At 69.9% G+C, this 57,671-nt stretch carries 44 protein-coding genes (2 of these 44 running past the window's edge); 15 read left to right on the forward strand and 29 right to left on the reverse strand.

Translation table 11 applies throughout. The annotated features are described in order from the left end of the window. The 3 genes in view from FHY06_RS03045 to FHY06_RS03055 are tightly spaced (at most 16 nt apart) and all read right to left on the reverse strand, a layout consistent with a single transcriptional unit that may run on beyond the window. Positions 1-1,648: the 5' portion of an esterase/lipase family protein gene (locus FHY06_RS03045; protein ID WP_184603305.1), read on the reverse strand. 299 nt of this gene lie to the left of the window's left edge; only the first 1,648 of its 1,947 coding nucleotides appear in the window; it begins with the start codon at positions 1,646-1,648; the stop codon falls past the left edge of the window. Beyond that, positions 1,645-2,679, reverse strand: a complete 1,035-nt coding sequence (locus FHY06_RS03050; RefSeq protein ID WP_184603307.1) for a lipoprotein N-acyltransferase Lnb domain-containing protein — start codon at positions 2,677-2,679, stop codon at positions 1,645-1,647. Before FHY06_RS03050 ends, FHY06_RS03045 begins: the two co-directional genes overlap by 4 nt. 16 nt (positions 2,680-2,695) lie before the next feature. Beyond that, positions 2,696-3,466: a FadR/GntR family transcriptional regulator gene (locus FHY06_RS03055; RefSeq protein WP_019652725.1), complete on the reverse strand. Its 771-nt coding sequence runs from the start codon at positions 3,464-3,466 to the stop codon at positions 2,696-2,698. 189 nt (positions 3,467-3,655) lie between these two features. Here FHY06_RS03055 and FHY06_RS03060 point away from each other — a divergent pair, with 189 nt between their 5' ends. The 7 genes from FHY06_RS03060 to FHY06_RS03090 are packed head-to-tail and all read left to right on the forward strand — an operon-like array spanning position 3,656 to position 9,010. Next, positions 3,656-4,168, forward strand: coding sequence for a RidA family protein (locus tag FHY06_RS03060; RefSeq protein WP_126181775.1), 513 nt, complete (start codon positions 3,656-3,658; stop codon positions 4,166-4,168). Between the two features lie 2 nt (positions 4,169-4,170). Then, positions 4,171-4,839 carry an amino acid ABC transporter permease gene (locus FHY06_RS03065; protein ID WP_019652723.1) on the forward strand — a complete coding sequence of 223 codons (669 nt, stop codon included), beginning with the start codon at positions 4,171-4,173 and terminating at the stop codon, positions 4,837-4,839. Between the two features lies 1 nt (position 4,840). Next, complete coding sequence (locus FHY06_RS03070; protein ID WP_019652722.1) at positions 4,841-5,497, forward strand: amino acid ABC transporter permease; 657 nt, start codon at positions 4,841-4,843, stop codon at positions 5,495-5,497. Beyond that, positions 5,478-6,206: an amino acid ABC transporter ATP-binding protein gene (locus FHY06_RS03075; protein ID WP_184603308.1), complete on the forward strand. Its 729-nt coding sequence runs from the start codon at positions 5,478-5,480 to the stop codon at positions 6,204-6,206. The genes FHY06_RS03070 and FHY06_RS03075 overlap by 20 nt, the downstream gene beginning before the upstream one ends. 55 nt (positions 6,207-6,261) lie before the next feature. Continuing rightward, entirely contained in the window at positions 6,262-7,038 is a 777-nt protein-coding gene (locus FHY06_RS03080) for a transporter substrate-binding domain-containing protein (RefSeq protein WP_184603309.1), read from the forward strand. After that, complete coding sequence (locus FHY06_RS03085) at positions 7,035-8,048, forward strand: succinylglutamate desuccinylase/aspartoacylase family protein (RefSeq protein WP_184603310.1); 1,014 nt, start codon at positions 7,035-7,037, stop codon at positions 8,046-8,048. The genes FHY06_RS03080 and FHY06_RS03085 overlap by 4 nt, the downstream gene beginning before the upstream one ends. After that, complete coding sequence (locus FHY06_RS03090) at positions 8,045-9,010, forward strand: threonine ammonia-lyase (RefSeq protein WP_184603311.1); 966 nt, start codon at positions 8,045-8,047, stop codon at positions 9,008-9,010. Before FHY06_RS03085 ends, FHY06_RS03090 begins: the two co-directional genes overlap by 4 nt. Positions 9,011-9,017: 7 nt before the next feature. Here FHY06_RS03090 and FHY06_RS03095 read toward each other — a convergent pair whose 3' ends face one another. Then, a complete protein-coding gene (locus tag FHY06_RS03095; RefSeq protein ID WP_132750980.1) occupies positions 9,018-11,726 on the reverse strand; it encodes a bifunctional acetate--CoA ligase family protein/GNAT family N-acetyltransferase in 2,709 nt (902 codons plus the stop codon). 101 nt (positions 11,727-11,827) lie between these two features. Here FHY06_RS03095 and FHY06_RS03100 point away from each other — a divergent pair, with 101 nt between their 5' ends. Continuing rightward, a complete protein-coding gene (locus FHY06_RS03100) occupies positions 11,828-12,322 on the forward strand; it encodes an arsenate reductase/protein-tyrosine-phosphatase family protein (RefSeq protein WP_132750981.1) in 495 nt (164 codons plus the stop codon). Between the two features lie 28 nt (positions 12,323-12,350). Here FHY06_RS03100 and FHY06_RS03105 read toward each other — a convergent pair whose 3' ends face one another. The 6 genes from FHY06_RS03105 to FHY06_RS03130 all read right to left on the reverse strand — a co-directional run bounded on the left by FHY06_RS03105 (position 12,351) and on the right by FHY06_RS03130 (position 17,768). Next, on the reverse strand, positions 12,351-12,557 hold the full coding sequence (locus FHY06_RS03105; RefSeq protein WP_019652715.1) for a dodecin: 207 nt from the start codon (positions 12,555-12,557) through the stop codon (positions 12,351-12,353). An 87-nt stretch (positions 12,558-12,644) separates the two neighbouring features. After that, positions 12,645-13,823: a c-type cytochrome gene (locus FHY06_RS03110; protein WP_184603312.1), complete on the reverse strand. Its 1,179-nt coding sequence runs from the start codon at positions 13,821-13,823 to the stop codon at positions 12,645-12,647. Between the two features lie 9 nt (positions 13,824-13,832). Next, the gene (locus tag FHY06_RS03115) at positions 13,833-14,645 is read right to left on the reverse strand and encodes an ABC transporter ATP-binding protein (protein WP_184603314.1); all 813 of its coding nucleotides are present in this window, start codon (positions 14,643-14,645) and stop codon (positions 13,833-13,835) included. Further along, the gene (locus tag FHY06_RS03120) at positions 14,639-15,730 is read right to left on the reverse strand and encodes an ABC transporter permease (RefSeq protein WP_184603316.1); all 1,092 of its coding nucleotides are present in this window, start codon (positions 15,728-15,730) and stop codon (positions 14,639-14,641) included. Before FHY06_RS03120 ends, FHY06_RS03115 begins: the two co-directional genes overlap by 7 nt. Beyond that, complete coding sequence (locus tag FHY06_RS03125) at positions 15,727-16,743, reverse strand: ABC transporter substrate-binding protein (protein ID WP_126181782.1); 1,017 nt, start codon at positions 16,741-16,743, stop codon at positions 15,727-15,729. Before FHY06_RS03125 ends, FHY06_RS03120 begins: the two co-directional genes overlap by 4 nt. A 95-nt stretch (positions 16,744-16,838) precedes the next feature. Continuing rightward, positions 16,839-17,768, reverse strand: coding sequence for a LysR family transcriptional regulator (locus tag FHY06_RS03130; RefSeq protein WP_019652710.1), 930 nt, complete (start codon positions 17,766-17,768; stop codon positions 16,839-16,841). Positions 17,769-17,840: 72 nt separating this feature from the next. On the opposite strand from FHY06_RS03130, the gene FHY06_RS03135 reads away from it, so the two are divergent. Together FHY06_RS03135 and FHY06_RS03140 are read left to right on the forward strand one after the other, a co-directional pair. Beyond that, complete coding sequence (locus FHY06_RS03135; protein WP_019652709.1) at positions 17,841-18,485, forward strand: HAD-IA family hydrolase; 645 nt, start codon at positions 17,841-17,843, stop codon at positions 18,483-18,485. Positions 18,486-18,506: 21 nt separating this feature from the next. Continuing rightward, positions 18,507-19,643 (forward strand): DSD1 family PLP-dependent enzyme, encoded by a 1,137-nt coding sequence (locus FHY06_RS03140; protein ID WP_184603318.1) that lies wholly within the window; start codon positions 18,507-18,509, stop codon positions 19,641-19,643. Between the two features lie 133 nt (positions 19,644-19,776). On the opposite strand, the gene FHY06_RS03145 is transcribed toward FHY06_RS03140, so the two are convergent. Then, positions 19,777-21,111, reverse strand: coding sequence for an aminotransferase-like domain-containing protein (locus FHY06_RS03145; protein WP_184603320.1), 1,335 nt, complete (start codon positions 21,109-21,111; stop codon positions 19,777-19,779). Between the two features lie 95 nt (positions 21,112-21,206). Between FHY06_RS03145 and FHY06_RS03150 the strand changes: the two genes are divergently transcribed. Further along, on the forward strand, positions 21,207-21,809 hold the full coding sequence (locus FHY06_RS03150; protein ID WP_184603323.1) for a DJ-1/PfpI family protein: 603 nt from the start codon (positions 21,207-21,209) through the stop codon (positions 21,807-21,809). Here FHY06_RS03150 and FHY06_RS03155 read toward each other — a convergent pair. The 18 genes from FHY06_RS03155 to FHY06_RS03240 all read right to left on the reverse strand — a co-directional run bounded on the left by FHY06_RS03155 (position 21,787) and on the right by FHY06_RS03240 (position 52,559). Beyond that, on the reverse strand, positions 21,787-23,274 hold the full coding sequence (locus tag FHY06_RS03155) for a mannose-1-phosphate guanylyltransferase/mannose-6-phosphate isomerase (protein ID WP_126181787.1): 1,488 nt from the start codon (positions 23,272-23,274) through the stop codon (positions 21,787-21,789). The genes FHY06_RS03150 and FHY06_RS03155 overlap by 23 nt on opposite strands. A gap of 56 nt (positions 23,275-23,330) precedes the next feature. Further along, positions 23,331-24,110: a LuxR C-terminal-related transcriptional regulator gene (locus FHY06_RS03160; protein ID WP_019652704.1), complete on the reverse strand. Its 780-nt coding sequence runs from the start codon at positions 24,108-24,110 to the stop codon at positions 23,331-23,333. Next, positions 24,103-25,215, reverse strand: coding sequence for a UDP-glucose 4-epimerase GalE (galE, locus tag FHY06_RS03165; RefSeq protein WP_019652703.1), 1,113 nt, complete (start codon positions 25,213-25,215; stop codon positions 24,103-24,105). Before galE ends, FHY06_RS03160 begins: the two co-directional genes overlap by 8 nt. Before the next feature lie 31 nt (positions 25,216-25,246). Beyond that, on the reverse strand, positions 25,247-26,494 hold the full coding sequence (locus FHY06_RS03170) for a glycosyltransferase WbuB (protein ID WP_184603325.1): 1,248 nt from the start codon (positions 26,492-26,494) through the stop codon (positions 25,247-25,249). Continuing rightward, the gene (locus FHY06_RS03175; RefSeq protein ID WP_019652701.1) at positions 26,491-27,750 is read right to left on the reverse strand and encodes an MATE family efflux transporter; all 1,260 of its coding nucleotides are present in this window, start codon (positions 27,748-27,750) and stop codon (positions 26,491-26,493) included. The genes FHY06_RS03170 and FHY06_RS03175 overlap by 4 nt, the downstream gene beginning before the upstream one ends. 20 nt (positions 27,751-27,770) lie before the next feature. Then, entirely contained in the window at positions 27,771-28,703 is a 933-nt protein-coding gene (locus FHY06_RS03180) for a hypothetical protein (RefSeq protein WP_145759314.1), read from the reverse strand. 40 nt (positions 28,704-28,743) lie between these two features. Beyond that, complete coding sequence (locus FHY06_RS03185; protein WP_145759315.1) at positions 28,744-29,682, reverse strand: hypothetical protein; 939 nt, start codon at positions 29,680-29,682, stop codon at positions 28,744-28,746. Continuing rightward, positions 29,679-30,764: a glycosyltransferase gene (locus FHY06_RS03190; RefSeq protein WP_184603327.1), complete on the reverse strand. Its 1,086-nt coding sequence runs from the start codon at positions 30,762-30,764 to the stop codon at positions 29,679-29,681. Before FHY06_RS03190 ends, FHY06_RS03185 begins: the two co-directional genes overlap by 4 nt. 32 nt (positions 30,765-30,796) lie before the next feature. Continuing rightward, entirely contained in the window at positions 30,797-32,122 is a 1,326-nt protein-coding gene (locus FHY06_RS03195) for a hypothetical protein (protein WP_132750993.1), read from the reverse strand. Between the two features lie 35 nt (positions 32,123-32,157). Continuing rightward, the gene (locus FHY06_RS03200) at positions 32,158-33,171 is read right to left on the reverse strand and encodes a GDP-L-fucose synthase family protein (protein ID WP_184603329.1); all 1,014 of its coding nucleotides are present in this window, start codon (positions 33,169-33,171) and stop codon (positions 32,158-32,160) included. 69 nt (positions 33,172-33,240) lie between these two features. Then, positions 33,241-33,957, reverse strand: a complete 717-nt coding sequence (locus FHY06_RS03205) for a sugar transferase (protein WP_019652695.1) — start codon at positions 33,955-33,957, stop codon at positions 33,241-33,243. Further along, complete coding sequence (locus tag FHY06_RS03210; protein WP_184603331.1) at positions 33,954-36,296, reverse strand: succinoglycan biosynthesis protein ExoP; 2,343 nt, start codon at positions 36,294-36,296, stop codon at positions 33,954-33,956. Before FHY06_RS03210 ends, FHY06_RS03205 begins: the two co-directional genes overlap by 4 nt. Before the next feature lie 48 nt (positions 36,297-36,344). Continuing rightward, complete coding sequence (locus FHY06_RS03215; protein ID WP_020722949.1) at positions 36,345-37,556, reverse strand: polysaccharide biosynthesis/export family protein; 1,212 nt, start codon at positions 37,554-37,556, stop codon at positions 36,345-36,347. Positions 37,557-37,624: 68 nt separating this feature from the next. Beyond that, entirely contained in the window at positions 37,625-38,578 is a 954-nt protein-coding gene (locus tag FHY06_RS03220) for an alpha/beta hydrolase family protein (RefSeq protein WP_019652692.1), read from the reverse strand. Continuing rightward, positions 38,571-39,398, reverse strand: coding sequence for a serine aminopeptidase domain-containing protein (locus FHY06_RS03225; RefSeq protein ID WP_260309910.1), 828 nt, complete (start codon positions 39,396-39,398; stop codon positions 38,571-38,573). The genes FHY06_RS03220 and FHY06_RS03225 overlap by 8 nt, the downstream gene beginning before the upstream one ends. Continuing rightward, positions 39,395-40,120: a 4'-phosphopantetheinyl transferase family protein gene (locus tag FHY06_RS03230; RefSeq protein ID WP_038114027.1), complete on the reverse strand. Its 726-nt coding sequence runs from the start codon at positions 40,118-40,120 to the stop codon at positions 39,395-39,397. The genes FHY06_RS03225 and FHY06_RS03230 overlap by 4 nt, the downstream gene beginning before the upstream one ends. Positions 40,121-40,125: 5 nt before the next feature. After that, positions 40,126-45,129 carry a non-ribosomal peptide synthetase gene (locus FHY06_RS03235; RefSeq protein ID WP_184603333.1) on the reverse strand — a complete coding sequence of 1,668 codons (5,004 nt, stop codon included), beginning with the start codon at positions 45,127-45,129 and terminating at the stop codon, positions 40,126-40,128. Next, complete coding sequence (locus FHY06_RS03240) at positions 45,126-52,559, reverse strand: polyketide synthase (protein WP_184603335.1); 7,434 nt, start codon at positions 52,557-52,559, stop codon at positions 45,126-45,128. Before FHY06_RS03240 ends, FHY06_RS03235 begins: the two co-directional genes overlap by 4 nt. 763 nt (positions 52,560-53,322) lie before the next feature. On the opposite strand from FHY06_RS03240, the gene FHY06_RS03245 reads away from it, so the two are divergent. From FHY06_RS03245 to FHY06_RS03260, 4 genes are all read left to right on the forward strand, one after another. Then, positions 53,323-54,063, forward strand: coding sequence for a peptidoglycan DD-metalloendopeptidase family protein (locus FHY06_RS03245; protein ID WP_311733667.1), 741 nt, complete (start codon positions 53,323-53,325; stop codon positions 54,061-54,063). Positions 54,064-54,188: 125 nt separating this feature from the next. Further along, complete coding sequence (locus FHY06_RS03250; RefSeq protein WP_019652686.1) at positions 54,189-54,371, forward strand: hypothetical protein; 183 nt, start codon at positions 54,189-54,191, stop codon at positions 54,369-54,371. Between the two features lie 126 nt (positions 54,372-54,497). Further along, positions 54,498-55,616, forward strand: a complete 1,119-nt coding sequence (locus FHY06_RS03255; protein ID WP_184603337.1) for a metallophosphoesterase family protein — start codon at positions 54,498-54,500, stop codon at positions 55,614-55,616. Then, on the forward strand, positions 55,613-57,671 hold the 5' portion of the coding sequence (locus FHY06_RS03260; protein WP_184603339.1) for an AAA family ATPase. 569 nt of this gene lie beyond the right edge of the window; the window shows 2,059 of its 2,628 coding nt (coding positions 1-2,059); it begins with the start codon at positions 55,613-55,615; the stop codon falls past the right edge of the window. Before FHY06_RS03255 ends, FHY06_RS03260 begins: the two co-directional genes overlap by 4 nt.

A 57,671-nucleotide genomic window follows, 5' to 3' on the forward strand; every position in this document is an offset into this window, starting at 1 on the left:
TGCCCTGGTCCTGCCGCGCGGGCGCGATGCGGATCAGCTCGCGCGAGATGTCGCCCAGCTGCCCGAGCATCGCCACGGGCAGCGTGATGAGGTTGGCCACCCAGCGCGAGATGCGGTTGTTGGCGAAATCGGTGCCGCGGTGCGGCGAGGCGATGAAGATGGCGTCGCTCACCTGCGGCAGCGGCTCGAAGCGCAGGTAGGGCGCGAGCTTCTCTTCCATGCGCCGCTGCTGCGCGCCCTGCATCGGGTAGCTGGCGAGCAGGGCGTCCCAGAGCTTGTCTTCCGAGGACGAGACCATCAGCCGGGACAGCACCCCGCCCATGCTGTGGCCGATCAGCGTGATGTCGTTCGAGGCCGGTGCCTTGCCCGAGGGGTCGAAGTGCGCGAGCGTCTGCGTCACGGCTTCGCGGATCGCGAAGTTGTTGAGCGGCAGCGGTGCGTTGGTCGGGTAGTAGACCTGCCAGATCTGGTAGCGGCGGCGCAGCGTCTCGTCGCCCAGCACCTCGTTGGCCACGTTGATCCACGCCTCGGGGCTGCTCGCCAGACCGTGCAGCATGATGACCGTGCGGCGGTTCGGATCGTAGGGCTGCATCAGGTAGATGCGCGGCTGCGTGAGGCCCTCGCGGCCGCCGAAGAGGCTGCGCAGCGCCTGCAGCGCGAAGTCGGAGCGCGCGAGCCACAGGCCGTAGCCCGAAGTGAAGTTGGCGGCCAGCGGCACTTCCTGGCCGGCGAGCTGCACGTTGGCGGTGCGGTACGGGTCGTAGGCCGCGATGCGCAGCGTGCGGGTGCGAAGCACATCGCCGAGGTTGGCGCCGTCGAACAGCAGCAGCGCGGTGACCGCCGGGAAGGGCATCTCGCGATAGGGCGGGCGAGGCTGCTGCCTGTCTGCAAGGTCGGCTCGCGGCGCCGGCGGCTCGTCGTCGGTGCGCCTGTCGCTCGCTGCCACCAGTTCCGCGCCGAAGCCGTCGCGCCGGTAGGTGTTGCGCAGGCCCGAGAAGGTCAGCGAGGCGGCGGGAATCAGCTCGTCGGGCAGGGGCGTGTCGGAAGGAAGGCGCAGGTTCGACACGTCGGTCTCGATGTGCCAGTCGCCCACCTTCGGCATCGCGGGCTGCGCCACCGCGCGCGAACCGTTGCGGCGGACTCCGTCGTACAGGCCGGTGATGGCCTGCTGCACCGCGTAGTTGTAATAGTCGCGCACCTGGGTCTGCCGGTCCTCGAAGGCTCGGTCGCGCGGCTTGCGGGCGGTGAAGAACAGGTAGGCGTAGGCGTGGCGCGCGGTCTCGAACCAGGCCTCGATGGCGGCGGCATCGGTCGCGCCGCCGTGCTTCTCGGACGCGAGCGCCACCTGCAGCCAGACTTCGGAGAGCGCCGAGAGACGCTGCTCGTCGCTCAGGCCCGGCGAGTCCGCCAGCGCGTTGCGGCAGGCCTGGCCGTCCTTGCGGCACAGGTCGGCGTCGGAGCCGATCACGCGCAGCACTTCCTGCGCGGAGGTGCTCAGGCGGCCGGTGGTGAGCACGTCGCCGCGGCGCTGCGCGAGGTATTCGGCCGGCGAGATCGAACCGACGGTCACGCCCGCGCAGCCTGCCAGCAGTGCGGCTGCGCAGGCGAGCACGGGCAGCGAAGCGAAGAAGTGCAGCGCGCGTTTCATTGCGCCGCTCCGGTGCCAGCAGCCGCGACGCCCGGCAGGCCCTGCCGGATCGCCCGTGAGAAATCGACGCCCGGCGTCTTGTCCGTCGCGATCGCCCGCTCGGTGATGCGGCCAGCCGCGCGCAGCGCTTCCATGCTGTAGCCGGGCGCAAGACCGCCCACGTCGAAGAGATAGTCGGGCAGGTAGCCCGAAGCGAGCAGCCGCCAGTCCATCGGCAGGCCCGGCACGATGCGCTTGGCCAGCGCATACACGATGGTGGTGCAGTTGGCGGTGAGCGTGTTGTAGAAGCTGGGCTCGCGCACCAGCGCCGCGCCTTCGCCGAGGTAGGCGAGGAAGAGCGAGCGGATCTCGGGCTGCGGCAGGCTCACGCGGTACATGTAGACGTCCTCGCCGCGCACGTTGGTGCGCACGCGCAGGATGTCGTGCTCGTCGGCCGCGATCAGGCTGGTCTCGAACTGCTTGAAGAAGCCGCCCACCGACGAGAAGCTCTCGCCGCGCTCCTTGCGGATCTCGATGGAGAAGGTGAGGAACCGGCCGTCGTCGAAGCCGAAGGACACCAGCGTGTGCGCGATGGCAGGCCCGGTCCAGTACGAGAGCGACACGTCGACCGTGCGCAGGCGGTCGAGGTCGTACTGCCTCGTCTCCCAGCGCTGGGTGTAGTCGGTGTCGCTGCGCCACTCGAAGTTGCGCACGTTATCCAGCGTGACGATGCTGCCGTCGACGCGCGAGTGCAGCTGCCGCGAGACGTCGTCGGCCCACACGCGGTTCTGCGAGGGCAGGATGGTGCTCCACCAGCCCAGCAGCAGCGCGAATCCGACCGCGTAGGAGAGCAGGGCGCGCGCGGCCCGCCTGCGCCACGTCAGCACGATCGCCGCGAGGCCGAAGGCGACCCACAGCACGCCCGCGCCGATCTTCATGGCGGCCGGGCCGGGGAAGTGGTACCAGAGCGCGAGGCAGGCCCACGAAGAACTCAGCAGCACCGCAAGCGTCAGCGCAAAGCGGCCCAGGAAGTGCAGGATCGTGCGGATCATTGCAGGCGTCGCGCTTCTAGCCGTAGACGCTCAGAGAGGCCAGGATGCGCGTGAAGTACGCATCCGCGAGGCTCGTCGCGGCCTTGGCGTCGCGTGCCTCCAGCGCATCGACGATGGCGGTGAGCTCGCGCAGCGTCTGCTCGCGCACCACGGCGCCCACGGGGCCGTTGAGATTCGAGCGGCCGTCGTACTGCACCGCGCGGCGGTCGGCCACCACGGCGTCGAACACCTGCATCAGGAAGCGGTTGCGCGTGGCGCGGAAGATCGCCTGGTGCACGCCGTAGATGCCCTCCTTGAACTGCAGCCACTGGTCGGCGTCGCGCACCACGGCGAGGTGGTGGCGCATCAGCGCGAAGTCTTCGGCGTCGGCGCGCTGGGCGGACAGCGCCATCATGGCCGGCTCGAACAGCAGCCGGCCTTCGAGGATCTCGGTGTAGGTCGGCACGTCGCGGTGGTGCGCGGCCACGGGAAGGTCGGACTCGCTCAGCAGCTGCATCAGCCCCTCGGCCAGGAAGGTGCCGCTGCCGACCTTGCGCTCCAGCAGGCCCTGCGCGCTCATCATGGCCAGCGCATGGCGCACGGTGCTGCGCGAGGTCTTGAACTGCTCCGACAGGTCACGCTCGTTGGGCAGCTTGTCGCCCGGCTTGAGCGCGCCGTCGCGGATCGACTGGAGTATGGCGCGGTAGACCTTCGAGGCGGTCGCCTTGTCCTGTGCGGCGATGCGGCCCGAAAGATCCGTGACCTCGATCAGCGGCTGGAGCGGCTGCGGCACGGGCTTTGCATTCATGGTTGAAGAGTTCGCCAAAATGGTTGACCAATCGCAATTAATGTTCTTAGAATGAATTCATTACGCAGTCACATAAGACTGCGCTGCATGGCTCTGGATTGGTTGACCAATCCTTCCGAATCCGTTGATTTTCGTCGAAAGGTTGACCGTTTGCGCCGCCCCTCGCGCCGCAACGGTGATGTGTTCCCAATGACCCTGGATTCCAACACGGCGCCGGCGGCCGCGAGCCACCGCAGCGCGCGCAGCCCCGAGGAGCGCCTCGCCGCCCTCGGACTGAAGCTTCCGCCGCCTCCGGCGCCCGTCGCCAACTTCGTCGCTTGGCGCCGCAGCGGCCAGATGCTGTATCTCTCGGGCCAGGGCCCGCTCGAAGCAGACGGCCGCCTGCATGTGGGCCGTGTCGGCGAGGAAGTGAGCGTCGAGGCTGCCTACGCGCATGCCCGGCTGACCGGCCTGAACCTGCTGGCTGTAGCCAAGGCCGCGCTCGGCGAACTCGGGCGCGTGCGCAGTGTGGTGAAGCTGCTGGCCTTCGTGAATGCGGCGCCGGGCTTCGCCTTCCACCCGAAGGTCATCAACGGCTGCTCCGACCTGTTCGTCGAGGTGTTCGGTGACGAGGTGGGGCGGGGCGCGCGTTCCGCCATCGGCGCGGGCTCGCTGCCGGGGCACCAGACCGTCGAGGTCGAAGCCATCCTCGAAGTGGACTGACGATGGCTTACCAGTTCCAGTTCGAGGCGCTCGCGCCCTATGCAGGGCAACTGGCCGAAGGCCTGCTGCACACGCTGGGCTATGCCGCGTCGAGCATCGTGCTGGGCATGGCGATCGGCGTGGCGGGCTCGCTGGCGCTGATCTACGGCAGCAAGCCGCTGCGCGGCGTGACGCGTGTGTACGTGGAGTTCTTCCGCAACACGCCGGCGCTGGTGCAGCTCTTTCTCATCTACTTCGGCCTGCCCAACCTGGGCATCCGGCTGGAGGCGCCCGTGGCCGGCGTGATCTCTCTGGCGCTGTACTGCGGCGCGTACATGGTCGAGGTGTTCCGATCGGGGCTGATGTCGGTACCCCGCGGCCTCTCCGAAGCCGGTGCCGCGCTCGGGCTGCGGCCGCGCCAGGTGCTGGTGCACGTGCTGTTCGTGCCTGCGCTGCGCAACGTGTTTCCCTCGCTGGCCAGCCAGATGGTGCTCACGCTGATCGGCACCAGCCTCATCTCGCAGATCGGCGTGGAGGACATCTTCCACGCAGGCAGCTTCATCGACTCGCGCACCTTCCGCAGCTTCGAGGTGTACGTGGTGATCTGCGCGATGTACTTCGTCACGGTTCAGGCGCTGCGCGTGCTGCTGGGCTTCGTGCAGCGCCGGCTGTTCGGCAGGGAGGGCCGCTGAGATGCGCGGACTTTCCATTGCCGATCTCTGGCTGATCCTCGGTGCCATCCGCTGGACCGCCGCGCTTGCCCTGACCTCCTTCGCCATCGGCGCCGTCATCGGCCTCGGCGTGGCGGTGGCGCGCACTTCGCGGCTGACCTGGCTGCGCGTGCTGGCGCGCGTCTACGTCGAGCTTGTGCAGGGTACGCCGCTGCTCGGGGTGCTTTTTCTCCTGTACTTCGGCGTGCCGATGCTGCTGGGCATCGAGATCAAGGCCTTCACGGCCGCCGCTGCAGCGTTCTCGCTTTCGGCCGGCGCCTTTCTCGGCGAGATCTGGCGCGGCGCGATCGAGTCCGTGCCCAAGGGGCAATGGGAGGCCGCCTCCTGCGTGGGTCTGCGCCGCTGGCACGTCATGCGGCACGTGGTGTGGCCGCAGGCCTTCCGCGTGGCGCTCGGCCCGACGGTGAGCTACCTGGTGCAACTCATCAAGAACACCTCGCTCGCGGCGCTCGTCGGCTTGGTCGAACTCACGCGTTCGGGCCAGATCGTGGCGGGGTCGACGCTGGCACACCTGCCAGTCTTCTGCGGCGTGGCCCTGTGCTACTTCGCCATCTGCTATCCGCTGGCTCGCCTGGCACTCTCTCTTGAAGGACGCATGAATGCCGCTCGTGCTCATTGATTCGGTCGAAAAGCACTTCGGCGACAACCATGTGCTGCGCGGCGTGTCCACCGAGGTCGCCAGGGGCGACATCGTGGCGCTCGTCGGGCGCAGCGGCTCCGGCAAGAGCACGCTGCTGCGCTGCGTGAACGGCCTGGAGACGATCAGCGCCGGCCGTATCGTGGTCGACGGCGTCGACGTGCAGTCGCCCGACACCGACCTGGCCCTGCTGCGCCGCCGCGTGGGCATGGTGTTCCAGAGCTTCAACCTGTTCCCGCACCTGTCGGCCGCGGCCAATGTGACGCTGGCGCCGGTGCTCACGAAGAAGATCGCCAAGGACGAGGCCCGCGACCTGGCCCAGCGCATGCTGGAGCGCGTGGGGCTGGGCCACAAGCTCGACGCCATGCCGTCGCAGCTCTCGGGCGGCCAGCAGCAGCGCGTGGCCATCGCGCGGGCGCTGGCGATGTCGCCGCAGCTCATGCTGTTCGACGAGGCCACCTCCGCGCTCGACCCCGAGCTGGTCGGCGAGGTGCTGCGCGTGATGGAGGACCTGGCGCGCGACGGCATGACCATGATGGTCGTCACGCACGAGATGGCCTTCGCGCGCCGCGTGGCCTCCGAGGTGCTCTTCATGAACCAGGGCCGCATCTGGGAGCGCGGCACGCCCGAGCGGATGTTCGGCAGCCCGCAGACCCGCGAGTTCCAGCAGTTCGTGCAGTCCGTCGTCTGATTCCCACGCCTTCGTTTTCGTCGTTCTTGTCTTTCCTGTCTTCCAAGGAGCTTCCATGTTCAAACTGAAAACCCTGTTCGCCGCCGCGCTGGTCTGCGCCGCTCCCTTGCTCGCGCATGCCGACAAGCTCGCCGACATCAAGGCCAAGGGCGCGATCCGCATCGCCACAACCATCGACGCCGCGCCGTGGGGCTTCACCGACTCGGCAGGCAAGCCCACCGGCCTCGACGTGGAACTGGCCGAGAACGTGGCCAAGGCCATGGGCGTGAAGCTCGAGCTGCAGCAGGTGACCGGCGCCAACCGCATTCCGTACCTGCTGTCGAACAAGGTCGACGTGGTGATCGCCGCGCTGGGCAGCTCGCCCGAGCGTGCCAAGCAGGTCGCCTTCTCCAAGCCCTACGCGGCCGTGTACCTCGGCGTGTACGGCGGCAAGGGCACGCCCAAGTTCGCCAAGGTGGCCGACCTCGCGGGCCAGACCGTGGCAGTGCCCAAGGGCTCCACGCCCGACCTGTCGCTGAGCGAACTGGCGCCGGGCGCCAAGCTGATCCGCCTGGAAGACACGGCTTCCACCGTCTCGGCCTTCCTGTCGGGCCAGGCGCCGCTTTTCGCCGAGAACAACTTCATCGCGCAGAAGGTGGCCGACGAGAACCCGGCCAAGGGCATCGAGATGAAGTCGCTGATCCGCATCAGCCCCGCCTACATGGCCGTGCAGCCCGGCGAGACCGCGCTGCTGGCCGAGATGAACAGGATCATCGACGCCAAGACCGCCGACGGCAGCCTCGCGGCGCTGCGCCTGAAGTGGTTCAAGGACGAGCAGAAAGAAGTGAAGTGAGCCAGCCGCGTCCCTCCACCGTTTTCACGGACATCGACTGGGCCAGGCCCGGCAAGCAGGTCGGCCACGCGTGGCTTCCGTATTCGGGACATGACGATGCCTGGGGCGCGGTGGCGCTGCCCCTGGCAGTCATCGGCAACGGCGACGGCCCGACGGTGCTGGTCACCGGCGCCATCCACGGCGACGAATACGAAGGACCGATCGTCATCAACGAGTTGATCCGCAGGCTCGACGCCTCGCAGGTGAAGGGCTGCCTGATCCTGATGCCTTCCGCCAACGCCCCCGCGATGCGCGCGGCCTCGCGCGTGAGCCCGCTGGACGGCAAGAACCTCGCACGTGTATTCCCCGGCAACCCCTACGGCACGCCGACGGAGCAGATCGCAGCCTTCATCCACGATGTGCTGTTTCCCAAGTGCGATGCCTACGTCGACCTGCACGCGGGCGGCAGTTCGCTCTTCATCGAGGAAAGCGCGCAGGTCGTCGTCACGCCGACGCTGGTACCCGAAGTGCGCGAGCGCGCGGAAGACATGGCGCGCTGGTTCGGCGCCAGGTTCACCGTCATCACCGACAACATGGGCGACCCGCGCACCAGCTGCGGCGCGGCCGCGCACCTGGGCCTGGCCGCCATCGCGGCGGAGATGGGCGAGAACGGCAGCGTCTCGCCCAAGGGCGTCAAGCGCACCCGCGAATGCCTGTCGCGCGTGCTGGCGCGGCTGGGCGTGGTGCCGGGCGCGCTGCCCGAGGCGCCGCCGCCGAGCCGCCGCGTGCGCATCGTGCCCAACGGCGGCAACCTGCTGTCGCCGGGCGACGGCTACTTCGAGCCGCTGCACGAACTGGGCGACACGGTGGAGGCCGGCGAGCTCGCCGGCTACCTGCACCTGCTGCACGAGCCCGCGCAGGAGCCCCGCGAAGTGCGCTTCGCCAAGGGCGGCACGGTGTATTCGCAGCGCACCTTCGGCGCAGTGAAGCAGGGCAACAACCTGTGCGTGCTGGTCGAGGACGAGGCATGACCGACAAAGACGCGATGCAACCGATCGGCCTGGCCGACTACCGCGCGGCGCACGAGCGCGTGAAGCCCTACATCCGCCGCACGCCGCTGGTCGAGGCCCATCCCTGGGTGCCCGGTGGCGCGGCGCAGGTGCGCTTCAAGGCCGAGTGCCAGCAGGTGACAGGCTCCTTCAAGGCGCGCGGCGCATTCAACCGCGTGCTGAACCTTCCCGAGGAGGTGCGCCGCCAGGGGCTGGCCACCGCGTCGGGCGGCAACTTCGGCGCGGCCGTGGCCTATGTCGGCAAGACGCTGGGTCTGCCGGCCAACGTGTTCGTGATGAACACCAGCACGCCGATCACCCGCGCCCGCATCGAGAGCCACGGCGCGAAGCTCACGGTGCATGGCGATTTCTGGGACCAGAGCTGGGACGCCGCCGGTGCCAACGTGGCCGAGCATGGCGGTGCGCTGCTGCATCCGTACGCCGACCGCGACGTGGTGATCGGACAGGGCACGACTGCGCTGGAGATCATCGACGAGTGGCCCGAGGTCGAGACGCTGGTCGTTTCCATCGGCGGCGGCGGGTTGCTCGCCGGCATCGCGCAGGCGGCCAAGCTGCTCAAGCCTTCGATCCGCGTGATCGGGGTCGAGGCAGCGGGCTGTCCGACGCTCTACACCTGCCGCAAGGAAGGCCGCATCGTGAAGCTGGAGAACGTGAAGACGCGCGTGCCCATCCTGGCCGCGCGTTCGACCGAGCCGCTGAACTTCGAGTTGATCGAGAAGTACGTCGACGAGATCGTGCTGGTCGACGAGGAAGTCATCGAGGACTCGGCGCGTTCGGCCTGGCAGCACGCCGGCCTGGCCATCGAGCTCGGCGCGGCCACCGCGCTGGCGGCCGTGAGCCACCGCTGCTTCGAGCGGCGCGACGACGAGAAGATCGCCGTGGTGCTTTGCGGCAGCGGCAGCGACGGGATGCCGAAGGCCTGAGGGCGCCTCAGAGCATGTAGGTCACGAGCTTGAAGTCCGGGTCCTCCGGGAACGACTTCACCGTGAATCCGAGCCGGCGCACCAGCTTCAGCATGTCGGGGTTGTTGGCAAGCACCAGCCCGTCCATCTCGGCGAGGCCCTTGTCGCGGGCCACGTCGATGATGCTTTCCATCAGCCGCGAGCCGATGCCCCGGCCGCTGAACTCGTCGGCCACCACGAGGGAAAACTCGCAGCTGGTCTGGTCGGGGTTGGTGACGTAGCGCGAGACGCCCACGATGCGCTCGCTCTCGAGCACGGTACCGTCGGGCGACACGCTGCGCTCCATCACCACCGCCACCAGCGCCATCTCGCGGTCGTAGTCGATCAGCGTGAAGCGCGAGAGCATCGACGGCGGCAGCTCGTGGAACCGCGAGACGAAACGGAACCAGCGGCTCTCGGGCGACAGCCCCTGCACCAGCGCCTGCAGCATCTGCGCGTCGTTGGGGTGGACCGGCCGCACGATGTAGGTGCCGCCGCCCGTGCCGGCCAGCGGCCATTCGCGCCGGTAGCGCGCGGGGTACGGCATGATCGCCAGGTGCTGGTAGCCGTTGACCGCGTTGCCCACGTGGGCCGCCACCGCCTGCGAGCTGCTGCCGACCACGATGCGCGCATCGACCGAGATGGCGCCGTTCTCGTCCACGATGATCGGGTTGATGTCCATCTCGCGCAGCTCGGGCAGCTCGCACACCATTTCCGACACGCGCAGCAGCAGGTCTTCGAGCGCCTCCATGTCCACGGCATGGGCGCCGCGCCATTCGCCCAGCGTCTCGGCCACGCGCGAGCGTTCGATGAGCCGGCGAGCGAGAAACTGGTTGAGCGGCGGCAGCTCCATCGCGCGGTCGTTCAGCAGCTCGATCATGGTGCCGCCCGCGCCGAACACGATGACCGGGCCGAATGGCTCGTCGGTGACCATGCCCACGTAGATCTCGCGGCCGCGCCGGGCGCGCGCCATCTTCTGCACCGTCACCCCGTTGATGCGCGCCTCGGGCGCGAGGCGGGCGACGCGCTCCATCATCTCGACGTAGGTGTCGCGCGCGGCGGTGCCGTTGAGCACGTTGAGCGCCACGCCTTCCACGTCGGACTTGTGAGGAATGTCGGGCGAATCGATCTTCAGCGCCACCGGAAAGCCCAGCTGCGTCGCGATCATCATCGCCTCGCTGGGGCTGCGCGCGAGCAGCGTGCGCGTGATCGGGATGTGGAAGGACGACAGCAGCGACTTCGATTCCATCTCCGTCAGCACGTTGCGCCGTTCGGCCAGCACGCTCTCGATGAGGAGGCGCGCGCCTTCGATGTCGGGCTTGGCCAGCGCCGACAGCGGCGGCGGCGTCTGCTGCAGCAGCTGCTGGTTCTGGTAGAAGGCCGCGATGTTGCCGAAGGCGCCCACGGCCGCCTCTGGCGTGCGGAAGCTCGGGATGGTCGCGTCGGCCAGCACCGAGCGCGCCTTGCCCACCGACGAGTCGCCCATCCAGCAGGCCAGCAGCGGCTTGTTCATCGGCCGCGGGATGTCGGCCAGCGCCTTCGCGGTGGCTCCCGCGTCGATGCCAGGCTTGGGCGAGAAGATGGCGAGCACGCCGTCGACCTGGCTGTCGGCCGAGGCCGCGTCGATGGCGGCGCGGTAGTGGGCGGGCTGCGCCTCTTCCGACAGGTCGATCAGGTCGGCCAGCGATGCGAGCGGGGGCAGGGCGGGCAGCAGCACCTTCTGCGCGGGGGCGGAGAGCTTGCCGAGGTCGAGACCGATCTCGTTGATCCAGTCGGCCGCCAGCACGCCGGGGCCGCCGCCGTTGGTGACCACCGCCAGGCGCTTGCCGACGGGCCTGTAGCGCGAGGCAAGGCACTTGGCGGCGGAGAAGAGTTCGACGAAGGAGCGCACGCGCACCGCGCCGGCCCGGCGCAGCGCGGCGTCGAACACGTCGTCGCTGCCCACGATGGCGGCGCTGTGCGTCTGCGCGGCTTCGTTGCCGGCAGGCTTGCGACCGGCCTTGAGCACCACCACCGGCTTGGCGTGCGAGGCCGAGCGCAGCGCGCTCATGAAGCGGCGCGCATCGGCAATGCCTTCGAGGTAGATGATGATGCTGTGCGTGGCCTGGTCGTTGGCCAGGAAGTCGAGCACCTGCGGAATGTCGACCGAGGTGTGCGGGCCCAGCGAGACCACGCTGGAAAAGCCCACGCCGTTCTGCCGCGCCCAGTCGAGCATCGAGGCCGTGAGCGCGCCCGACTGCGCCACCAGTGCGAGGGGCCCGCTGCCCGCCAGCGGACCGGCCACGCTGGCGTTCAGATGCAGCAGCGGGCGCTGGAAGCCCAGCGAGTTGGGGCCCAGCAGGTGCACGCCCTCGCGGCGCGCGATCTTGCGCCACTGCGCCGCCTGCTCGGCGCCGATGCCGCTCGAAAGGACGACGGCCGCCTTGCAGCCGATGCGCCCCGCGATCTCCAGCGCAGCCGCCACGTCGCCCGGCGCCAGCGCGATCAGCGCGAGGTCGGCGTGGGTCTGCGCGAGCTCTTCGAGCGTGCCCTTGGTGCGCACGTCCAGGAAGCGCAGCGTGCCGTCGAAGCGCTGCGCGCGGAACGCCTCGCGAAGCGTGCGGCCGGCCGGCGTCTGCCCACCCGGGCCATCCGCGTTGCCGACGAAGGCGACGATGGAGGCGGGCGCGAAAAGCGGTGTCAGGAAATGCTTGTCCATGCCCCCGAGTCTGCACCGTTCGGACGCTGCTGTGCATCGTGGCCGCACCCGAGAGCCGAGGTCAGGACGGGTTCAGAGGGCTTGGCTATATTCGGGTTTCCATGCAAAAACGTATCGGAGTGATCTTCGTCTCGCGACGGAACTCATTGCGCAGCATCCTGGCCGAAGCGTGCCTCGCACACCTGGACCCGAAGCGGTTCTCGGCCTCTTCCTGCGGGCAGCCCGGACAGGTCGCCCGCGAATTCCATCCTGCCGCAGTCGCCGCGTTGAAGAGCGCGGGCATCCCCTTGCCCAACAGGCTGCCGCGCGGCTGGGACGAGCTGGCGCGAGCGAGTGCGCATCCTGCGGACTTCGTCATCACGCTCGATGAAACGACGGGCCCGCGCCAGCCCCTGTGGCCCGGCCAGCCCGACGCGGCCCTGTGGGCCTACCCCGACCTGCTCGACGGCCGCGATCCCGAGAGGGTCGCGCACGACGCGGTACAGACGCTGTTCTCGCTGCGGCGCCGGCTGGAGCTGCTGGTGAGCCTGCCGATGCAGGGGGTGGACCGCTCGGCGGTGCGCTCGGACGTGCGCGATCTGGGCTACCTGCGCTAGTTGCAGCGATCGCGCCGGGCCGAAGGGCTCACTCCAGCGTGAACCCGATCTTCAAGGTCACCTGCCAGTGCGCGACCTTGCCGTCGACCACGTGCCCGCGCGTCTCGGTGACGTTGAACCACTGGATGTTGCGCACCGTCTCGTGCGCCTTGGCGATGGCGCTTTTCACCGCATCCTCGATGCCGGTTGGCGACGAGCCGGTGAGTTCCAGGGTTTTGTAGACGTGGTTGGACATGGTCTCTGACTCCTTCTGGTTCGATTGAAAAAACGATTGGGCTGGCAGCGCTGGAAAAACATCGTAGTCCCGTTGCGCTGGTACGTGTCAGTGGACGTACCCGCCCTTGACGAAGCGCACCGGCTCGGCGTCCATGCGCGCGATGAGGGCGCCGAGACCGTCGGGCGGCAATGGTCGGACGCCGGGCTTCGACGAGGGCTGCTGCTCCGTGCGGCACAGCAGGTCGTCGTCGCTCCACGCGGCCTTGCCGGGCTCGCCGCGTGCGCGCAGCCAGCCGTCGCGGTCCACGATGAACTGGGTGCCCGCGAGCTGCGTGGTCGCGCCTACGAGCGAGTAGGCGGTCCACGCGGCGGGTGAGGTGGCGATGCAGTCGCCGGACTGCGATGCGGCGGCTTCCGTCGCTTGCGGGGCGATCAGCACGGTGACGAGGCGCGGGTCGTCGGCCGGCGTCGATGCGCCGGCCCCGAGGCTCGATGCGACGATGCGCAGGCGCTGGCCGCGCCAGCTGGAAAGGCTGCGCGGCGGCCTGCTGCCGCATTGCACCATCACATCGGGCGGCGCGATGGGCTGCGCCCACAGTCCGGCAGCGCGCAGGCTTTCCCCGGCGCCCTGGGCCTTCATGAAATCGATCAGCGCCCAGGCGTCGGCGTCGCTGAGCGTGGAGCCGAAACCGGGCATGGTCGGGGTTCCGCGGCGGTCGCGCATGCCGTTCATCACATGCCACAGCACGTCGCCATCGGCGCGGCGCCACAGCAACGGACCGCCCAGGTCGGGCGGCCACACGGCCTGGGCCGAGGCCAGCGGCCCGTGACCCCTGCCGTCGGTACCGTGGCAGGCGGCGCACTGCGCTGCATACAGGCTGCGGCCGCGCTCGATGCTCTCGGCAGTGAAGCCGGTGGGCGAAGCATGGAAGGTGGTCGGATACGCGGGCACCAGCACCACGTTGGCCTCGGGCCAAGGCGCCAATGCCGCCAGCAGCACAGCCGCTGCGGCCAGCCACACACGGCGCCGGCGCCAGGGCAACGCAAGCAGCAGGATCAGCAGCGCCACGGCAAGCACGACGAGCGTGAGCCCGAGCCGCCGGGCCTGGCCGAGGTCGATCAGCAGGTTCTCGCCCGAAAGCCGCAGCGCCCACGGCCAGGCGGCCTGACCGTGCGATTGCCCGGCCAGCCCCAGCACGTCGAGAACGCGCAGAAGCCACAGCTGCGCCCCCTGCAGCAGGCCGATCAGCAGGTTGAGCCAGCCGGCCTCGGGCGGACCACTCATCTCTTCAGTTCACCACGTGGCGTCGAGTCCCAGGTGCTTGAGCGCCTCGTGCCGCAGTTCGGCCAGCCGCGGATCGCCGCGGTGGCGCGGGTAGGGCAGGTCGACCACCAGCTCCGCCGCGATGCGCGCGGGCCGGTCGCTCAGCACGATCACGCGGTTGGCCAGGAACAGCGCCTCTTCCACGTCGTGCGTCACCAGCAGCGCCGAGAAGCCCGCGCGCTGCCAGAGGTTGACCAGCTCGCTCTGCATCGCGATCCGCGTGAGCGAGTCGAGCTTGCCCAGCGGCTCGTCGAGCACCAGCAGCTGCGGATCGTTGACCAGCGCGCGTGCCAGCGCCACGCGCTGCGCCATGCCGCCGGAAAGATGATGCGGAAAGGCTTTCGCGAACTCGGTGAGGCCCACGAGCCTGAGCGCCTCGTCGACGCGGGCACGCTGTTCCTTCAGCACGCCGCGCGCCTGCAGGCCCAGCGCCACGTTGTCCCACACACTGCGCCATGGGTAGAGCGTCGGGTCCTGGAAGACGACGATGCGCGACGGATCGGGCCGGGTGATTGGCTCGCCGTTCTGGGTGATGGCGCCGGTGGTCGCGGGCTCGAGCCCGGCCACCAGCCGCAGCAGGGTCGACTTGCCGCAGCCGCTGGGCCCCAGCAGCGCGACGAACTCGCCGGGTCGCACCTGCAGGTCGACACCGTCGAGCACCTGCAGCACACCGCCGGACACCTCGAACCAGTGGCTGACGCCGCGGACGTCGATCTGCGCGCCAGCGACATCTGCCTGGCCGGTCGGCGCGGGCGCGGGAGGAAGCACGGCGTTCGTCACCATTTCACGGTTCCCTTCTGCCAGGACAGCACGCGGTCGCGCACCTTGAAAAGCAGGGTGATGAGCCCGGAGCACAGCGCCGCCATCACGAGCAGCGCCGCATACATGTTGGCGTAGGCCGCCCAGCCCTGGGCCCACTGCAGATACCAGCCCAACCCGGCCTTCACGCCCATCATCTCGGCGGTGATCAGCACCGAGAACGATGCGCCCAGGCCCATGAAGAGGCCTACGAACACCTGCGGCAGCGCAGCCGGAATCGCCACGCGGAACACCAGGAAGCGCTCCGACGCGCCCAGCGTGCGCGCCACGTCGTAGTAGCTCTTGTGCACCGAGGCCACGCCCGACCAGGTGAGCACCGCGACCGGAAAGAAGGTTGCCAGCCCCACGAGGAACACGGCGGCCGAATAGCTCGAAGGCGCGAAGAAGAAGGCCAGCGGCAGCAGTGCCGACGCGGGCACCGGCCCCAGGAAACGCAGCAGCGGATGCACCCAGTACCCCGCGATGCGCGACCAGCCGATGGCGACGCCGGTGATGAAGCCGACCAGTGCGCCCAGCACGAAGCCGTTGGCCAGCAGGCGCAGCGAATGCACGGTCGACAGACCCAGGCGCTGCCAGTCTTCATGCACCACGTCGATCAGGCTCTGCGGCGGCGCAAAGAACGGGGAGGGCAGCACCCCGAGCTTGGCGGTGGAGACCTCCCACAGCGCCAGGCCCACGGCCAGCGCGACCAGCCATTGCCCGGCCGGGCGCAGGGTGCGCACCAGCCTGCCGGCGCGGCTGCCCAGCAGCGAGATGGCGAGGAGCAGCGCGGCAACCACCAGCGTGGCGATGCCGAACTCGCGGGTGAAGGCCCAGTCGCTGAAGCCGACTTCCTTGTTCGGCCACAGCAGGGTGAGCAGGCCCAGCGCGACCCATGCGGCCGAGGCGAGCAGGCCCGTAGGCCAGATGCCCGCGGGGGCGGCGGGACGCAGCGTTGCCGACTGCGCTGTGGCCGTGGCCCTGGTCGCACGGGGCGCGGCGGAGGCCGGCGCGTGCGCGCCGCCCTGCAATCCGAGCGGCGCCTCGAGGATCTGTTCGGCCGTGCTCATGCCAGGACGTCCAGCGACACGTGGTTGGCGAAGCGGACCACGTCGGTGCTCTTCTTCAGGATGCCCGCATTGCGGAAGTCGGTGGCGAAGGCCTCGACCTCGTTGCGCAGCGCCTTGCCGGCCGGGTGGTGCTTGTAGGTGAGCTCGGCCAGCAGCTTCTGCAGGTCCTCGAGCGGCACCTTGGGCGCGTATTTCGAGTAGATGCGCGCGGCCTCGTTCGGGTTTTCGGAAACGTAGTCGGAGGCCTGCGCAAGGGCGCGCACCACGGCCGCCGCGCGCGGCTTGTCGTTGCGCGCCAGCTCGCCGCGGGCGCCGACGATGCAGCACAGCCGCTCGGCGTATTCGCCCTTGGCGCTGTTGGCGATCTCGGTGAAGACGCCCGGGTTGCGCTTCTCGATCAGGAACACGTTCGGGTCGCCATCTGCGATCACCTGGATCTCGCCTTTCTTCACCGCTACGTCGAGCAGGTCGGCCGGGTAGACGCGCCAGTCCACGTCCTTCTCGATGTCGATGCCCTTCTTGGCGAGGTGGATGGCGTAGAACTGCCGCGCCGGGCTGTTCTGGTCCGACACTCCGATGGTCTTGCCCTTCAGGCTCGCCAGGTCGGTCGTCACGCCCGCTGCCTTGGCGCCCACGAGCCGCAGGCAGCCACCGTGCACGCTGCCCACCACCTTCACGTCGAAGCCCGCTTCCAGCGGCTTCACCCAGCGATGGATCAGGCCCACGCCCAGGTCGGCCTTGCCGGTGGCCAGCGCCTCCAGCATCTGGTCGGACGAGCCTGCCCAGTTGAGCAACTCGACGTCGAGCCCGTTCTTCTCGAAGAAGCCGCGCTCCAGCGCCACGGGCACCGGCGCGAGGCAGAAGCCAGCCTGGCTCCATGCGAAGGTGAGCTTGCGCGGCTGCGAATTCGCGATGGTGGCGAACAGGCCGCCGGAACCCACCACGGCCGCGGCCGCGCCGGCCTGCAGCACGCTGCGGCGCGAGGGCGGCAAATGATCGAGAGCAAAGGTCATCGCAGGCTTCTCCTCCGGAAAATACGAAGCTGCGAGTGTTGGCGCACCAAGCCGGCGCGGCCAACGAAGGAATGCGGCTATGGATATGCGCGCAGCTACTTTCCCTTGACGCCCCTGTTGCCGAAGCTCTCGGCGAGGAACTCGACGACGGCCTGCACCCGCGCCGTACGGCCCTTGCGCGTCGGTACCAGCAGCGTGACCGGCGCGGTGTCGAACTGCCAGTCGGCCAGCACGCGCACCAGCGTGCCGCGTGCCACCGCATCGGCCGCATCCCACTCGGAGCGAAGCACCAGACCCAGGCCCTGTTCGGCCCACTGCCGGGCCACGCCGCCGTCGTTGGTGACGTAGGCGGGCGAGATGCGAAGGGTTTCCCGGCGGGCCTTGGCGGCGGCTGCGCGGCCGGCCGGGCGCAGGTGCCACAGCGTCACGTCCTCGTCGTTCTCGCGGATGCAGATGCAGTCGTGCTGCAACACGTCGCGCGGCATGCGGGGGGTGCCGCGCTGGCGCAGGTAATCAGGGCTGGCGCACAACCAGCGCTCGTTGGCGCTGAGCGTGCGCGCCACCCAGGACGAATCGCGCACCGTGCCGATGTGGATCACCGCGTCGGCGTCGTGCCGGTCGGGCCACGGGGTCTCGCGCAGGTCGAGCTGCACGCCCAGCCCCGGGTGCAGCCTCGCGAAGCGCGCGAGCATCGGCGCGATGTACTGGCGACCGTATCCGAAGGGCGCGGCGATGCGCAGCGTGCCGGTTAGGCGCCGGTCGTCGCGCTGCATCGATTCGCGCAGCCCCTCGATCTGCCCGAGCAGCGCGGCCGCCTCGCGCGCGAAGCGCTCGCCCTCGGGCGTGAGGCTCAGCTTGCGCGCGGTGCGGGTGGCCAGCGACAGGCCGAGCGAGGCCTCCAGCTTGCGCAGCCGCATCGACAGCGCCGGCGGCGTGACGTCGAGCGCCCGCGCCGCCGCGCTCAGCGATGGCTCGCGCAGCAGGGCGGCGGCAAGCTGCATGTCCTCGATCTGGATCGTCGTCATTAACTTGTGCTTAACGATTGATGACTGTGCATTGAAGCACAAGCATGGCTTCGGAACGTACAGTCGTTGCCCATGCAATCCTCCAACGCCTATCCGCGCGCCGTGCTGTTCGACCTGCTTACCGCGCTGCTCGACTCCTGGACCGTATGGAACGCCGCCGCCGGCTCCGAAGCGAAAGGCCGCGCCTGGCGCGCCGAGTACCTGCGCCTGACCTACGGCTGCGGCGCCTACGTGCCTTACGAGCAGCTCGTGCAGGAGGCTGCCCGCAACACCGGCATGGCCGGCTCGGCCCCCGATGCGCTCGAAGCGCAATGGGACACGCTGCCCGCATGGGGCGGCGCGCGCGAGCTGCTGCTGGCGCTCAAGCCGCACTGCCGCCTTGCCGTGGTCACCAACTGCTCGAAGCGCCTGGGCCATCGTGCCGCGGCACGGCTGGGCATCGACTGGAATGTGGTCGTCACTTCCGAGGAGGCCGGCTTCTACAAGCCCGATCCGCGCCCGTACCGCATGGCGCTCGACCAGCTGGGCGTGCGGGCGCAGGACGCGGCCTTCGTCGCGGGCTCGGGCTACGACATGTTCGGCACGTCGGCAGTCGGCTTGCGCACGTACTGGCACAACCGCGTCGGCCTCTCGCTGCCCCAGGGTGCGCCACCGCCCGAGCTGCAGGCACCCACGCTCGACGCCGCGCTGCCCTGGCTCCAATCCTTCGCCGAATGACTGAATGAAATAGGCCCACCCATGACAGAAACCCTCGCCACCATCGACACGCCCGCGGCCCTCATCGAGAGCACGCGCATGCAGCGCAACATCCAACGCATGCAAAGGCACATGAACGAGCTCGGCGTGCGCTTCCGCCCGCATGTGAAGACCAGCAAGTGCATCGAGGTCGCGAAGGCGCAGCGAGACGCGGGAGCCCAGGGCATCACCGTCTCCACGCTGAAGGAGGCCGAGCAGTTCTTCGCCGACGGCTTCACCGACATCCTCTACGCCGTCGGCATGGCGCCGCACCGGCTGCCGCATGCGCTGGAGCTGCGCCGCCGCGGCTGCGCGCTGGGCATCCTCACCGACAGCGTGGCTTCGGCGGGCGCGATCGTCGAGTTCGGCCACGCGAACGGCGAGGCCTTCGACGTGCTGATCGAAGTCGACACCGACGGGCACCGCAGCGGCATCAAGCCCGAAGAAGACGCGCTGATCGAAGTCGGCCGCGTGCTGCACGAGGGCGGCATGCGCCTCGGCGGTGTGCTGACCCACGCGGGCTCCAGCTACGAACTCGATACGCCCGAGGCCCTCAAGGCGATGGCCGAGCAGGAACGCTCAGGCTGCCTGCGCGCGGCGCAGCGGCTGCGAGAGGCAGGGCTGCCGTGCCCGGTGGTCAGCGTGGGTTCCACGCCCACTGCCTTGGCTGCGGACGCGCTGGACGGTGTGACCGAGGTGCGGGCCGGCGTGTACGTCTTCTTCGACCTCGTCATGCGCAACATCGGCGTGTGCACGGAAGACGACATCGCCCTGAGCGTGCTGACCACCGTGATCGGCCACCAGGCCGACAAAGGCTGGGCCATCGTCGACGCAGGCTGGATGGCGATGAGCCGCGACCGGGGGACCCAGAAGCAGAAGCGGGACTTCGGGTACGGGCAGATCTGCGATGCGCAGGGGCGGGTGCTCGACGGCTATGTGCTCAGTGGTGCAAACCAGGAACACGGCATTCTTTCGCGGGAAGGCGAGGCGGATGCGGACATAGCGGCGCGCTTTCCCGTGGGGACGAGGCTGCGCATCCTGCCGAACCATGCTTGTGCGACGGGGGCGCAGTTCACGGAATATCACGCGTTGTCGGACGATGGCTCGCTGCGCGCCTGGGGGCGTTTTCACGGCTGGTGAGGTCCGCAGATTCGAGCACCCGATTCGCACGAACCTCAGCGCGCTGATATGAACGATCGACGTCGATCTGAGGTGGAGGCCCGAATGCGCCATCAGCATGGTTCCGTCGAGCCGGCAGCCTTCGCGCAGGATCTCAGAAAGACTGCTCCTCGACCACCCGCCGCACAGTCCGCAAGGCGCTGCGCAAACCATCCAACCCGACTGACCCCAACGCCAGCCGCAACGCGTGCGGCACATGCTTCGACGTAGCAAAAGGTTCGGCCGTGGAAACCGAAACGCCTTCACGCATCAGCGCCGCGGCAACCAGATCGGCCCGCGTCTCCTCCGGCAGCGGCAGCCAGGCGAAGTACGAGAACGGATGCCGCACGCACCCCATCCCTGCGAGCACTTCGCCGACGATGGCCTGCCGCGCCGATGCGTCCTGCCGCTTCTCCGATTCGAGCCGCTCGACCGTGCCGTCCTCCAGCCAGGTGCATGCGATGGCGGTGGTCACGCCAGGTGTGCACCAGGTCGTGGCGCGGATCGCGCGCTCCAGCTTCGGCACCCACGCGTCGGGCGCGGCGACGAAGCCGACGCGCAGGCCGGTCGCGACGTTCTTGGAGAGGCCAGAGACATACACCGTCTTCTCGGGCGCCAACACGGCAAGCGGCGGAGGGGGCTCATCGGCCAGGAAGGCGTAGGCCGCATCCTCGATGACGAGCAGCCCGTGCCGCCGCGCGATGGCCACGAGGCGCTTGCGGCGGCTCGCGCTCATCACCCAGCCCAGCGGGTTGTGCATGGTCGGCATGGCGTAGATGGCACGTACGCGGCGCCGTGCGCACAGGCACTCCAGCGCGTCGAGATCGGGGCCCTGGCCGGCGGCGGGCAGGGGCGCGAGTTCCAGCCGGTGCGCCTCGGCCAGCACCTTGAAGCCGGGGTAGGTGAGGGCATCCACCGCGACCACGTCGCCGGGTTGCAGCAAAGCCATTGCAGTCACGGCGAGCCCGTGCTGGGCACCGTCGACGATCAGCACGTTCGACGGCTCCGCCGCGAGCCCTCGCGAGGCGAGGTGCCGGGCGAAGCAGGCGCGTTCGTGCATCCGCCCGCCGTGCGGTGCGTAGCGCAGCATCGCGTCAAGCTCGCCGCCGGCTGCAAGCTGCCGCAGCGCGCCGCGCAGCAGTTCGGCCTGCCCGGGCAGCGCGGGGTAGTTGAAGTTCAGGTCGACCAGGTCCGCCGGCAGGGCGCGCTGGTCGGCGCCGGGGCCCACGCGCAGCGAGGCCTCGCGCACGAAGGTGCCGCGGCCGACCTCGCCGCTGACCAGGCCCATGGCCTCCAGTTCGGCATAGACGCGCGATGCGGTGACCAGCGCGAGCCCGTGGCGCTCCGCCAGCTTGCGGTGTGTAGGCAGGCGGGTGCCGGGCGGCAGCCGGCCGGCGCGGATCTGCGCGGCGAGTTCATCGACCAGTTGCTTGTAGCGGGCTTCGGCCATCGTCGGTTCGATGTATCCATGACAATTCTTTGATTGTATTGATCGGCTCTCCTAGGATGGCGCCATTCCGGCTCCCGCTCCACCTGCCAACGATCATGCACATCGCCATCCTCACCTTCGACGGCTTCAACGAACTCGACTCGCTCATCGCGCTGGGCGTGCTCAACCGCATCAAGAAGCCTGGCTGGCGCGTGAGCATCTGCTGCCCGACGGCGGAAGTCACGTCGATGAACGGCGTCACCATCCGCGCGCAGTCGCTGCTCGAAGATGCGCGCCGCGCGGATGCGGTGGTGGTCGGCAGCGGGGTGAAGACGCGCGAGGTGGTCGCCAGCCCGGAGCTGATGGGGCGCCTGTCGCTCGATCCGCAGCGGCAGCTGATCGCGGCGCAATGCTCGGGCACGCTCGTGCTGGCCAGGCTCGGCCTCGTCGAGGGCGTGCCGGCCTGCACCGACCTGACGACCAGGCCCTGGGTGCAGGAAGCCGGCGTGGAAGTACTGAACCAGCCCTTCTTCGCGCGCGGCAACGTCGCCACCGCGGGGGGCTGCTTCGCGTCGCCCTACCTGGCCGGCTGGATCATCGCGCGCGCCGAGAGCGTTGAGGCGGCTGCCGGCGCGCTGCACTACGTGGCGCCGGTGGGCGAGAAGGACGCCTACGTCGCCAATGCGCTGAAGAACATCACGCCGTATCTGCCGCGATGAGGTCCGCCGGCAACGTGGCCGCAGTCGCAGCCGTTGCTGCGGCCTCCGGCTGTGGTGCGCAGCGCCCGTAGGTGTCGTCGAAGCGCACGATGTCGTCTTCGCCGAGATAGCCGCCGGTCTGCACCTCGATCACCTCGAGCACTGTCTTGCCCGGGTTCTCCAGCCGGTGGATCGCGCCGGAGGGCAGGTAGATCGATTCGTTCTCGTGCACCAGCCTCACCGTGCCGTCGCAGGTGGCGCGCGCCGTGCCCTTCACGACCACCCAGTGCTCGGAGCGGTGGTGGTGCATCTGCAGAGAGAGCCGGGCGCCGGGCTTCACCGTCAGGCGCTTGACCTGGAAGCGCTCGCCCAGGTCGATGCTGTCGTAGGCGCCCCATGGGCGCACCACGCGGCGGTGCTCGGTGGCCTCGGCGCAGCCTTCCAGCGAGAGCTTGCGCACCACCTCCGCCACCTGCTCGGCGCAGCCCGCGCCGGCCACGAGCACCGCGTCGGGCGTGTCCACGATGATGAGGTCCTGCGTGCCCAGGGCCACCACCGGCCGGTGCGGCGCGTGCACAAAGGTGTTGCGCGAGTTCAATGCGCTGGCCTTGCCGCTGAGCCGGTTGCCGGCATCGTCGGCCGGATGCAGGCTGGCGACTGCGTTCCAGCTGCCCACGTCGCTCCACAGGCCCTCGAACTTGACGACGGCGATCTGCCGGTGCTTCTCGAGCACCGCGTAGTCGATGCTGTCGGCGCGGCACTGCTCGAAGGCGGCGCGGTCCAGGCGCAGGAAGCTGCCGTCGCGGCTCGCCCTGGCCGTCGCGTTCTCGCAGGCCTGGAGGATGTCGACCGCGTGCTCGCGAAGCGCGGCGACCAGCGTGCGCGCCTGCACGAGGAAGATGCCCGCGTTCCAGCTGTAGCCGCCCTGCAGGATCAGCATCTCGGCCACCGCCGCGCTGGGCTTCTCGACGAAGCGTGCCACCGCGTGGCTATGGCCGTCGGCCAGCGCCTCGCCGGCCTCGATGTAGCCGTAGGCCGTGCTCGGGAAGCTCGGCACCACGCCGAAGGTGACGATGTTGCCGGCCAGCGCGGCATCGATGCCGGTGCGCACGGTGCGCTCGAACAGGGCGATGTCGGGAATGTGGTGGTCCGAGGGCGCGAACAGCAGCAGGTCGTCGGGTGCAGCCAGCAGCGCCGCCGACGCCATCGCGGCCGCGGTGTTGCGCGCCACCGGCTCCAGGATCTGCCGGCCCGTGACCCGGGCGTTGTCCACCGTTTCCTTCACCAGGAAGCGGTGGTCTTCCGAGGTCACGCAGGTGATGTCGGCATTCAGCAGCGCCAGCCGTTCCAGCGTGAGCTGCAGCAGGCTCTTGCCGCCGACCAGCGGCGCGAACTGCTTGGGCAGGGCCTTGCGCGACAGCGGCCACAGCCGCGTGCCGCTGCCGCCGCACAGGACCACGGGATGGATGGGAAGAGCGGTGTTCATGATCGGTCGCCAGCGTGAAGGAGGTGGTGGGTGGGGTGGATGGAGGGCCGTCCGGTTCAGATCAGCCCGGAATAAGCGGCGTAGCTCACGGCCTGCGCGCGCGAGTGGACGTGCAGCTTCTTGTAGATGTTCTTGATGTGGGCGTTGACGGTCTGGCCCGAGATGCCCAGCCTGTTTCCGATCTCCTCGGTCACATGCCCGCGCGCGACGAAGCGCAGGACCTCGCACTCGCGCGCCGTCAGCGTCGTCGCGCGCGGCACGGGTTGAGCCACCGGCGGCAGCGCGCCCACCGGCCGGTGGCTCAGCCGCGAGAGCAGCCGGCGTGCCAGCCGCGGCGTGATGGCGGCACCGCCGTTGACCACCTGCAGCACCGCCTGGGCGAAGCTCTGCAGCCATGCGTCCTTCAGCAGGTAGCCGGTGGCGCCCAGTTCCAGCGCGTGCAGCACGTGCGCCTCGTCCTCCAGCACGGTGATGACGATGATCTCGGCCGAGCGGCGGTGCTCGCGCGCTTCCTGGATCAGGTCGAAGCCGGAGCCGTCGCCCAGCCGCAGGTCGACCATCAGCACGTCGAACTCGTGCGTGGCCACCAGCCGCCGGCCCTCGCGCAGGCTGCCGGCCTGGCCCTCGAGCTGTATGCGCAGGTCGGACAGCAGCTCCTGCGCGATCACGCGGCGCATGAACTCGTCGTCGTCCACGAGCAGCACGCGCACCGGCGCGTCTTCCTGCCCGGTCAGGAACCCCGGCCACAGCGGCGTGGCCGGTGCGCAGACCCCTGGCGGATAGCCCGACTGGCCGGCGCCCAGCTCGATGGCTGGGGTTGTAGCTTGTTCAGACATGGGTGTGCCCCCGGTTGGAGTGGATGTTGATGCCTCTGTCGTTGTTCTGGAAAAGCGCGGCCCCGGGCACCAGGGCGGGCACCGGGTCGTCGAAACCGTGCGGGTTGGCGCACTGCCAGCGCCAGCTGTCGGCGCACATCTGGTCGAGGTCGCGGCGCGCCCGCCAGCCGAGCGTGCGCCACGCGCTGCGCGCATCGGCCCAGTAGGCGGGGGCATCGCCAGGGCGGCGCGGCCCGATGCGCAGCGCGATGCGCCGGCCGCTCGCGCGCTCGAAGGCCGAGACCACCTCCAGCACCGATGCGCCGTGGCCTGTGCCCAGGTTGGCCATGAGGATGCCCGGCCGGCGCGCCGCGCGATGCAGGGCCGCCACATGGCCTTCGGCCACGTCCATCACGTGCACGTAGTCGCGCACGCCGGTGCCGTCGGCGGTGTCGTAGTCGGCGCCGTGCACCACCAGGTACTCGCGCTCGCCGGCCGCGACCTGCGAGATGTATGGCATCAGGTTGTTCGGCGGGCCGTTGGGCAGCTCGCCGAGCAGGCCGCTCTCGTGCGCGCCCACGGGGTTGAAGTAGCGCAGGCAGGCGATGCCCCAGCGCGGGTCGGCTCGCGAGAGGTCGGCCAGCATGCTCTCCACCATCGACTTGGTACGGCCGTAGGGGTTGACGGGGCCGTGCGGCGCGGCCTCGGCGATGGGCGAGGGATGCGAGTCGCCGTACACGGTGGCGGAGGACGAGAACACCAGCGTGCGCACGCCCGCACGGTCCATGGCTCGCGCCAGCGCGAGGCTGCCGGCCAGGTTGACGTCGTAGTAGCCAAGCGGATCGGCCACCGATTCGCCGACCGCCTTCAGCCCCGCCAGGTGCACCACGGCGCGCACCTCGTGTGCCGCGAAGGCGCGGTCCAGTGCGGCGGCATCGCGCACGTCGGCGCGCACCAGCACGGGCTCGACGCCGGTGATGCACGCCACCCGCTTGAGCGAGCGCGCGTCGCTGTTGACCAGCGTGTCGAGCACCACCGGCTGGTAGCCCGCCTCGATCAGCGCCACGCAGGTGTGGCTGCCGATGAAGCCTGCGCCGCCTGTCACGAGGATCCTGGGTGCTGGCATGGTCGTGTTCCTGGTGGCGGCGGCCGTCGCGTCAGGCGGTCGCGCAGCGCTGCAGTTCCTCTTCGAGGCGCTGCAGGATCACGTTGCGGTCGAGTTCGGCCTCGGCGAAGCGCCGGCCGATCGAGCCCATCAGCTCGCGCGTGGCGGGCGACATCGACAGCTGCTCGATGGCATCGGCCAGCGCGGCGGCGTCGCCGGGCTGCACCACCACGCCGCGGCCCCACACCGCCTCGCTGAGCGCGGTGCCGGCATGCGCCGTCACGATCACCGCGCGGCCGCTGGCGAACATGCCGCCCAGCTTCGAGGGCATGACCAGGTCGGCCGCGTCCGCGCGCTGGGGCAGCACGTGGATGTCGGCCATGCCCAGCAGTTCGTTGAAGCGCTCGTTGGGCTGCAGGTCGAGGAAGTGCACGTTGGCCAGCTGGGCGCAGGCGCTCGTGAGCGACGGGCGGCTCGGCCCGTTGCCGCAGAAGACGAAGTGGATGTCGTGTGAGCACACCAGCAGCCGCGCCGCCTCGGCCAGCAGCTCGATGCCCTGCTTGCTGCCGAGGCTGCCGGCATAGAGCACCACCACCGCGTCCGCCGGAATGCCCAGCTCCGCGCGATAGCCCTGCGGCGAGGCATTCGCAGTCAGCGGCGTCCGCTCGACGGGCCGGATCGCCTCCACGTCGACCCAGTTCGGGAACAGCACCAGCCTTGATTCGTCGACGCCTTTTTCCAGCGCCCTGGCGCGCATCGTGGTGGAGATGGTCGACACCCGGTCGAACCTGCGCATCAGCCAGCGCTCGGCCGCCAGCGCGAATCGCTTCACTCGGTCGCCACGCAGCCAGCCCAGGCCGAAGGCGGCGTCCACCTCGTAGTCCTGGATGTGAAGCCAGGACCGGGCGCGCAGCAGCTTGGCCAGGCACAGCGCGGCCGGCGCGCAGGACACGGGCGGCTCCACCACGATCACGACCTCCGGCCGCCAGAAGATCTGCGCCAGCAGCAGCGGCACGCTCGACAGCGTGAACGACAGCAGGTGCCCGATGCGTCCCAGCGCCCGCGGCTGCTTGGGCACCCATGTGGGCGCACGCCAGACCGTCACGCCGTTCCAGACCGACTTGCGGTACATCCAGGCCGAATGGCCCTCGAACACCGACCACTGCGGAAAGAAGGGCGGCGACGCGATCACCCGCACCTCGTGCCCGCGCGCCTGCAGCCACTCGGCCATCTCGCCCGAGTATTTGCCGATGCCGGCCAGCTCGGGCGCGAAGTTCATCGAGTAGAGGAGAACCTTCACGGCGCCGGCCTCCGCGCCAGCAGGCGCACGATGGGGAAGAAGCCGAAGTGCAGGCGCATGCGCGTCTCGTACAGCGCGAAGTCGCTCAGGCAGGCGATGAAGAACACGTAGTGCGGCCGCTCCGGAAAGAGCGCCACCACCGCCGCGTAGGAGGCCAGCCGCAGCGCCACCTCCAGCAGCGCCCAGCGGCCGAGCGAGCCCATCGAGGTCTTCAGCGAGAGCATCGTCTCGTGGTGGATCGTGTAGGTGCGCAGCAGGAAGTACGGCGCGATGCACAGGAAGATGGTGCGAGCCTCGTTGCCCAGCTTCAAAAGCGGTGCCGCGACCGAGATGAGCACGGCCAGCCCCGCGAAGAGCGCGCAGCCCAGCAGGAAGCAATGCCGTGCGAGCCGCAGCCTGGCGGCCGTGAAATTGCCCGCGTCGGTCTCCAGCATCGCGGGCGTCCGCGTGACCAGGAAGGCCTGCACGAACTGCGAGGGCGCCTCGGCCAGCAGGAAGGCGATCTTGAAGGCACCCACGTAGCTCAGCGGCATGAAGTACGCCACGATGAGCAGGTCCGACTTGCGCAGCAGGAACATCAGCAACGAATACACCGTCGCGCCGGCCTGCGAGGCCAGTTCGAGTGCGGCGCGGCCCGCCGGCGGCGCCGCGCCGTTGGCCGGCAGGCCGACCGCCAGGCACACCACCACGACCGCGATCAGGTTGATGAGCAGCAGGTGCGCCACGCCCAGGTCGAAATGCACTGCGGCGCAGATGCCCACGCCCGCGACCAGCACGGTCGAGCGGATGCCGGCCTCCAGGTTCAGCAGCCCCGCGCGGCCGAGGCCGCGGCTGAAGGACAGGCGCAGGCTGTTGAAGGCGAACACCACCAGCGTGGCCACCAGGATGGCGAAGGGCGCATCGCCCACCGGCAGGCGCTGCAGCGTGAGGATCACGATCGCCAGCACCGTCGCCATCGGCATGCCGATGGCCAGCGTGCGCACCACGTCGCCGCGCGTTACGCCCGGCGGCACCGAGGCCGCATTGCGCGAGAACAGCAGCGAGCTGCCCAGCGTGGCCACCACCAGCGCCACTTCCAGCACCGACTGGTAGACCGAGTACTCGCCGAAGCGCGCAGGCGGAACGCTCGCTGCCATCAGGAAGATGGCAAGGAAGCCCGAAAGGTATACATACAGCCGCGAGGCGAGCGCGCCCAGCCCCGACAGCCATGCCGGGCGCGCACCGGGCAGCGGAAGCGGCAGGCTGGGGTGCTTCATGGCGCGGGCTCGCTCGATGCTCATTTGCCGGCCGGCACGCGGTGCACCCGGCGGGTGTCGAAGAGCCGGCGCGCGAAGGCGCCGGTGCGGAAGGCGTTGTTCTTCGCGCGGCGCGCCATCTGCAGCGCGTAGGTCACGGCGGCCACGGTGAGCGTGCGGCCGCGCAGCGCATGGGGCATCGCCATCTTCGCGCTGCCCTGGAAGTGCAGCGCCACCACGCGAACGAGCTCGCCCGAAGAGCTGGTCAGCCAGGCCTTTCCCTCGCTTCGGGCGATGCGCTTGGCACCGCCGAGCACCTTGAACTCCCCGCGATGCAGGTTGTGCGTGCCGTTGATGTTGTGGTCGACCACCATGCCTTCGAACACGCGGTTGATGGGGTCGTCGTTGCCGGTGGCGTGCGCCCAGAGGTAGAGCAGCGTCATGTCCGACACCCCCCCGCGCACGCCGCGCGCGGCGAAGCGCTGCGAGATCTCGCGCAGCTTCCTGCGGCCCGACGGGGTCGCATAGGTATCGAGCACGCAGGCAACGAAGCGGCGCAGGCCGTTGGACGTCCAGTAGCTCACGTGCGGCGAGATCTGGCAGGGGTTCCAGCCGTCGGCCGACTGCATGCTGGAGCCCGAGAAGTCGGCCTTGCCCACCAGCCGCCTGATGTGTTCGCCCGCGCCCTCGAAGAGCAGCACGTCGCTGTCGATCAGCACGAAGTCGCGCACCTCGGGGTGGGATTCCAGAAACCGCGCCAGGAGAAAGTAGCGCCTGAAGCAGATCTTCTCGAACTCCGGCGAGTTGCTCGAAAGATGCACGTAGGAGCGGCAGAAGCGCTCGTAGGCCGGACCGGCGTCGGTCTCCGAGAGCACGAGCAGAGGCTCGCCGGCCAGTTCCGCCGATTCGCGGCAAAGCGCCAGGGTCTTGTTCTGTCGGTCTTCCACGACGATGAAGGGCAGGGGCGGATTCATGATGCTCGGGTTGGGGTTGATGGGGTGACAGCGAAGGGATTCAGGGCCGGGCCGTCACGCTCTTGATGAGCGCCACGTGCGCGGGAACGAAGCGGCCGGCCGCGTCGATGGGCATGTCCAGCGTGAAGAGGCCCCGCGCGGTGGCCGCGTCGGCGATCCAGGTGCGAAGCTGCGCGGCGGTGAAGCGCGCCGGCGCGTCGCGGCCCCACGAGGCGGTCAGCGGCGTGAGCACGTGCAGCACCAGTTCCGAGGGCGGGCCGGTCAGGTGCGAAGGCGGCTGCATGTATTCGCCGGCCATCAGGTTCTGGCACGGGGCCGACTTGGCGCTGAAGCGCTCCGCGCCTTCGCCCGCGTTGAAGGCCAGCCAGCGGTTGGTGGCGCCGGCGCGCGCGGCGCTGCAGAGCATCTCCCAGCCCGCGGGCGTGATGCCCTTGGTGTTGTAGGTGCCGTCGAACCACCAGCCGCTGGCCAGCGCGCCATAGCGCTCCGACCAGTCGCGGATCACGCTGGACCAGGCCGCGACGAATCGAGCCGGCGGGGGCTCCTGCTCAGACACGTCGCCCAGGCATTCCATCATCGCCCGGTCGCCCTGCGGCGCGCGGAACGGCAGGTACAGGATCAGCGCGATTCCCCGGCTGCGCAGCGCGCGGCCGATCTCCAGCGGCAGGTCGCGCGGCGGGCGATTGGCCACGCTGGACGGACAGAGCACTTCGAGCGCGGCGTTGGGCGCGATGTACTGGCCGCTGTTCTGCCCGAGCGTCAGGATCAGGTGCGAGACGCGCATCTCCGCCAGCGTCGAGGCGAAGGTCTCCACGTCGAAGCGCTTGATCTCGCCGATCGACTGCTTGTCGGGCAGGTAGTGCACCATCACGCCGAAGCCGGGCTGCGGGGTCGGCTGCGCGTGGGCCGCGAGCGGCAGCGCCGCAGCCAGCAGCAGCGTCGCGAGCAGCCGCACGAAGCGAATCAGGCTCCCGGTCATGGCAAGGCTCCCGCGAGCGACAGCGTGCCGCGCTTGAGCATCAGGTAGCGCCGCGCCACGTTGGCCGGCGCACAGGTGCCGGCATGCACCCATGCCGGGCGCGCGTGCCCGTGGTGCGCGAGGTACTGAGCGAGCCGCGTCGGCTCGTCGTCATCGCTGGCCTCGCTGCCCACGAAGAAGGCGTAGTCCGCGAACAGCTCGCGGTGCACCGGGATGTCCGACAGCAGCAGCGGCACGCCCAGCGTCGCCGCCTCGGCCGCCGAGAGGTTGAAGCCCTCGAAGGTGGACAGCGAGATGAAGGCGGTGGTTCCCTGGTAGAGCCGCAGCAGCTCGTCGCGCGGCACCAGGCCACGGTGCCGCACGCAGTCGCGCACCTCGGGCGGCATCTGCGACACCATGCGCTGCACTTCCGCCGCGCCGTTGCCGGTGATGTCGAGGCAGTCGACCAGTCCGGCCGTCTTCATGCGCGCGAAGAGCGCGAGGATGCCGGCGAAGTTCTTGTGCGGGTAGTAGTGGTAGGCCGCGATCAGGTAGCGCTCGCCGGGCACCGCCACGGCCGCGGGCGCGACGCGGTGCGCGTCCACCGGGTTGAAGATGACGCTCGAATGGGCACAGCGGCCGAAGTGGCGCTCGAAGTCGCGCTGGCTGCTGCGGCTGATGAAGACCACGTCCGCCGCGCTGTGCGCCGCGCGCCAGAGGTTCCAGTCGAGGAAGAGCCGCTTGCCGCGCCCGAAGTATTGCGGATAGGCCTTGTACTGCAGGTCGTGCACGATGACCACCGAGTCGCGATGCCGCCCCAGCAGCGTGAGCGGCAGGTAGTAATTCGGGAACACCGAGAACAGCTGCTCCCCGGTGAGCAGCGTGCGCAGCCGGTGGAAGTTGTAGAGCAGCGTGTCGAGCACGAAGCGGCTGATCTTCAGCCGCTGTGCCAGTGCGAACAGGCGCGGATGCCGCTCGCTCACGGGCACCACGCGGTCGTCGGGTGCGAGCCGCATGTGGCGCAGCAGCACTTCCGACACGTTGAGCACGCCGCCGGCCGCCTTGTTGAGGCGCACGGTGTCGTAGTAGAGGTAGGTGGCCATGGCTGCGTCTTCTCTTTCTTGTTCTTCCTGCTTCATGCGCTCGGCAGGTGGCGCCGCACCACGCGCGTCGACGCGCGGCGGCTGCGCGAGCTCAGCGAGCCCGCGACGAAGGCGGCGATCAGGCCCGATGCAGCGAACGGGCCCCAGCCCAGGATGGGCCCGCGCATGAAAGGCACATAGGCGGCCAGAAGCACCAGCGCCGAGAGGTACGCGCCCGATACCGGGCGATCGGCCTGCACCGCCCGATCCACCGCGCGGAACATGGCCGAGATCGCGAAGCCGAAGAGCGCCGGCCCTGCCATGCCGAAATCGAAATACGCCGTGGTGAAGGGCGGCAACGAGAGGTTGCTCTGCGAGAAGTTGCCCAGGATCGCGCTCCAGCCCAGCGGGTCGAAGTCCGGGAACATCTTCAGGCTGCGCGGCAGGAAGAAGGAGAAGGCCGACAGCAGGTAGCGGCCCCAGCCCAGGTCGGGGATCGGTGCGCGCTCCAGGATGCCGGCCACCACGAACATCGCGTCGAAGTCCTGGCTGAATGGAAAGGTCCGCAGCTCCTCGCCCCAGATGCTGCCGCGCGAGATCAGGTTCAGCACCGGCCCCAGCCCGGCGATCGAGCCGAAGACCAGGCCCGCCAGCAGCCAGCGCCGGCTGCGCGACAGCAGATGGATGAGCAGCGGCAGCAGCCCGATCAGCAGGATCTGCCGCGCCGTGTTCACCGGGTTGGCCGCGATCGCCGACAGCCCGAACGCGATGCACGCCGCACCCCAGGACCACAGCGTGCGGCGGCGCATCGCATGGATGGCAAGCGCCACGAAGCACAGCAGCACCACCAGCTTGGGCAGCGTGGAATAGAAGATGAAGTCGATGGCGAGGTTGTTGTCCTCGCCGCTCAGGCCCACGACGCCGCGCGCCACGAAGTTGAGCTCCGGCTTCACCAGCAGCGCCCCGAAGGCGAACACTGCGCAGCCCAGCAGCAGCAACTGCGCATTGGCGAGCTCGACCAGGCGGCCGTCGCGCCGCACCATCGCGTCGGCCGGCGCATCGCGCTCCCCCAGCCGCGCCGCCTCCACGCCCGCCATGTAGAGCACCAGCAGCATCAGCGCCTGTGTGTGCGATTCCGTGCGCATCAGACCGGCGTCCCAGAACTCCACGTCGTGCGCGATCTGCATCGCCGGCGCGATCGAGAAGTAGGTCAGGATCGTCGCGTAGTGGATCAGCAGGAACACGCTGCCGCCGGCTCGCCCCAGCATCGCGAGCTGAACCAGCGCCAGCACGGCCACCGCGGCATATCCCCAAGCCGGATCGACCAGCCCGCAGAGGGTGGCGCAGACGATGCCGGACCAGAAGGCGAGGGGGCGCATGGCGGGGCCTTGGGTGGATGGAGCCGTTCGGCGGTTCAGGCGGGGGCCTGCACCTCGGTCAAGGCCTGTGCCCGGCTCGTGCCGATTTCCTCGACCGGCCGGATCGCCTTCTGGTAGTCGGCGTAGGTGCGGCGAAGCCCTTCGGCCAGCGGTACCGTCGCGTGCCAGCCGAGGCTGTGGGCGCGCGACACGTCCAGCAGCTTGCGGGGGGCGCCGTCGGGCTGCGCGAGGTCGTAGCGGATGGTGCCGGTGTAGCCCACCACGTCGCGGATCAGCTCGGTGAGTTCGGCGATGGAAACGTCCTCGCCGGTGCCGAGGTTGATGTGGCCGCGCATCGCGTCGGTCTGCTGGTCGTACTCGGCGCGTGAGAGGTTCATCACCGCCAGGCAGCCTTCGACCATGTCGTCGACGTAAAGGAACTCGCGCCGCGCGCGGCCGCTGCCCCAGATCAGCACGCTGGGCGAGTTGCCGATCTTGGCCAGGTGGAAGCGCTGGATCAGCGCGGGCACCACGTGGCTGTTCTCGATGTGGTAGTTGTCGCCGGGGCCGTAGAGGTTGGTCGGCATCACGCTGCGGTAGTCGATGCCGTGCGTGGCGCCGTACTGCCTGTTGTAGCTCTCGCAGAGCTTGAGTCCCGCGATCTTGGCGATGGCGTAAGGCTCGTTGGTGGGCTCGAGCCTGCCGTTCAGCAGGTATTCCTCGCGGATCGGCTGCTCGGCCATCCGCGGGTAGATGCAGCTGGAGCCCAGGAACAGCAGCCGCTTCACGCCCGACACGAAGGCCTGGTGGGTCACGTTGGTGGCGATGGCCAGGTTCTCGTAGATGAACTGGGCCGGATAGGTCATGTTGGCGTGGATGCCGCCGACCCGTGCGGCCGCCAGGTACACCTGGTCGACGTGTTCCGTGGCGAAGAAGCGGGCCACGGCCGCCTGGTCGAGGAGGTCGAGTTCGGAGTGGGTTCGCGTCACCACCTCGTGGCCCAGTTCGCGCAGGCGCCGTGCCGTCGCCTGACCCACCATGCCGCGATGACCTGCAACAAAGATTCGCATATGAGCTTTCGTGAAGTGGTTGAATGGAAAAAAGCGAGTCCGGTGTTCGGGGTCGGATGCCGTCGTCTGCTACCGCGACCCCCGCGCCCCCGTCACCACGCCGAAGGTCTTCAGCAGGATCACGAAGTCGCGCCACAGCGACAGGTGGGCGACGTATTCCGCGTCCATCGCGGCGCGGCGGCGGTAGCTGATCTCGTTGCGGCCGCTGATCTGCCACAGGCCGGTGATGCCCGGGCGCACGGCGCAGTAGTGGGCCCAGTAGTCGCCGTACAGGTCCTTCTGCGCGAACATGCAGGGGCGCGGGCCGACCATGCTCATGTCGCCCTTGAGCACGTTCCAGAACTGCGGGAACTCGTCGATGCTGTACTTGCGCAGGAAGGCGCCGAAGCGGGTGATGCGCGGGTCGTGCTGCAGCTTCTGGTAGACGGCCCATTCGCGCCGCGCGGCCTCGTTCTCGCGCAGGTGGCGCGCGAGCACCGCGTCGGCATTGGCCACCATCGAGCGGAACTTGTAGAACTTGAATACGCGGCCGCCCTTGCCGTAGCGCGGCTGCATGTAGATGGCGGGGCCGCCCGACGTGTAGAGCACGCCGAGCCAGATGAGCGCGTAGGCCCATCCGAAGAAGAGGAAGAACGAACCGGCCATCAGGATGTCGGCTGCGCGCTTGGCGCGGCGCTGCCAGGGCTTGCCGCCCAGGGGCATGTAGGGCGCGGTGTTGGCGGCCGTGCCGACGCCGGGGCTGCCGCGGCCGCGGTCCGAGGAATGGGTGGATCTCAGCGTGCTCATGATTCGGCATGCTCCGGTTCGATGCGCCTGGGCATCACGGTGTCGGCCGTGTCCAGCTGGTAGGAGGGATCGCGCCGCGGCGCGGCGGAGCCGGCGGTGGGCGAATAGCCGTAGTAGCCGTAGCCGTAGGTGCGATGGCGGCGCTGCGAGGTGTCGACGGCGTTGAACACCACGCCGTGGAAGGCCGCGCCCACGTGCGCGAGGCGCTTGCTGCTCTCGAGCAGCTCGCCCATCTCGCTGTTGTCGGCGCGGGCCACAAGCAGCACGGTGCCCATGCTGGGTGCCATCGCGGCGGTCTCGGAGGCGAGCAGGGTGGGGGGTGCGTCGATCACCACCACGTCGTAGCGCGCCGAGAGCAGCGCCAGCGCATGGGCGAAGGTGTCGCTGGTCATCAGGACGGCCGGGTCGGCGTGGGGCGTGCCGGCGGACATCACGTCGAGGTAGGGCAGCACCTGGTGGTGGATGGCCTGCTCCAGCGCCACCTCGCCGGTGATCACGTCGGCCAGGCCGTCGCGGCGCTGCAGGCCGAAGTCTTCCGTCAGGGTGCCGCGGCGCAGGTCGCCGTCGATCAGCAGCACGCGCTTGCCCGACACCGCCAGCAGCGTCGCGAAGTTCGACGACACGAAGGTCTTGCCCGCGCCGGCCGTGGCGCTGGAGATCAGGATGCGGTTGTTGGGTGCGCCCACCATCACGAACTTGAGCGCGGTGCGCAGCCGCCGCAGGCCTTCGAGCGCCGGGTCCTCCACGTGCAGCGCCGCCAGCACCTTGATGCCGGGCTTGCCCTTGCGCACCGCGCGGTCGAGCACGCGCTGCTGCGTGCTCAGCGGAATGCTGCTGTAGACGTTCAGCCCGGTGATCGCCTCGATGTGGTCCGGGCTCTCGATGGAGCGCTTGAGGTTCTTGCGCGCGAGCGCCGCCGCGCCCCCGGCGAAGAGGCCGCCGGCCAGCGCCAGCGCGACCACGATGATCGACTTGGGCCGCACCGGCTTCTCGGCCACCAGCGCCTGGTCGAGCACGCGCACGTTGGCCACCTTGCCTTCCTTGGCCAGCCGCATCTGCAGCGAGCTGTTGAGCAGCGTGGCGTAGAGCTCGGTGTTGACCTTGATGTCGCGCTGCATGCGCACCGTGTTCTGCTGCAGCATGGGCATGCGGCGGATGCGGCCGTCGATGGCGCCCAGTTCCCTCTTGAGCGAGGCGATCTGCGCGTCCAGGGTGCGCACCATCGGGTGCTCGGCGGTGAAGCGGCCCACCAGCTCCAGCCGCTTCTGATTGGCGTCGAGCAGCTTGGTCTGCAGGTCGGCGTTCTGCGACAGGGCATTGCGAGCCTCGTCGTCGAGGTTGATGGTGCCGTTCTGGTTGCGGTAGCGGTTGTAGGCGTCCTCGGACTGCTCCAGCTGCTGCTTGAGCTTCGGCAGCTCGGTGCCCAGGAAGCTCAGGGCGCGCTCGGCCTGAACCGTCTTCTGCTCGATGTTCTGGCGCACGTACAGGTTGGCGATCTCGTTGAGCACGCCGGCGAGCTGATTGCGGTTCTCGGCCTGCAGGCTGACGTCCATCACGCCCGACTGCTTGCCCTTCTCGACCACGCGCAGGTCGCGCTGCAGGCCCAGCAGCGTGAGCTGCTTGGAATGGCGCACCAGCTCGAAAGCGGCGCCGGGGCGGGCTTCGAAGGAACCCACGAGCAGGTGCAGGTTGCCGCCAGGCACCGTGGCGTCCAGCGGCACGCCGACGGTGCCTCGCAGCGGCGACTCGAGTTCGGGGCTGCTCAGCGTGTAGTTGCCCTCGCTGCCGGCGACCAGCGTGAACTTCTTGCCCTCGAGGGCCGGCGGCACGTCCATCTGCGCCACCGCGATGCGCTCGGTGCCGGAGACATAGTTGCCCCACCCGAACACGCCGGGCGTGGAGAGCCGGCTCGAATGCCGCGCCAGGAACTCGCCCACCACCGGGATGTAGCGCGGCTTCGCGTCGATGTAGAGCCGGGTGTTCTCCATCGCCTGGCCCAGCACCATGCGCGAGCGCAGGATCTCGGTCTCGCCCGCCGTGGGCGTCTTCACGTTGATGCTGCCGCCTCCGTTGGCGTCGCCGGGGAAGTTGCCGCCCGAGCGGTCCGGGTCCTCCACCTGGATCAGGATGTTGGCCTCGTACACGCGGGTGCCGAAGAGTGCGTAGCCCACGCCCACCAACAGCGCCAGCGCCGTGATGCCGGCGATCAGCCAGCGGTTGTCGATGAGGATGTCGAGGTACTCGTGGAACCGGGATTCCCGGGGCCACGCCGTGGTCTCGAGCACCATCGGGGAGGCGCCCGCGGGCGCGGGAAGGGTCGGCTGCCAGTGCGCGTTCATGAAGTCACCTTCTTGTGGGCTGCGGCTTCGGTGTCCGGACGGGCGCGCCTAGCGGCGGGCGGTGTCGCGGGCGAGGTTGATGACCTGGGCGGCCGGGAGGATCAAGCTGAACACGCGGCTCCAGCTCACCAGCGGCACGCGGTCGACGTAAACCACGTCGCGCGGCTGCAGCTCGAAGCGGTCGGCCAGCGCGAGCGCCACCGGGTTCTTCGCGTTCAGGTTGAAGACCTGCTGCACGTCGAGGTTGTCCGGCGCGTTGCGCACCACGTAGATCTGTCCCGGGTCGGAGGTGGTCAGGTCGGGCCCGCCCGCGTCGCCGAGCGCCTCGTTCAGCGTCAGGCGGCCGTTGTTGCGCATCTGCAGCGCCGACGGTGCGCGCACTTCGCCCATCACGTAGACGCGGCTGTCCTCGCGCGTTCCGACGTTGACGATGTCGCCGTTGCGCAGCGGAATGTTGTTGGCGTCGGCGCCCAGCGCCTGCAGCATCGGCAGGTTGATCACCGTCGAGACGCCGCCGCGCGTGAGCGTGACGTGCGCGCGGTCGCCGGCCTGGGTGAAGCTGCCGGCGCGGCTGATGGCCTCCGACAGCGTCATCGGCACGTCGGTGAAGATCTGCAGCCCCGGCGTGCGCACCTCGCCCTGCACGTAGGCGCGCTGGCTGCGGAAGGACTGGATGCGCACCGTCACCTGCGGGTCCTTGATGAAGGCCTTGATGCGGTCCGCGATCAGCTCCGAGGCGCCGCTCTCGGTCAGGCCCTGCACCTTGGTGCGGCCGATGTAGGGAAAGAAGATCTCGCCCTTGGCATCGACGATGAAGCCGGGCGCCACGGTCACGCCGGTCGGGTCCGACTGCTGGGCGATCACCGCCCCGGCGTTCGGCAGCAGCTCTGGGTGGTCGTACACGATGATGCCGACCACGTCGCCTGGCCCGATGGTGTAGACCGGCGCCGCGGTGAAGAGCCGCTTGATGTTGTCGGGCACGCCCGTCGGCCGCTGCGCGATCTGCGAGCGGATCAGGTCGGGCGTGATCGGGATGATCTTTCCGCTGTCGGCCGAAGCCGTGCTGTCGCCCGTGGTGCTGGTGAAGCCCAGCGGCGCCACCGTGCCGAAGCCCGGCGCGCAGCCCGCCAGCGTCACCAGCCCGATGGACACCAGCATGGCCAGGCCCAGCCATCGCAGGCGGGCCTGCGCTTGCGTCCGGGCCAGGGCCGCGAACGATGGGATTGCGCGCGGCTGTGTCGCTGGATCGTGGCGTTGCATGGTGGTCTCCTTGACGGCTGGTTGTGACGGTGGTGCAAGGTGCGAAAGGGGAGGAAGGCGGGCCCTTTTCAGAGCGCGGCCCAGGTGGTCATCGCCGGTTCCGGCGCCGCCGGCGCGGGGCTGCTGGCCTGGCTGCGACGCTCGATGCCGCCGGCCAGGCAGCGCTCGGCGACCCAGTCGCCCACGCTGCGCAGGAAGAGCTGCTGGCCTCTTTCGGTGCACACGGTGTGGTCGACCTCGCCGAGGAACTCGTACTGCAGCCCCTGCGCGAAGGGCTTGCGGGCGAAAGCGCCGAGCTGGTCGCGGCCGCGGTCGCACACGTGCAGAGAGCCCGAATACAGCAGCTGCATCGCCACATTGCGTTCGGCGAGCCGCTGCAGCGCGGCGCCGAACCAGATTGCGTTGGCCTCGGGTGCGCGCCTTTCTGCGAAGAAGCCCGGCATGGGCGTGGTCGAATGACTGCGCGAGAAGCGGCGCTGCAGCCAGCGCCTGGCCTTGCCCGGGAACGAGGGGTGGGCCGGCGCGGCCAGTGCGCGGCGCAGATTGCGCTCCAGCCGCGCACGCAGCTCCGGAAAGGCGAAGCCGTCGAAGAGCGACAGCGCGACCACGCGCCTGTCGACCAGCGCGGCCGACATGGCCTGCTCCACGCCCGAGCACATGCCCACGATCACGAACTGCCGCGCACCCAGCGTGCGCTCGGCCGCGTCCATAGCCGCCTTCAGGCTGTGCACCGCGCGCATCTGCAGGTCGGGCGAGGTGGCCAGAGCCTCGCTGTCGCCGATCCCGCCCAGGTCGAAGCGCAGGCTGCTCACGCCGCGCGCGGCCAGCACATGCGCCAGCTTCACGTTGATGCGCCGCGGCCCAACCCGGTGGTTGGCGCCCATGTTGAACATGAGGCAGGCGGTGCCGCTGCGCGCCGGCCGCGCGGGGAGGGTGAGCATGCCCATCAGCGCGTCGCCGGGGCCGAACAGCAGCGGGGCCTGGGTGATGGCGAAGGGGAGCGTCGTGGTCGGGTCATTCATGAAGGGCACCCTGCAGGCGGTTGAGCGCGTCGGCCGGGACCATGGCGCTGTTGGGGTAGGGGTCCGAGGTCCAGTCGAGCTGGTGGCTGAAGTACGCGAGGCGCACCGGCATGTGGCGCGACTGCTGGTCGGCGGCCCACTGGGCGGTGCGCTCGTCGTCGGGCTCGGCCAGCACCAGCGTGTCGTGCAGCGCGGTGAGCGGCAGCGATTCGGGCACCAGCGCGGCCAGCTGGGCGCGCAGCGCGGGCGAGAGCACGGTGCCCAGCGCTTCGGCGGGCATCGCCTCGGGCTCCTGCAGCAGGCTGCGGCGCCAGGCCAGGTCGGGAATGCAGAAGGTGGTGTCGATGGCCGCCACGTGCTGCTCGCGCAGCAGCCGGGCGTAGCCGCGCCCGTCGATCACCGGCTCCCACAGCACCAGCCGCACCGGGTCGCAGCGCCCGCCGCGCGCCGCCAGCACGGCCACCGTGGCGCCGAGCCGCGCACCGATCCACACGATGGAGGTGCCGGGCGCGCGCCGGCGCAGCTCTTCGTGCGCCGAGCACAGGTCGCGGCGCCAGCCGTCGAGCTCGCCCTCGGCTTCCTCGCCCGGCGAATCGCCCGAGCCGTAGAAGTCGAAGCGCAGCGTGGCGATGCCCGAGCGCGAGAGCCGCTCGGCCAGCACCTTGAAGAAGCGGTGCGTGCGCAGGCCCTCCTGCCCGAACGGCGGGCACAGCAGCACGGCGGTGCCTCCCGCTGCACTCTCGCTCGCCTCGGCGGGATGGAACACGCCGAAGAGCTGCCGCGAGGCCGGCCCGAACATGATCGGCGTCATTCGGCTCATGCGTGCGCCTCCAGCAGACGGCCGGAGTGGCTGGCCCGGCCGGCGCGCGCTTCCGTCTGCCGCCATTCGGCGATGGAGCCCACGCAGTCCATCCGCTCGGGCGCCGGCCCCAGCACCAGCCACAGGATGCGGCCGGCCACCGAGAGCTCGACACTGCGGCAGTCCGGCTCCAGGCCCACCTCGAAGCTCTGCGACGACAGCAGCAGCCCCACGCCGATGGCCTTGAGGCAGGCCTCCTTGCGCGTCCAGCAGGTCAGGAAGGCGCGGTCGCGCTCGTGCGCGGGCAGGGCGGCCAGCGCCTCCTGCTCGCGGTGGGTGAAATGCTCGGCCGCGAGCACCGCCGCGTCGGGCACCGGGCGCAGCAGCTCGATGTCGGCGCCCAGCGGGCCGCGGCCGCCGATGGCGATCAGCGCCAGGCCCTGGCTGTGGCTCAGCGAGAACTGCGTGCGCGCATGGCCGGTGAGCGACGGCTTGCCGAAGGAGCCCTTGGACAGGTGCAGCTCCGCATGCTGCAGGCCGGTGTACTCGCTCAGCGCCTGCCGCAGCGCGAGGTGCGAGGCCACGTAGCGCTGGCGGTCCAGCGGCGAGCGGATGGCTTCGGCGCGCTCGCGCTCCTCGGCCGAGAGAACCTGCTCCGACGGAAGGCCGGCGAACCTGTCCAGGTCGACGTACAGGCACAGCGGCACGTCGATGGAGATCGGCTGGGGGGTGCTGCCAGTCATGTCCATCACCCCTTGCGCAGCCAGCCGCCGAGCGCGCCCAGCAGCCCGCCGCGGTGCTGCTGCGCGGCCGTGCCGGCGGCGAGTTCTGCGAGTTCGGAGGGCACGCCCTCGGCAGCGCCTCGCGGCGAGGCGGCGATCTGCCCGAGGTTCTCGAACAGGTAGCGGCGCGGCTCCACGCGATGGCCCAGCGCCTGCTGTGCCTGCTGCACCGCGCGCAGCACCAGCAGCGAGTCGCCGCCCAGGTCGAAGAAGTTGTCGCCCGCGCGGATGTCGGCCACGTCGATGCCGATCACCTCGGCCCAGATGCTGGCGAGCTGCGCCTGCTCCGGTTCGAGCTGGCTCTGCTTCGCTCTTGCCGCACCGCCGTTGCCGTCGATCGCTGCGCCGGGCGCGGCCGCCTTGGCGGGGTCGGCGGCGGCCATCTTGCGCAGGTAGGCGGCGCTGGTCGAGGTCTCGGGGTCGGTGATCCGCTCCAGCGTGGCGCCGGGTTCTTCTGCCACGCGGCGCAGCACTTCGAGATAGCGCTCGCGCAGCTGGGCGCCGGTCTCGCGCAGGTAGACGTCGGCGTTGTAGATCAGCGCGCCTTCCAGGCCGTGCGGCTTGTCCATCAGCCACACGCCGATGTCGTCGGTGGCGCCGTGTTGCATCACGTGCACCTGGCGGGTCTGCAGGCTGCCGACGCAGCGCGAGCGTTCGCGCGCGTCCTGGAACGAGAACATCGACTGGTAGGGCCCGGAGGTCTTGATCTGCCCCGCGTAGCCCGGCTCCTGCATCAGGCGCTCGAAGGGCACCTGCTGGTTGTTCATCATCGACAGCAGCTCCTGCTTCACGTAGCGCATGAAGGCCGGCAGCGTGAGCGAGCGGTCGATGGCGAGCGAGACCGGCAGCACGTTGTTGAAGAAGCCCATGACGTCTTCCGTCTCCGCCTGCTGGCGTCCGCGCACCGGGTTGGCGATGACGATGGCGTCGTTGCCGGTCACCTGCGCCATGGTCAGCGCGTAGACGCCGAAGGTCAGCATGCTCAGCGTCACGTCCATGTCGCGAGCGATCTCGCGCAGCCGCTGCGTGCTCTGCAGGTCGATGTGGATCCAATGCGCGCCGCCCTGGCCGCTCTTGCCGGCGCGCCGGGGCATGTCGGTCACCGGCGGGCGCACGGCCCTGGCGCCTTCGAGGCGGCCGCGCCAGAAGGCGAGCTGCTCCTCGCAGGCCGGGCCGTCGAGCCATTTCTCCAGCCACTCGGCGTAGTCGCCCTGGGTGGTGAAGAGCGCGGGCAGGTTGTGCGGGCGGCCGCGCTCTGCGGCGTCGTACAGCGCCGCCATCTCGCGCTGCATGAGGTCGAAGGACCAGCCGTCCCAGATCAGATGGTGCGGAACGAAGAGGAACACATGCTCGTCCTCGTCGAGCCGGAACAGCGCCGCGTGCATCATCGGCGCGCTGTGGATGTCGATGGGCCGGTCCGCCAGCTCCTGCATGCGCTCGGCCAGCTCGGCCTCGCGCTGGTCGGCGGGCAGGCTGCGCAGGTCGACCAGCGGCAGGGCGAATTCCGCTGACTGCGAAATCACCTGCACCGGCTTGCCGCTTTCGGCGTCGATGCCGATGTGGGTGCGCAGCGAGGGCTGGCGGCGGATGATTTCGCGCCACACCGCCTCGAAGCGCGCCGCATCGAGCTGCCCGGTGAGCCGCTGCGCTGACGGCGCGTTGTAGACCGAGCGGCCCGGATGCAGCTGCTCCATGAAGCGGATGCGCTCCTGCGCCATGGTCAGCGGCGCGGTGGTGCGCCCGATGCTGCGGCCGATCGGTGCCTGCAGGCCGACGCCCGAGCCCTGCAGCGCCTGGATGGAGGCTGCCAGCTTCTCGGCCGTGGGCGACTCGAAGAGAGTGCGCAGCGGCACCGTCACCTGGAACTCGCGGCTCAGCAGCGTGGTCAGGCGCGCCGCCAGCAGCGAATGGCCGCCCATGGTGAAGAAGTCGTCGTGCATGTCCAGCCCGGGCAGGCTCAGCACCTTCTCCATCAGCGCGAGCACCTTGCGCTCGTGCTCGTTGCACGGGGCCGCACCGCGGCGCACCTCGTCGCGCGCCACTGCCTGCGGAGGCGGAAGCGCGACGCGGTCGATCTTGCCGTTGGCCAGCTTGGGCAGCACGTCCATCGTCACCACGTGCTGCGGCAGCATGAAGGCCGGCAGGTGCTTGCGCAGGTGCACCATCAGCGTCTCGAGGTCGAAGCCCGCGCCCTGCTTGAGCGCGAGGTAGGCCACCAGGCGCACGTCGCCGGGGTTGTCCTCGCGGGCGATCACCACCGCGCGCGAGACGCCCTCGACCTCGCAGCAGCGCACCTCGATCTCGCCGGGCTCGATGCGGTAGCCGCGCACCTTCACCTGGAAGTCCAGCCGCCCGAGGTGGTCGAGCAGGCCGTCGTTGCGCCAGCGGCCGCGGTCGCCGGAGCGGTATATCTTCTTGGGCGTGCCGAAGATGCGCACCGTGACGAAGCGCTCGGCCGTCAGCTCGGGGCGGTCGATGTATCCCAGCGACACGCCTTCGCCCGCGATGCAGATCTCGCCCGGCACGCCGATGGGGCAGGGCTGCAGGTCGGCGTCGAGGATCCAGATCTCGGTGTTGTCCACCGGCCTGCCGATGGCGACACCGCGCGAGGCGATCTCTTCCGGGCGCACATGCCAGGCGGTGGAATACACCGTGGTCTCGGTCGGGCCGTAGCCGTTCCACAGGCCTTCCATGCGTTCGCACAGCGCCAGGGCCATGCTCGGGCGCAGCGCCTCGCCGCCGGTCCAGCCGCGGAAGCCCGGCGCACCGCCGGCCCACTGGGCATCGAGCAGCAGCTGCCACATGCCGGGCGTGGCCTGCAGCAGGGTGATCTGCTCCTCGTCGAGCGCGCGCGACAGGCGGGTGCCGTCCATCGCGACCTCGCGCTTGACGATCACCAGCTCGGCGCCCGCCGCCAGCGGCAGCAGCAGGTCGGGCACCGCCATGTCGAAGGACAGGGTGGTGACGGCCGCGATGCGGTCGTGCGGCCCGACGTTGGATTCGCGCTGCATCCACTGCAGCAGGTGCGCCACGCCCCGGTGATGGGCGATGACGCCCTTGGGCAGGCCCGTCGAGCCCGAGGTGTAGATGATGTACGAGGCGTCTTCGGGGCCCGGGTCGTCCGCGCTCGGCGGCAGCGGCTCGCCGGAGAGCTGGTGCCAGTTCTCGCGGTCGATCTCGAAGATGCGCGCGCCCGCGTCGGCGCGCCAGTCGCGCGGTGCGACAGCGATGTCCGACGAGGTCAGCATCAGGCTGAGGCCCGCGTCGGTGGCGTAGTGGTCGAGCCGGGCCTGCGGGAAGGCGGTGTCCAGCGGCACGTAGGAGGCCCCTGCCTTGAGCACGCCCAGCATCGCGATCACCATCTCCAGGCTGCGCTCCACGCAAAGCCCCACGCGCTGGCCGCGGCCCACGCCGCGTGCGCGCAGGGCGCGTGCGAGGCGGTTGGAAAGCGCGTCGAGCTCGCCGTAGCTGCAGGTCCTGGCGCCGTCGCGCACCGCGGGGCTGTCGGGCTGCATCGGCACGCGCGCGAGGAAGCCCGCATGCGCCAGGGGCGCGCCGACCAGCGGAACGCGCGCCGGCTGCAGCGCGATCAGGTCGCGCGCGGCATCGGCCGACAGCACCTCCAGCCGGCCGACGGTCTCGTCGGGCTTGTGCGAGGCCGACAGCAGCACGCACTCGAACATGTCGAGCCAGCGCAGAACGCTCACCTCGTCGAACAGGTCGGTGTTGTACTGGACCTCGACCATCAGGCCGCCTTCGTGCGGGCGCAGGTTGGCGAAGAGCTCGAAGTTCTCGTAGCGGCGGGCGATGGTGTCCTGCACCACGTCCAGCGTGGTGAAGGCCTGCGCGCTGCTGGCCACGTCGGGGTCGACGTTGAAGGCCACGCTCACCAGCGGCAGCCGGCTCGGGTCGCGCTCCAGAGAGAGCTGGCCCAGCAGCGCGCCATAGGTGAGCGCCTGGTGGTCGAAGGCGTCGAGCACGGCGGTGTTGCACTCGTCCATCAGCGCATCGAAGCGCATGCCCGCGTGCGCGGCGATGCGCAGCGGCAGCAGGTTCACGCAATGCCCGACCAGGCCCGGCATGTCGTGCGCGAGCTGGCCCGAGGCCGGGATGCCGACCACGATGTCGTCCTGGCCGGAAAGACGGTGCAGCGTCGCCACGAAGCCGCTGAGCAGGCCGGTGAAGAGGCTGATTCCGGCCTTGGTGCTGGCCGATCGCACCGCGGCGACCAGCCGCTTGTCGAGCAGCCGCTCGGCACGGCGCGAATTGAAGGTGCGCGCGGCCGGGCGCGGGCGGTCCAGCGGCAGGTCGAGCACCGGCAGCGGGCTGCCGGGGAAGCGGCCCAGCCAGTAGTCGATGTGCGCCTGCATGTCGGGGTGCGCGGCGGCAGCGGCTTCCTCGGCGGCGAAGTCGGAGAAGAGCGGCGCGGCCTTGAGCTTCAGGCCCGTGCCGGTCTCCTCGGCGTACAGATGGCCCAGCTGCTCGGTGATGACCGCCCAAGACCAGCCGTCGCACACCACGTGGTGCGCCGACATCACCAGTTCGTGCTCGGTTTCGCCGAGGCGGTAGAGCGCGGCGCGGAAGAGCGGACCGTGCTCCAGCGAGAACGGCGTGCACACGGCTTCGTCGTGCGCATCGCGCAGCGCCAGCGCACGGGCATCGGGCGCGAGGCCGGCCAGGTCGTGCTCTGCCATCGGGTTGCCGCCCGGGTGGCTCACCAGCATGCAGGTGCCGTCGGGCGAGATGGTGGAGCGCAGGGCCTGATGGCGTTCCAGCAGCCGGGCCATGGAGCGCGCCAGCGCGTCGTGGTCGAGTTCGCCGCGCAGGCGCAGCACCACCGACTCGTTGTAGGCCATCGAGGCCTCGGGGCTCAGCGTCGCGCCGAGCCAGACTTCGCGCTGCGATTCCGTGGTCGGGATGATGCACTCCACGGCACCGCCGCTCGCGGCGGGCTTGAGAACGGCGTTCATGCTGCGACCTTTCCGTTGACGTGTTGCTGGCTGGCGGCGGCCGCGTCGGGCACGTACCAGAAGGGCTGGCCGTCGATGTCGCGGGCCAGTACGGAGCCTTCCTCGGCGGGCTTGTGCAGGTCGAAGCCGGTGAGGGGCACTGCGCGGCGCGGCAGGAAGCCGGATTCCTGCATCTCGGCGACCGATTCCTTGAAGGCGCGCTGGATGAAGGCGATGTCCTCGGCGCTGTGGGCGCTCGTGAGGAAGCAGGGGAAGTTGTCCAGGATGTGGACCCCGCGGCTGCGCATCATGGCGAACAGCAGGTCCTGCAGCGGATGGTCTTCGAGCCAGCTCACGCGCCACAGCGACGAGAAATGCCGGACCTCGATGGGCGCGCCCACCTCCTTGCACCAGCCCGAAAGCTCGGCCGCCATGGCGGTGGTGCTGGCGTTGAGCCCCGACTGCAGCGCGGGCCCGGCTTCCTTCAGGTGATCGAGCGAAGCCTTCGCCGCCGCGAGCGCGAGCGGATGGCGCACGAAGGTGCCGGCGAAGTAGGTCACGCCCACGCCGGGAATGGAGTCGTCGCCGTACTGCCAGGCGCCGCCGTCGAGCGCGTCCATGAACTCGCGCTTGCCCGCGATCACGCCCACCGGGAAGCCGCCGCCGATGACCTTGCCGTAGGTGGCCAGGTCGGCGCGCACGCCGAAGAACTCCTGCGCGCCGCCCAGCGCTGTGCGGAATCCGGTGATGACCTCGTCGAAGATCAGGCAGCAGCCGTTCTTCGCGGTGATTTCGCGCAACTCGTGCAGGAACTCGCGCGGCTGGAAGTCGGGCCGGCGGCTCTGCACCGGCTCGGCCACCACCGCGGCCAGGTCGCCCGCGTTCTCGCGGATGAACTCCAGCGCCTCGGGCGTGCCGTAGTCGAGCACGCGGATGTCGCCGAACATGCCGCTCATCACGCCCGGCGCGGCCGACAGGCCCTTGCCGGCCTTGCCGGCGCGCACCAGCACTTCGTCGAAGGTGCCGTGGTAGGAGCCGGTGAACACCACCACCGTGCTGCGGCCGGTGACGGTGCGCGCGATGCGCAGCGCCGCCATCACCGCCTCGGAGCCGGTGTTGCACAGGCCCGCGCGGTCGTTGCCGGTGAGTTCGCACACCAGCGCCGTCACTTCGGCGGCCAGCGGGTGCTGCGGCCCGATCTCGTAGCCCGCGTCGAGCTGCCGGCGCACGGCGTCGAGCACGAAGTCGGGCTGCCAGCCGAACATGTTCATGCCGAAGCCGTTGAGCGCGTCGACGTACTCGTTGCCGTCGAGGTCCCACATCTTCGAACCCTTGGAGCGCTCGATGACGATCTGGTAGGTGATCTCCTTCGTGATCGGCCTGAAGCCGTTGACCACGCGCGGATCGGCCATGTGCGGGCGGTTCGCCTCGGTGAATTCCTTGCTCTTGCGCGTGCGCTCCACGTAGCGGCGGATGAAGGCCGCCAGCCGCGCCTTCTGTCGGCCGCTGGGCTCGGCGGTGCGCTGGGTGTGGATGCGGGCGATGGCGCCGAAGGCCTTGCTCACGTCGTAGCGCACGGGCTGCGCGGGCTCGTCGGCGGCAGCGGCGGCAACGACAGGGGCGGGCGCGGCTGCCGGTGCAACCGCCGCGGGGGCGGAAACGGCCTGCACCGGCGCCACGGCCTGCAGCGTCACCAGCGGCGCTGCGGCGGCGGCGCCCGACAGCAGCGCGAGATGCTGGCGCATCAATTCCATCTGCTGCGAAATCAGCTGGGGCAGATGGGCGTCGCCCATGGCGGCGCTGCCTTGCACGGGCATATAGACCGGCATCGGCGCCGGCATCGGCTGCTGCACGGCCGCCTGCATGACGGAGACCGCGGTTTCGACTGGCGCGCTCGCCGCCGGAGCCATCGGGGCGGCGGGGGCCGGCGCCGCCTCGGGCGGCAGGCTCTCGCGCAGGAAGGCCGAGAGCGCGTCGAAGCTGCGGTAGTTCTCCATCAGCTGGCGGAAGCTCACGCCGACCTTGAAGTGCTTCTTGATCTGCGTGGCCGCCTGCGTGAGCGTGAGCGAGTCGAGGCCCAGTTCGCCGAAGGGCGCCTGTCCCTCGGCCTGGGCCATGTCGAGGCCGGAGATGTCTTCGAACAGGGCGCGCAGGCGAGCGTCGATGGGCGATGCGGCTGGCGGAGGAAGCGGCGAGGGCGTAGCGGCGGTCACGATCGGCTCCAGGGAAATGGGTGGGACGACGACGGCGGCGACGGGCGCAGCCGCAATGGACGAAACGACGGGAGAAGCGGCGGGACTGGCGGCGGGCGCAGGGACAGGGGCCGGGGCGATGTCGACCCAGCAGCGCTTGCGCTCGAAAGGCGTGGTCGGCAGGCGCACGCGCTGCGCGCCGGCACGGGCGGTCAGGCGCGAGAGCTCGACCTCGGCACCGCGGGCCCACAGGCGCGCGAGTGCCAGTCGAAGGGTGCGTGCCTCGTCGGCATCGGCGCCGGGCTCCAGGTGCAGCAGCGCAGCGACGCTGTCCGCCTTGGCACCGTGCTGGCGTGCCAGCGTGGCGAGCGTGTTGCGCGGGCCGGCCTCGACGAAGAGCGGGTTCTGCAGCTGCGCCATCGCGCTGCGCAGGGCCGGCGAGAAACGCACCGTGCCGCGCAGGTGCCGGGCCCAGTAGGCCGGGCTGGTGGCGTCGGCGTCTTCGAGCGGCTGGCCGGTGAGCGTCGAGAAGATCGGGATCTGCGGCGCGCGCAGCGCCACCCTGGCCACCAGCGCCTCGAAGGGCGCGACGGCCGGTTCCATCATGGCCGAGTGGAAGGCATGCGAGGTCTGCAGCGCGCGGCAGGCAATGCCGTCGGCCTCCAGCGCGACCTGCAGCGCGGCGATTTCCTCGAAGGGGCCGGCGGCCACGCAGGCCGTGGGGCCGTTGTCGGCGGCGAGCGAAAGACCGGACCCGAGCCGGCCGGCGAGATCGGCCGCGCCCATGCGCACCGACAGCATCGCGCCCGCGGGCTGCGCCTGCATGAGCGCGCCGCGGCGGGCGACCAGCCGGGCGGCATCCTCGATCCGCATCACGCCGGCGATGACGGCCGCGACGAACTCGCCCACGCTGTGGCCGACCAGCGCATGCGGACGAGCGCCCAGTGCCAGGAGTCGGCGGGCGAGTGCGTATTCGAGCGTGAAGATCGCGGGCTGCGTGGCGGCCGTGGGTGCCAGCGCCTGCGGGTCGTCGCTGAACATGCGCTCGCGCAGGTCGAAGTCCGTGGCGCCGGCGAAGGCTTCCATGCAGTCGTCGAAGGCTGCGGCGAACACCGGGTCGTTCGCATGGAGGTTGCGGCCCATGCCGGCGTATTGCGCGCCCTGGCCGGGGAACATCAGCACCAGCTGCCGTGCGCGCGAGGCCGCGCGGCCGCTGGCGGCGCGGGGCGACGCGGCATCGCGCAGCGCGGCGATGGCTTCGGCAGTGCCGCCGGCCACCACGGCGCGGCGGAAGGCGTGGGCCTTGCGGCCGACCGAGAGGGTGTGGGCCACGTCGGCCAGGGGAAGAGAGGGATGGCTTTCCAGGTGTGCGGCGAGCTGGCCGGCGGCGACGTCGAGCGCCGCCTCGGAGCGGGCCGAGAGCAGCAGCACCTGGTCGCCCGAGGCCGGCGGCGAGGCGGGCCGCGGCGGCGCTTCCTCGACGATGACGTGCGCATTGGTGCCGCCCACGCCGAAGGAGCTGACCCCCGCGCGGCGCGGCTGCTGCGTGCGCGGCCACTGCTGCAGGCTCGCGGTGACGTGGAAAGGCGTGCGCGCGAAATCGATCGCCGGGTTCGGCGCGCTGAAGTGCACGGTCGGCGGGATCTGCTCGTGGTGCAGCGCCAGCGCCGTCTTGATGAGGCCTGCCGCACCCGCCGCCGTGACCATGTGGCCCACGTTGCTCTTGAGCGAGCCCAGCGTGCAGAAGTCCAGCGCGTCGGTGTGCTCGGCGTAGGCGCAAGCCAGTGCCTCGACTTCCACCGGGTCGCCCATCGGCGTGGCGGTGCCGTGCGCTTCCACGTACGAGATGCTGCGCGCGTCCACGTCGGCTGCCGCCAGCGCGGCGCGGATGACGGCCGCCTGGCCGTCGACGCTGGGCGCGGTGAAGCTGGCCTTGGCGCCGCCGTCGTTGTTCACGCAGGCGCTGCGCAGCACGGCGTAGATGGTGTCGCCGTCGGCCTGCGCGTCGGCCAGCCGCTTGAGCAGCACCACCGCGGCGCCGTCGCTGAAGACCGTGCCCTGCGCCTGCGCGTCGAAGCTGCGCGTGTGGCCGTCGGGCGAGAGCATCGAGCCCTCGTTGTAGAGATAGCCGCTGCGCGGCGGGCAGGTGACCGAGGCGCCGCCGGCCAGCGCCATGTAGCACTGGCCCGTGCGCAGCGCATGGAACGCATGGGCCACCGCCACCAGCGAGGTCGAGCAGGCGGTGTGCACGCTGACGGCCGGGCCGGTGAGGTTGAGCCGGTTCGCCACCCGGGTGGTGATGTAGTCCTTCTCGTTGGCCAGCATCACCTGGAACTCGCCCACCGGCTCCACCAGGTCGGGCCGCGTGCTCACGTGGCGCTGGAAGTAGGTCGCGTTGTACATGCCGGCGTACACGCCCACCGGGCCCGGCGCGGCGTCGGGCACGTAGCCGGCGCGCTCCAGCGCCTCCCAGCAGATCTCGAGGAACACGCGCTGCTGCGGGTCCATGAGCTGCGCTTCCTTCGGGCTGATGCCGAAGAAGGCGGCGTCGAAGTCCTCGATGCCGTCGATCACGCCGCGGGCGCGCACGTAGGCCGGGTCGCTGCGCAGCGCCTCGGAGATGCCTGCGTCGAGCGTGGCGTCGTCGAAGAAGCTGATGGTGTCGCGCCCGGCGACGAGGTTGTCCCAGAACTGCTCCACGTCGGCCGCGCCGGGAAAGCGCCCGGCCGTGGCGATCAGCGCGACGGCGTCTTCGAGATGGGTGGCCGCTGCGGTCGGTCGATCCTTGAAACCGGCCGCAGCGGCCTCGGCGGGCTGTTCGTCCGCCGGGTGCATCCGCGCCCCCATCGCTTTTGGTGTGGGATTGCGGAAGAAAAGGTTGGCCGACAGCGGCACCGCCGAGTCCTGCCGCAGGTCGGCCAGCACCTGCAGCACGAGCAGCGAGTCGCCGCCGAGGTCGAAGAAGTTGTCGTTGCGCCCGACCTTCGCAATGCGCAGCGCACGCGCGAACGCATCGCAGACACGCTGCTCGAAGGCGTCGCGCGCCTCCTCGAAGGGCTGGGCGAGGTCGGGGCGCTCGCCCGCCGGCTCGGGCAGCGCCCTGCGGTCGAGCTTGCCGTTGGAGGTGACCGGCAGCTGGGCGAGCCACACCTGCGCCGACGGCACCATCGCCGTGGGCAGCCGGTCTGCCAGATGGGCGCGCAGGGCCTCCCAGGAAGGCCGCTGTTCCGCAGAGCGCGAAACCAGATAGGCGACCAGGCGCAACTGCCCGTTTCCGTCGGGCCGGGCGACCACGGCGCACGACTGGACGCCCGGGTGCGCGAGGATCGCGGCCTCGACTTCGCCCGTCTCGATGCGGTGGCCGTGGATCTTCACCTGGCCGTCGCGGCGGCCGATGAATTCGATGGTGCCGTCGGGCAGCCAGCGCGCGAGGTCGCCGGTACGGTAGAGCCGCTCGCCGGGTGCGCCGAAGGGGTCCTGCACGAAGCGCTCGGCGCTGAGCCCGGGTTGCCGCAGGTAGCCGCGCGCCAGCCCGTGGCCGCCGATGCAGAGCTCGCCCACGAAGCCGGTCGGCAGCAGCGCCATCGACGGGCTCAGCACGCGCAGCACGGTGTTCTTGATCGGCCGGCCGAGCGGAATGGAGCGCAGCCCCTCGGCCAGCGGCGCGGCGATGCGGTGCGTGGCCGCGAAGGTGGTGCACTCGGTGGGACCGTAGCCGTTGCTCAGGGTGAGCTGCGGCAGTGCGGCAAGCGCGCGCCGCACGTGCGGCACGGAAAGTGCCTCGCCGCCGGTGAACAGGTGGCGCAGGCCGGCGAGGTGCACCGGGTCGTCGTCGATCACCGCGTTGAAGAGCGCCGCCGTGAGCCATGCGGTGTGCACGCCGTGGCGCTCGATGGTGCGAGCCAGGCCCGCGCCGGTGGGCACGCGCTCGTCGTGGATGACGCAGCAGCCGCCGTTGAGCAGAGGGCCCCAGATCTCGAGCGTGGCTGCATCGAAGCCCAGCGGCGCCGCGTGCAGCATCGCAAGGCCCGGGGCGAGGTCGACGTAGTCCACGTCCACCACCAGCCGCAGGATCGAGCGATGGCAGATCTCGATGCCCTTGGGCGTGCCCGTGGAGCCCGAGGTGTACATGACGTAGGCCACCGATTCGGCGTCGATGGCCGGTGGATTCAAGAAACCACGGTTCTGCTTGTCTTCAATCTCGTCGACCAGAAAAACGGCTTGACCGGGCGGAACCAGATGCCGCAGCTCCTGCGTGGTGAGCACCTGGTGCGCGCCGGCTTCCGCAAGCATGTAGGCGATGCGGTCGGCCGGGTAGTCCGTGGGCACCGGCACGTAGGCGGCGCCGGCCTTGAGGATGCCGAGCTGCGCGACGATGGCCGGCATCGAGCGCTCCAGCAGCATGCCCACGCCGTCGCCCGGCTGCACGCCCAGGCTCTGCAGGCGCTGCGCGAGGTCGCTGGAGCGGCGGTCGAGCTCGCCGTAGCTCATCGTCGCGTCGCCCTGCGCGAGGGCGATGGCGTCGGGCGCCGTCTCCACCTGGCGCGCGAACACGGCCGGCACGGTCAGGGCCGCGTCCACCGGCGCGAGGGCGGTGTTCCAGGCGTCGAGCTGGTCGGCGCGGTCGGCTTGCGGCTGGGTGCGGATGTCGCCGATGGCGGCGTCGGGGCGATCGAACAGGTCCTGGGCCGTGTCGACGAGGGCGGCGAGCAGCTGGTCGATGTCGGCAGCATCCATCAGGCTTTCGGCCGCATCCATATGAAGAGTGGCGGTCGCCGCGTCGAAGCGCAGGCGCACCGGGGCGTCTGCGCTTTCCGATTCTTCCCGCAGCCACAGCGAAGGGGCGGCTGCTGCTTGCTGCGCCGGCTCAGTGGTATTGCGGCGGCTGGCATCCACGACGGCCAGCCACGCGTCGGCGGAACTGGCCGCGTCGAACGACACGGCGACCGGGGCGCGACCCGGCTCGTGCAGCACAGGCTGCGCGATGCCGAGCCAGCGCGACTGCAGCAGCAGCCAGGCGGCTGCGAAGAGGGTGTCGGGAAGCTGGTCGCCGTCTGCATGCCGGCGCGTCCAGTCACCGGCGAGACGGGAGGACAGGGCTACCGCGCCGGCGCGGCGGCCGACGGGGCCTTTCGAATTGGATCGCAGCGCGAAAAGGCCTTCCAGAGAAGGCTCTGGAGTTGCCTGGGCCGGCTGCGAAACAGTTTGAATTTCCACGTAAATATCCCGAAAGAAATAGCGCGAAAGCGTCCGTGCCATTGGAAAATCCATTGGCATCAATTGAAAGAACAGGAGGTGGTCCGTGCTTTTTCGTGACTTCATCCTAGGGTGTTTGCTGATGCCGTTGTGTTAACTTAAGGCCCTAGTTACAACTGGATAAAGTTATTTCGCATACGTACTACCCGAACCGTCCAGTACGAGGTAACTGATGCGCCGTTTGGAGTGAAAAGGTCGTTCGCCGACCCGTCCGAACCGGCTCCGAAGCGCGGTAGAAGCGAGGTACTCAGGGGGAGATTCGAGGGGATTTCGGGTGAAAGCGCGGTCGGCGCCTGTGTTGGGAGCGACCCCGGCGCCGTCGTCGTGCGCACCTGCAGCCATGCGGAAAACGCACCGGAAGAGACGTCGAAAAATGAAACATCCTCCCGGGGCCAACTGTATTCAATTGGCAGGGCTTGTAACCTAATAAGGAATATCAGAACAAAATCTGAAAATTGAAAAATTGCGGCGGCTTGCAGTAGAGATGTGAATCCATTTTGAAGAAGGCCGCAAAAATCTCCGCGACATCCTATTACCCGATGTGATTCACATATCCAGGCAGGTTGCTCCGAATAACTTTCCCGGGGCTTTTTCCAGGCAATTGATCCGCATTGCCGCCATCACCGGGTCGGGTGCCGTCTTGAGGCGGAAAAGCCCCGTCGCCGCCGGAGCGCCCGGCGACTGCTGTTAGCCTTCGCGCATTCTTCGAGCGCGGTCCCGCAGGTCCGGGAGCGCGAGATCCAGGTTGTGCAGGAGGAATCCGATAGTGGTTGTGACAGGAAGGAACTGGCGCGCGGGCGTGGTGCTTGCCGCGGCATTGATGGTGGCGGCGTGCTCCACGTCTCCCAAGGCGCCGGTGGCGGGGCCGGGCGAATATGTCGTCCAGCCGGGCGATACGCTCTATCGCATCGCGTCCCGGTCGGGCCGCTCGCCGGCAGACATCGCGCGCTGGAACAACCTTCAGGACCCCGACAAGCTCGAAGCGGGGCAGGTGCTGCGCGTGGTTCCGCCGGGCGGCGCGGCCTCCGCGGAGCCTCCCCCGAGCCGTGAACGGCCCGATCGCCCCGAGCGCTCCGAACGTGCGGAGCGCGCCAGGCCGCCCCGGGCCTCGGCGCCCGAGCCGGTGTCGCCCCCCGCGTCGCGACGCAGCGACTGGAGCTGGCCCTCGCAGGGCGCCGTCATCACCGGCTTCAACGGCACCAGCAGCAAGGGCATCGACATCGGCGGCAACCTGGGCGACCCCGTCGCATCCATCGGTGCCGGCAAGGTGGCGGTGACCGAAACGCTGCGCGGCTACGGCAGCGTGGTGATGGTCGACCACGGCGGTTCATATATGTCGGTCTACACCAACCTGCGCGCGGTCCAGGTCAAGCAGGGCCAGCAGGTGAAGCAGGGCCAGAAGCTCGCCGAGATCGGCAGCTCCGACGGCGGCCGCCCGCGCCTGCACTTCGAGATCCGCTATCGCGGCAACGCCGTCGATCCGCGCCAGTACCTCCCGGCAAGGTGAGCGAGTTCGCGCGGCGGTGGCCTTGCACCGCCTCTGGCGAACGGCATCCCCCGAATTGGCGATATCGCGCCGCCCGCGAAGCACGCAGACTCCCGCGCTGATCGATTTTTTCAAAAGGGGCGGCAATGGAACTCGTGTACTGGGTGTTCATCATTCTCGGCATCGTGCTGGCCGTGACCACGCAGTGGTTCCTGCTTGCCCCGTTCAGCCTGGAGTGGCGCCCGCTGCGCGAGCAGCTCGCCGAGCAGGTCACCCAGTCGGCTGCGCTCCTGCAGGAGTGCGCGGACCCTGCCGACGCCAAGGCCTGATCCGCCGCGCCCCGGGAAGGGGTCGCCACGCAGCAGGAGCGCGTGCCCTCTGCCTCTAAGATGCTCGCTGTTCAGAAATGACCAGAGCGATGCAGACGCGGTAGGCGAAGAGGAGGGCCACGACGCATGATTTCTTTGCTCCACACCGCGGACTGGCAGATCGGCCGGGTGTTTTCTCAATTCGAGCCCGACGATGCCTCGGCCCTGTTCGAGGCGCGCTTCAAGGTGGTCGAGCGTCTGGCCGCCATCGCCACCGAGCGCCGGGTCGACGCGGTGCTTGTCGCGGGCGACGTGTTCGACCTGCAGACTGTGTCGGACAAGACCATTCGCCGCATGTTCAACGCCATGCAGGGCTTCACCGGGCCGTGGCTGCTGATCCCGGGCAACCACGATTCGGCGCTGAGCGAATCGGTCTGGAGCCGGGCGCAGCGGCTGGGCGCCATCGCGCCGAACGTCGTGTGCTGCCTGGAGCCCAGGCCGCACACCGTGGCGGGTAAGTTCACGCTGCTGCCCGCGCCGCTCACGCAGCGCCACACCTATGGCGACCTCACCGAGTGGTTCTCCACTGCAGAGCCGGAGGATGGGAGCCTGCCCCGCATCGGCCTCGCGCACGGCAGCGTGCAGGGCATCCTCTCGGAAGACATCGACTCCACCAACCCCATCGCCGCCGGCCGCGCCGCGCAGGCCGGGCTCGACTACCTCGCGCTCGGCGACTGGCACGGCACGCGGCAGATCGACGAGCGCACCTGGTACGCCGGCACGCCCGAGACCGACCGCTTCCGCGCCAACGACTCCGGCCAGGCGCTGCTGGTGCGCATCGAAGGCCGCGGCGCGCTGCCGGCGGTCGAGCCCGTGCGCACCGGCCAGTTCGACTGGCAGCAGTGGGAGCCGCGCCTCGCCGTGTCCTCCGACATCGACGAGCTGGTGCGCAGGCTCGAGCAGATCGGCAGCGGCGACGTACTGCAGCTGCGCGCGCAAGGCACCTGCGACCTTGCGGGCCACAACCGGCTGAACGCCGCCCTCGATGCCGCCCGCGCCCGTGCCCGCGCCCTGGTGTGGGACGGCGAGGCGCTGCGGCTGGAGCCGACCGAGGACGACATCCAGGCGCTACACGCCGACGGCTTCGTCGGCGAGGCGCTGCAGGCATTGCGCGAGCAGCAGGGCGGCGCCGACGCCGAGCTGGCACGCGACGCGCTGCTCACGCTCGCGCGCATCCTCGGTACGCAGGCGGGAGCCGCCGCATGAAGCTGCAGCGTCTTCGCATCGAGAACTTCAAGCTCTTCCGCGCGCCGCTCGAAATCGACGGCCTGACGGACGGGCTCAATCTCTTCGCCGCACCCAATGAGTCGGGCAAATCGACCGTCGCCGAGGCCATCCGTGCCGCGTTCTTCGAGCGGCATCGCTCCAGCGCGGTCGAGCACCTGCGGCCCTGGGGCGAGAGCTCGGCCACGCCGATGGTCGAGGTCGATTTCGAACTCGACGGCAAGCGCTACCGGCTCACCAAGGCCTTCCTCGGCAAGAAGCGCTGCGAGCTGGTGATCGATGGCCGCGCCATGGACGGCGCCGTGGCCGAAGACCACCTCGCGGCGCTGCTGGGTTTCCGCTTTCCGGGCAAGGGCGCCAGCACGCCCGAGCACATGGGCATTCCGGGGCTGCTGTGGATCAGGCAGGGTACTTCGCACGACATCGCCAGCGCGGTCGGCTTTGCGAGCGACCATCTGCGCAACGCGCTCGGCGAATCGCTGGGCGAGCTGGCTTCGAGCAATGGCGACGCGGTACTCAAGGCGGTGGAAGCCGAGCGCAACGAGCTGCTGACGCCCGCTGCCGGAACGCCGCGCGGCGCCTACGCCGATGCGATCAAGCTGCGTGCCGAACTCGAAGCCGATCTGCAGCGGCTGCATGCCGACATCGAGTCGTACCAGTCGGGTGTCGACCGCCTGACGAACCTGCGGCGAGATCACCAGCGCGACGAAGCCGCCCGACCCTGGGCGGCATTGCGCGAACAACTTGCCGCCGCCCAGCAGCGGCTCGACGAAGCCCGGGGCCTGGACGAGAAGAAGACCGCGCAGGAAGCCGCGCTCAGGCAGATCGCCGCGCAGGTGAATTCATGGCGCACCCAGCTGCAGTCGATGGAGCGCGAGGAAGGCTCGCTCGCCCAGCGCGAGGCGAACCTGCAGAAAACACAGCAAGCCCTGGCCAAGGCGCTCGGCGAACTGCAGGCCTGGGAGCCACGCCATGCGGCCGCCACGAAGGCCGATGCCGAAGCGCGCGAGAACCTTCGAGTGGCGCGCCAGGCCGCGTCGCGCATCGCGCAGGAGAACGCCGTCCAGAGCCTGGCCGAACAACTTTCCGCGCTCTCCCAGAGCCACGAGAAGGCGAAGGCCGAGCAGGAAAAGGTGACCCGCCTGCAGTCCGAGGCGCAGTCGCTCGCGGTGCCTGACAGTGAACTCAAGCGGCTGCGCCAGTGCGCCGACACGCTTCGCACCGCGCAGGCGAGGCTCGACGCCGTGGCCACGGCCCTGGAGTTCGAGCTGCAGCCCGGCGCCGGCGTCCGCGTGGCGGGCGTTGAACTGGCGGGCTCGCAGCGCCGGACCGTCATCGCCCGAACCGACATCGAGATCGAAGGCGTGGGCCGCATCAGCGTGCTGCCGGGCGGTGCCGACCTCGAAAGCCTCGCCATCGAGCGCGACCGTGCGCGCGACGAGCTTGCCGCGCTGCTGCGGGGCCTGCGCGCGGAGAGCGTGGCCGCCGTCGAGGAGCGCACGCGCCTGCACGCGCTTCGCAAGAGCGAAGCCGGCGCCGCCGAAGCCGTGCTGGCGGCACTGGCCCCCAAAGGACTCGGCGCCCTTGCCGCTGACGTCGCGACGCGTGAAGCGCGCCTGGCCGAAGCCCGGCAGGTGTTGCAGAGCATGCCGTCCGCATCGGAAGCAGACATCGCCGTGCCTTCGGCCGAGTCTGCCGAAGCCGCTGCACGCGCAGCGCTGGCCGATGCGTCGGCCGCGCTCAACGATGCGAAGGTCGCGGCCGGCAACGCACGCGAACAGGTGAAGGCGGCCGAAGACGAGCTCGCCGCCGTCCAGGCGACATTGAACGATCCCGCACGTGCCGGCAGAAAGGCCGAGGCCGGCGGCGCGCTGACCGATGCGCTGGCGCAGCAGTCGTCCATGCAGGACCGCCTCGCGGAACTCGCGCAGCGCCTGCAGACCGTCAACCTGCCCGTGCTCGCGCAGGACGTCGAGCGACTGGAGCGCAGCGCAAGGCAGGCCGAGGCCGCGCACAGCCAGCGCGCCAATGAGATCA

It is taken from the genome of Variovorax atrisoli (assembly GCF_014195185.1).
GTDB classification, from domain to species: Bacteria; Pseudomonadota; Gammaproteobacteria; order Burkholderiales; family Burkholderiaceae_C; genus Variovorax; species Variovorax atrisoli.

Bases quoted from the DNA above. Each gene is read 5' to 3' on its own strand.
- FHY06_RS03050 (WP_184603307.1), bottom strand. From the start codon at position 2,679: ATGATCCGCACGATCCTGCACTTCCTGGGCCGCTTTGCGCTGACGCTT.
- FHY06_RS03055 (WP_019652725.1), bottom strand. From the start codon at position 3,466: ATGAATGCAAAGCCCGTGCCGCAGCCGCTCCAGCCGCTGATCGAGGTC.
- FHY06_RS03060 (WP_126181775.1), top strand. From the start codon at position 3,656: ATGACCCTGGATTCCAACACGGCGCCGGCGGCCGCGAGCCACCGCAGC.
- FHY06_RS03065 (WP_019652723.1), top strand. From the start codon at position 4,171: ATGGCTTACCAGTTCCAGTTCGAGGCGCTCGCGCCCTATGCAGGGCAA.
- FHY06_RS03070 (WP_019652722.1), top strand. From the start codon at position 4,841: ATGCGCGGACTTTCCATTGCCGATCTCTGGCTGATCCTCGGTGCCATC.
- FHY06_RS03075 (WP_184603308.1), top strand. From the start codon at position 5,478: ATGCCGCTCGTGCTCATTGATTCGGTCGAAAAGCACTTCGGCGACAAC.
- FHY06_RS03080 (WP_184603309.1), top strand. From the start codon at position 6,262: ATGTTCAAACTGAAAACCCTGTTCGCCGCCGCGCTGGTCTGCGCCGCT.
- FHY06_RS03090 (WP_184603311.1), top strand. From the start codon at position 8,045: ATGACCGACAAAGACGCGATGCAACCGATCGGCCTGGCCGACTACCGC.
- FHY06_RS03095 (WP_132750980.1), bottom strand. From the start codon at position 11,726: ATGGACAAGCATTTCCTGACACCGCTTTTCGCGCCCGCCTCCATCGTC.
- FHY06_RS03100 (WP_132750981.1), top strand. From the start codon at position 11,828: ATGCAAAAACGTATCGGAGTGATCTTCGTCTCGCGACGGAACTCATTG.
- FHY06_RS03105 (WP_019652715.1), bottom strand. From the start codon at position 12,557: ATGTCCAACCACGTCTACAAAACCCTGGAACTCACCGGCTCGTCGCCA.
- FHY06_RS03110 (WP_184603312.1), bottom strand. From the start codon at position 13,823: ATGAGTGGTCCGCCCGAGGCCGGCTGGCTCAACCTGCTGATCGGCCTG.
- FHY06_RS03115 (WP_184603314.1), bottom strand. From the start codon at position 14,645: ATGGTGACGAACGCCGTGCTTCCTCCCGCGCCCGCGCCGACCGGCCAG.
- FHY06_RS03120 (WP_184603316.1), bottom strand. From the start codon at position 15,730: ATGAGCACGGCCGAACAGATCCTCGAGGCGCCGCTCGGATTGCAGGGC.
- FHY06_RS03125 (WP_126181782.1), bottom strand. From the start codon at position 16,743: ATGACCTTTGCTCTCGATCATTTGCCGCCCTCGCGCCGCAGCGTGCTG.
- FHY06_RS03130 (WP_019652710.1), bottom strand. From the start codon at position 17,768: ATGACGACGATCCAGATCGAGGACATGCAGCTTGCCGCCGCCCTGCTG.
- FHY06_RS03135 (WP_019652709.1), top strand. From the start codon at position 17,841: ATGCAATCCTCCAACGCCTATCCGCGCGCCGTGCTGTTCGACCTGCTT.
- FHY06_RS03140 (WP_184603318.1), top strand. From the start codon at position 18,507: ATGACAGAAACCCTCGCCACCATCGACACGCCCGCGGCCCTCATCGAG.
- FHY06_RS03145 (WP_184603320.1), bottom strand. From the start codon at position 21,111: ATGGCCGAAGCCCGCTACAAGCAACTGGTCGATGAACTCGCCGCGCAG.
- FHY06_RS03150 (WP_184603323.1), top strand. From the start codon at position 21,207: ATGCACATCGCCATCCTCACCTTCGACGGCTTCAACGAACTCGACTCG.
- FHY06_RS03155 (WP_126181787.1), bottom strand. From the start codon at position 23,274: ATGAACACCGCTCTTCCCATCCATCCCGTGGTCCTGTGCGGCGGCAGC.
- FHY06_RS03160 (WP_019652704.1), bottom strand. From the start codon at position 24,110: ATGTCTGAACAAGCTACAACCCCAGCCATCGAGCTGGGCGCCGGCCAG.
- galE (WP_019652703.1), bottom strand. From the start codon at position 25,215: ATGCCAGCACCCAGGATCCTCGTGACAGGCGGCGCAGGCTTCATCGGC.
- FHY06_RS03175 (WP_019652701.1), bottom strand. From the start codon at position 27,750: ATGAAGCACCCCAGCCTGCCGCTTCCGCTGCCCGGTGCGCGCCCGGCA.
- FHY06_RS03180 (WP_145759314.1), bottom strand. From the start codon at position 28,703: ATGAATCCGCCCCTGCCCTTCATCGTCGTGGAAGACCGACAGAACAAG.
- FHY06_RS03185 (WP_145759315.1), bottom strand. From the start codon at position 29,682: ATGACCGGGAGCCTGATTCGCTTCGTGCGGCTGCTCGCGACGCTGCTG.
- FHY06_RS03190 (WP_184603327.1), bottom strand. From the start codon at position 30,764: ATGGCCACCTACCTCTACTACGACACCGTGCGCCTCAACAAGGCGGCC.
- FHY06_RS03195 (WP_132750993.1), bottom strand. From the start codon at position 32,122: ATGCGCCCCCTCGCCTTCTGGTCCGGCATCGTCTGCGCCACCCTCTGC.
- FHY06_RS03200 (WP_184603329.1), bottom strand. From the start codon at position 33,171: ATGCGAATCTTTGTTGCAGGTCATCGCGGCATGGTGGGTCAGGCGACG.
- FHY06_RS03205 (WP_019652695.1), bottom strand. From the start codon at position 33,957: ATGAGCACGCTGAGATCCACCCATTCCTCGGACCGCGGCCGCGGCAGC.
- FHY06_RS03210 (WP_184603331.1), bottom strand. From the start codon at position 36,296: ATGAACGCGCACTGGCAGCCGACCCTTCCCGCGCCCGCGGGCGCCTCC.
- FHY06_RS03215 (WP_020722949.1), bottom strand. From the start codon at position 37,556: ATGCAACGCCACGATCCAGCGACACAGCCGCGCGCAATCCCATCGTTC.
- FHY06_RS03220 (WP_019652692.1), bottom strand. From the start codon at position 38,578: ATGAATGACCCGACCACGACGCTCCCCTTCGCCATCACCCAGGCCCCG.
- FHY06_RS03225 (WP_260309910.1), bottom strand. From the start codon at position 39,398: ATGAGCCGAATGACGCCGATCATGTTCGGGCCGGCCTCGCGGCAGCTC.
- FHY06_RS03230 (WP_038114027.1), bottom strand. From the start codon at position 40,120: ATGACTGGCAGCACCCCCCAGCCGATCTCCATCGACGTGCCGCTGTGC.
- FHY06_RS03235 (WP_184603333.1), bottom strand. From the start codon at position 45,129: ATGAACGCCGTTCTCAAGCCCGCCGCGAGCGGCGGTGCCGTGGAGTGC.
- FHY06_RS03240 (WP_184603335.1), bottom strand. From the start codon at position 52,559: ATGGCACGGACGCTTTCGCGCTATTTCTTTCGGGATATTTACGTGGAA.
- FHY06_RS03250 (WP_019652686.1), top strand. From the start codon at position 54,189: ATGGAACTCGTGTACTGGGTGTTCATCATTCTCGGCATCGTGCTGGCC.
- FHY06_RS03255 (WP_184603337.1), top strand. From the start codon at position 54,498: ATGATTTCTTTGCTCCACACCGCGGACTGGCAGATCGGCCGGGTGTTT.